Origin of the sequence: Dyadobacter subterraneus (genome assembly GCF_015221875.1) — a bacterium.
GTDB lineage: Bacteria > Bacteroidota > Bacteroidia > Cytophagales > Spirosomataceae > Dyadobacter > Dyadobacter subterraneus.
The window spans coordinates 865071-922741 of record NZ_JACYGY010000001.1 but is presented as its reverse complement, the minus strand read 5'-3'; the positions used below and the strand labels follow the sequence as shown (position 1 = coordinate 922741).

Genomic DNA, 57671 nt, shown 5'->3' with positions numbered 1-57671 from the left:
CACGATTACTTTGGTTATGTACTGGATTTTGTACGAAAAATGTACGAAACCTTATTGAACGAGAACGAACTTGAATTCCTGAATTCCTACAATGGCCTTTCGGAAGAAGCACAATGTCTTTTCATTCGTTTCAGTAACCGGAGCAAATCATTTTTCCGTGTTAATTCTCTTTCTTATTCAGAAATCACGGATATTCCGGCGGCATTGAATGAGCTTCATGATGCAAAATTTATCCAGCAGCTTTGTGAATTGCATGAGGAGCGATTTGAGGAAGTGATGCATTTGTTTACAAAACCCGAGCATCTGGAATTCACTAAAATCCTGAACCCGGATGTTATGCCTTCCAAATCGATCAAAAAACAGGATCTGATTCGCTGGCTTTTATATGAATATGACTTTAAAATAATCTGCGCGATTATTCAGGAAACGGAACCGGTCGTCAAAGTGGCTTATGAGGCAGAAGTGATGATGATGAAATTTCTGTTTTTTGGAAACCGGTATGCGGATATGACTGAGTTTGTGGTCCGGGATTTGGGCCATGTACGTTTTCAGTCTTTTGATCAGGAACATTTATCCGTTCAGTTTGAAAGCCGGAAGGATGTTGATGACACGCTGATGGTTTCGCTGATGAAGGAAAGTTTTGATATTTTGAAAAACGAATTGCCGCCGGAAGAAATCTTCGACTGGTTTATGAACTGGCAGGTTGGCGTTTCAGGAAATCTGAGTCCGAAATCTCTTCCCTCCTATCATCTTTTTGTATTACGCGTTGGCGCATGGCTTGAACGAAAAAAAATGCTTTCGCAGGCTTTAACAGCATATCAGCTTACAAATGATGCGCCTTCAAGAGAAAGACGCGTCCGGCTCTTATATAATCTGGGGGAGATTGAAGAAGCACTTGCGTTATGTGAAGAAATTGCCGAAAATCCTCAAAACGCAGATGAACGTTATTTTTCACATGATTTTCATGACAGGATTGTCAACAAAAAGAAGCGTGCTGTAAAACGGACGACGCAGGCTTTGAAGGATGCAAGCAGTATTGAAATTCCGATTTCTAACCGTTTTCGTGTTGAAAGAGGCGCGATTGAATATTATAAAGATCTTGGCGCAGAAGCAGTTTTCAGTGAAAATGAGCCGTGGCGTGCACTGTTTGGGCTTTTATTCTGGGATATTATTTATGATACCAACGTAAAAGCAATTCACAATCCTTTGCAGCGTGTCCCATCCGATTTCTTCCTGCCCGATTTCTATTACAAAAGATCTGATCAGCTTTTGGCGAGAATGAAAGAGGCGGATACATTGGAGATTATATCAGAAATTGTTGAAAAGACTTTTCATGAAAAATTCGGAACCACCAATGTACTTGTAAGCTGGTATCCGGGAATGCTGGAAATTGTTTTGAAACTGATCTCGTTACTAACACCGGAACAAATCCATGCTGTGCTTTTGGAAATATCTCAAAACATGAGAGAAAATACCAGGGGATTCCCGGATTTGCTGGTTTGGGATGAAACGGAATATTCCTTCATTGAAATAAAATCACCAACCGATCATTTGTCTTCCCGCCAATTACATTGGCTGCATTTTTTTGCCAATCACGATATTAAAAGTCGGATTGTAAGAGTGAAATGGATTAAGGACGAAATATAAAAAAACGATAAAGAACCTCTCAACTGAAAGGTTCTTTTTTCGTTAACATCCAAATCAAATTTTATTTTTTCTGATAAGCTCTTTTGAATACACCAGCTTTCCCTTTTTTTACAGGGGCCGAATAATTGATTTTATTTCTTCCCTGAGGAATGCCTGCGCAATCACCTGCAACAATGGTTTCAACAGAAGTATAAACTGTCGTCGCCCACTTCGGAATCATGATACCAGACGTTTCAGTATTCAGATCAAGTTTTGAAGCATCACAATTGTCTTTTTTAACAGTTCCCAAAAGATGATACTGGGAAATTGTTTTTGAAACCGTATCAATCGGACAAATACAGCCTACACAGGATGTCGGCGATTTTCCGTATTTAACTCTTTTAACATTAACCTTTTTGTAAGCATAAACTTCCAGAAAACATTGTCTGAAACAACGGTCAACAGAATCGATAATTCTTTCCGGTTTTTGAACAGAAAAACCTGTCGTGCTCGCTTCACTTGTACATGATGCGCAGGAAGAAATCTGCTGACTTTGCACGGTTACATAATATTGTCCTTCCACCGGACGGCCCGTTACCGGATTTAAATATCCTGCCGGCCATGCCATTTTGGTCTCTTTCTGACAAACAACCTGAGCGATAACATTATCCATTCCGCCATTCAGCTGATGAAGACGCGCTGTAAAAGTTTCGCTTTTTGTAGTATCCAAAATGCTGCGGCTTTTCCAGCTGATCTGGATACTATCTGCTTTTGTCGAATCCAGCGTGCTGAAAACAAGTCCTTTGATTGATCTTCCGCCCATCATCAATTCCAGGTCAGGCGCTTCGCATAACAAAGGCGGTGTCGGATCTTTTCTGAAAGGAATATCACGAACGAAATTCCGGCGAAAGGCTAAACCAGCAGAGAATCCGCCATGTTTTCTTTGATAACTATAAATGGTAGCGCCTGGAAAAATATAATTCACTTTGGTACGGAATCCGGTAGCTTCTACCCCCACGACCAAAGTCCTTTTTTGCTCGGAAAAAATAATCCCAGGGTTGTCAGAAGTCCAGCATGATAACGCTTATCCGTAGCGGTAACTGAATAAATATTATTGGAAGTAGCCTGGTCATAAACAAAAATAGCTGCCGGCGTTGTTCTGAAAAGTCCGCCACGAACGGAAGCTTCAATAAATGGTGATCTTGTTTTTTTGCCAAAAGCATAACTGAGTACCGGCCCGGCGACAATATAGTGATCTTCGGAAGCACCTTTTCTGATCACCGCATTACTTGATCCGGTTTCCGCGATGATCTTATCTAAAAAATCATCCAGATCATTTCTTAAAAAGAAAGTCTGTAAACCCGCAATGGCACCGACGCCAAATTTCAATTGTTTATTTTTCTTTACATTGAAAAAATAATCGGCGTTAAGATTGGCGTGATAGCCAATTCCGTTAAAAAGCGATTTGTCACGATACTTATTCGAATTAAATGTGCTTGACCATTTTCCGCAAAATGCAACAGTTGGCCCGATGAAACCACCAACTCGCCATGGGCTTACTTTATGTTCAATCCCGACGGTATCACAACCACCCGCAGGGTTCGGACAATTCGAATTTTTTGCTTCTTGTCCATACGAAACAGAAAATAAAAGTAGAGATAAAATCAGCGGAAAGAATTTGAGTAAAAAATGTTTTTTCATAAACAAATGAATAAAAGTGAGTGATAGATGTGGCGGTAAAATCTGTTTTGATACCAACTTGAAGACGGTACATTAATATTACAGACGCACAAAAATCACTTTGGTAACAGAGACTTTTATCATTATTTTAATTAAGCGAAATCCGCTTAGACTAATAAAAAATCCCGTTGCCGAAATTGATCCGGGCAACGGGATTTTATTGTAGAATACTGATTATCAGATAATAGAAAAAATTCTATTATCTTTTTGAACATTAAATCAGAAAAATATTATTTACCTAATGTCAATTCTGCAAGAACCGGCAAATGATCGGAAGCATATTTTTCATCTATTACTTTATGGCTTAGCACTTTAAAAGTACCCGATGGTTTTGACATGATATAGTCAATCGTCTTTTCCGGATTTACGACCGGAATTGTGTGCTGACAGTTTGCTGTACAAGTCCGGCTAAAATACTTATCGAAATAATTTACAACCTTACTTTCCGGTTCCGCGTTAAAATCTCCTGCCAAAATCATAGGTAATTTTTCATTACCAAAATGTTCTATAATTGTTTCGGCCTGTAAAAGTCTGTTCGGTTCATTCAAACCCAAATGTGTACTGGCAAAAATGATTTTTTGTTTTGATGGAAGCATTACTGTGATGGCTGCAATTGTTCTCATTTCTTCCACCAGATCTTTCTTAATCGGAAGTGCAAACCGGGCCGAATCTACAATAGGGAATTTGGATAAAACGGCAACGCCATAATCGCCGCCCTGATGATCAATCGCTTTCGAAAAATAGAATTTCATACCGGTTAAATCGGCAATTTGTCTGGCTTGGTTCAGTCCTTTTCCTGAACGTTCTGTATTAACATCAACTTCCTGTAAAGCTACAAGATCGGGTTTTGCATTATTAATAACTTTCGCGATGGCTTCCACATCAATCCTTCCACCCGCAGATTCCGGCGGGTTGCAATGGTGAATATTATAAGTCAGAATTCGCAAAGTTCGTTTCTGATCTTCATTATTGTTTTTCGAAACCCGGTTTTCAGTCGTGATAAATGAAGAAAAAGCAATTAAAATACAACAAAGGGATAGGATAGATTTCATGATTTGTCAGGATTTAGTAATGCGGTGCTTGCACCTTGAATTTTACAAAATTATAGATTGCAATAAATATTTCAGTGCGCCGCACCTTACGATTGTGTTAAAATTTATGTTGCTTCAAATAATATGACTATTTGAACCCAAACATCTTTTGCCATTCGTCAAAATGCTGGTTTCCGTCCCGGTTTTTTGTTTATTATTACAAAACAAAAAACTGAATCGTAACTATGAAGCTACGCAAACTATTGTTGGGAGCAGCAATAATGGCTGGAATTGGTTTTGCCAATGGCCAAAGTAAACCCGAAGATGTCAAAACTTTCACGCTGGCAAACGGCATGAAATTCCTGGTGCTCGAAGATCATTCTATCCCTAATGCCAATATGTATTTGTTCTGGAAAGTTGGTTCCAGAAACGAGGTTCATGGAATTACCGGCCTGTCGCATTTTTTTGAACATATGATGTTCAATGGCTCCAAAAATTACGGACCCAAACAATTCGATCGCACCATGGAAGCAAACGGCGGTTCCAATAATGCCTATACTTCTGAAAATGTAACTGTATACACCGACTGGTTTCAAAAAGACGCGCTGGAAACCATTTTCAAACTGGAATCCGACCGCATCGCAGATCTGACTATTGATCCCAAAATGGTCGAAAGTGAGCGCGGTGTTGTTTTATCTGAAAGAAGTACCGGTTTGGAAAACAGCAATTACCGTTTACTTAGCGAATTGGTTCAATCCGTTGCTTTCCAGGAGCATCCGTATATGTTTCCGGTGATTGGTTTTGAATCTGATATCAAGGCATGGACGCAAAGTGATCTTGAAAATTATTTCAAAACCTATTATTCGCCAAACAATGCAACGGTTGTTGTAGTCGGGGATATTACCGTCGATCAGGTTAAAAAACTGGCTGACCAATATATGGCTCCAATTCCTGCCAGAGGACTTCCTCCAAAAATCCGCACCGTTGAGCCTGAACAAAATGGCGAGCGTCGGGTTACAACTTATAAGGATATTACAACTCCAAATGTTTTACTTTCTTACCATACACCGCAAACCGGTCATGAAGATTATTATGCACTGGATTTGCTGAGCAGCTTATTAACATCAGGAAATTCTTCCAGATTGGTAAAATCGCTGGTGATGGATACCACAATCGCTTCACAGGTTTTCACTTTTATGGGCGAAGGTTTTGATCCGAATCTGTTTAACATTTATGCGGTTGCGGGAGATAGCGTTTCGGCTCCGACGCTTGAAAAATCGATTCTGACACAAATTGATCTGATCATTAAAAGCGGTGTTACGGATAGTGAATTGCAAAAAGTAAAAAACCAAAAACTGATGGAATTTTACAGAAGTATGGAAACGATCAATGGCAAAGCGAACAGTATGGGAACGTATGACGTATTTTTTGGTGATTACCGGAAAATGTTTGACGCCCCAAAACTGTATGGAAAAGTGACCGTGGATGATATCAAACGGGTAGCTGCCAAATATTTTACAGAAAGAAACAGGACCGTTGGTTATTTGTTACCTGAAAAGAAAGTCTGATAACCGACTCCTCATTTGTTTCAAATCTTTTGTAATGATCTAAAAAATTTCAAGATGAAAAATATATTCCTTGTGCTGTTAACCCTGACAACTTTGTCGGTAACTGGACAAAACAATTTTAAGGTCCCGAAGTATGAAAAGTTCAAATTAAAAAACGGACTTACAGTTTATTTGATGGAGCAGCATGAAGTGCCGCTGATCAATGTTTCCGCCGTTTTTGACGCGGGTTCTATCAATGACGGCGAACAATATGGCTTGGCAAGTCTGACGGCTGATGCTCTGGTTTTTGGTACCCAGAAATACACAAAAGCCCAAATTGAAGAAATAACGGATTATGTTGGTGCAAATTTAACTACCACCGCTGGAAAAGAAGGCGCAAGTATCCGCTCGTCGTTTGCAGTAAAAGATCAGGAAAAACTTTTTGATGTTTTGCAGCAAATCATGATTCATCCGGTTTTTGATGCTGTTGAATTCAACAAACATAAACAAAGGACACTGCTTGAACTGGCACAAATTAAAGAAAGACCACGGAATGTAATCGGGAATTATTTCAATGGTTTTGTTTTTGACAAACACCCTTATGCGACGCCAACCGGAGGTTCGAAATCTACGGTTGAAAAAATCACGAACGATGATATAAAGAAATTTTATCAAAGCAATTACACAACCGGAAAAGGTGCCATTGCCGTTGTGGGTGATTTCAAAACGGTTGATATGAAGAAAAAAATTACCTCACTTTTCGGCGACTGGAAAACGGCAGAAGCCAGAATGGTGAAACGTGTGGTACCTGAACTTGCCTTTACCAAAAGTCGTGTTTTACTTGTGAATAAAGACGATGCCCGTGAAACCACGTTTTTCATAGGCGGAAAAGGAATTCCGTACAGTTCGCCTGATTATATTCCGGTTCTTGTAGTGAATACCATTTTGGGTGGCAGATTTACTTCGTGGTTAAATGATGCGTTACGTGTTAATTCGGGTCTTACTTATGGCGCAAACAGCCGTTTCAGCAGATATAAAATGGCCGGGACTTTTTTCATCAGCACTTTTACAAAAAACTCAACAACAGTTCCTGCGGTTGATATGGCTTTGAGCGTGCTTGACAGTTTGCATAAAACCGGAATCAGTGAAAGCGTTCTGGCATCTGCAAAATCGTATGTAAAAGGAGATTTTCCACCGGATTATGAATCTGCCGGAGCATTGGCTAATTTACTTACAGATATGTTTCTCTACAATTTTGACGAAAACTTTATCAATACTTTCCAGGCAAAAGTGGATGGATTAACCACTGCTCAGGCCAAAACAATTATTGAACAATATTTCCCAAAAGATAATCTGCAATTTGTCATGATCGGAAAAGCGGCGGATATTAAAGAGCAGATCAAGAAATATGGGGAGGTAACGGAGAAGCAGATTAAAACGGACGGATATTGAGGGGGACTTCGGCTTTCGGCAGTCGGCTATCAGCTGGCTGCCGGGAATGAGTTTGGAGTAATATACTCATCGGCTTTCGGTTGTCAGTTTTAAGCTAAAATGCATCATTATCATTTTAGCCGAAAGCTGACCGCCGAAAGCCGAAGTTTTTTAATTTCTATAATCCAGTGCCGGTTTACGATTTCCTACCATGGCGTCGTATTTGAAATTAGGACCTTTTGCTTTTTCCCAATCTGCATGTGCTTTTTGGATTAAAGCAGGGTCTTTAAATAAATCGATAGCCGTTAGTGCCAGTGTTTTTGAGGCTACCATCATTCCTTTTTTACCAATTTCAGTTCCCCCTGCTGCAACAGCCTGCCAGCTGTGCGCCGGTGTTCCTGGCACCCATGTTGCGGTTGAAAGACCAACTGTTGGCACGGCCCAGCTTACGTCACCAACATCTGTGGAGCCGCCCATTCCTTCAACTTTTGTTGAAAATGCAGGTACTGTTTCAGCTTCGGTATATTTTGGTTTGGTTTCTGTTGATGCAGGTAATGTGGCGATAATCTTTTCAGAAAATGCAATTTCCTCAGGTGTATATTTAACACCACCAACGGTTTCCAAATTTTTAAACATCACACGGGAAAGTGATTCAACGGGCAGCAAATCATAAGCACCGCCAGTAATTTCCATTTCTACCTTTGTTCCGGTTCCCATTGCGGCACCTTTTGAGGCTTCAACAATTCTCGACCAAACATCCTTTACCACCTCACGGTTGTTGTGACGGGCGTAGTAATATACTTCTGCAAAGGCAGGAACCACGTTTGGCGCTTCTCCTCCGCGTGTAATTACGTAGTGAATGCGGGTTTCCTGAGGAATATGCTCACGCATCATGTTCACCATGTAATCCATTGCTTCCACACCATCTAAGGCGGAACGTCCGCGTTCGGGTGCTCCGGCAGCATGAGCAGCTACGCCATAAAAACGGAATTTTGCTGAAATATTTGCCAAAGAAGATGCCGGATTTGCTGAATTCCGATCTCCCGGATGCCAGTGTAAAACAATATCTGAATCCTTAAAAACACCTTCTCTAACCATATAAACTTTACCCGAACCACCTTCCTCAGCCGGGCAGCCCATCAATTTGATGGTGCCTGTTTTTCCATTTTGTTTAAGCCAGTCTTTCACCGCAATGGCAGCTGCCGTCGAAGCGGTTCCGAAAAGATGGTGACCACAAGCATGTCCTGCCTTTTGTCCTTCAATAACTTTTCTTTCAGGAACTGCCTGTTGAGCCATTCCCGGAAGTGCGTCGTATTCAGCCAAAATACTGATTACCGGTTTTCCCTTTCCATAAGTTGCTACAAATGCTGTTGGAATACCTGCAACTCCTTTTTCCAGCGTAAAACCTTCTTTTTCCAATTCCTCTTCAAGAATTGCCGAACTTTTGACTTCTTTATACCCAACTTCCGCCAGATCCCAGATTTGTTTCGACACATCTCCGTAGTGATCTTTTTTCTTATCCAGATTTGCAATTACTTCTTTCTGCTCTTTGGTAACAGTCGCCTGACCGTAAGTTGAAAAAGTACTCAGGCTTAATAAAGCTAGAAAACCAAGGTTGATTTTTTTCATAAGTATGGATTTTAAATCAAATAAATATCCCTGCATGTTGGCAGAAACGAAAGTGTAAGCCTTTTAAAAATAAGACAGGAAGGCAGCGAACTGCCTTCCTGTCTTATTTTTAATTTATTTAACCAACCGTTTTTTTAATTCTTCAATTAAAAATTAGGGTTAACCGTAGCAACTCCTGTTGTAGGATTCAACACAGATTCGTCTGCCGGGACATCCCAGTAATCAAGGAAGTTATAGTTGATTGTTGCTTTTGTATTTACAACACCAGCAGTTGTTACGATTGTGTTGTTGTAGCTGCCACCACCGTTTGTGATGTCATAAGTCCATCCCCATCTTCTGTTATCGTAGAATGAAAGGCCTCTGTAAATCAGAGAAACTCTTCTTTCTTTAACAAGTTGCGTAAGTGCACCTGCCAATGACAAACCAGTTCCTGCCACAGGAGCAACACCAGCACCAAAGTAAGTTCTTACAGCATCAATATAACCAAGACCTTTTTCAATATTACCTAAGCGAATGTTAGCTTCTGCAAGCATAAGCGCATTTTCCTCGTAACTTCCAGCGATAATAACTTCGTATTCACCAACTGTTTTGCTTCCATAAACATAAACGCCTGCCTGTCCTGCGCCGCCATCAATCTGGTTGTAACGGGTAGTGTACGAGAAGTTGTTTTTGTAAGTAGTAGCAGTACTGAAATTATTCGTAAGCCTCTTGTCACCAGCTGTAAAATTCTGGATAAAACGCTCCTGAACTTTGAAAGTCGAACTTGTATTTACACCTGTTGCCAATGCAGCGGCTGTACCACCAGTTGCAGTAAACATTGGGTTGCTTGCTGTGCTTCTTCCAGTAAATACGACATCACCTTTTTGAATACCAGCTGTTGCCAATGTCAATACATTTGTCCAGTCAGCGGCAGTCATTGTTGTCGTAGAAGATTTTGCAATTTTTGCGTCAGGATTTCCATTAACAAAAGGAGCAAGCTTGTTTACCAGAATGTTACGTGCCAACATCGTGTTGATGTTTCTCTTCCACTCCGCTTTGCTTGGAATTCCACCGTTTCCAACCTGAGTAAATTCAGGAATTAACTGGCCCAAAATAGCGGTGTAGTCGCTTTCGCTTGAAATACCATCAAGTGTAGTTGCAGTCAGTTTGAAGTATTCTTCAGATTTGGCAAGAATTGCATCGTGCAATACATAATTGCTGTTGGTTGTTCCTGCTTCATCAATGATCAAACCGGCATAATATTGTGAACCGATAGATGCATATGCGTATCCCTTCCACCAGTAGCACCATGCTTTTACCGTAGCAATTTTTGAAGCTGCATCACCCGAAAACGGAATTTTATCAACCAGACTTAATACGGTGTTACAAGCATTGTTAAGTGCATACATATTCAGCCACTGATAGTAGATGGCGTTGTTACCAGCACCGGTAGCCGCACGTGTATTGTATGTTCTGATAAGACTGATGTTCGGTGAACCGTTTGTTACTTTCGTACCGTCATCCAGAATGTAATAGTTAGCCACACCAATGGTTGCCACCTGGTTGTTGGATGCATCCGCAGAAACGTTATCAGCCAGAAGCTCGCTATATCCCCATGGGAGAGAAAAATAGCTATTTCCAAGCCAGTTATCTCCATTGTAGAAGCCATTAATATAAACACCTCCCTGAGCGAGAGAGATCAAACCGGTTTCAGTATTTACGTTGGCATCGATCGTTGGCGCATTAGGGTTTCCAACGTCCAGTTTGTCTTTACAGCTATAACTTCCGAAAAGTAAGGTCGCTGCAAAAATCGTTTGAACAAATTTATTTTTATTCCTGATTTTCATTTTTTTAAATTTTAAAGTTTACAAATAGTAGTGAGCAATAAGTCCGGACACTACTGAATCCTGCGTTTTAAATTTTAATCATGTTTCAGCACTTTGCTGATAACACTTCTTTCGCCACGAGCGGGTATCCGCTACTTCTTAAAACCCAATATTCAACCCAACCTGATACGATTTTGTATTAGGTAAAGTACTGTGATCTACTCCTCTGTCGAAAGATGAGTTAACAGATCCTGAACTTACCTCAGGATCATATCCTGTGTATTTTGTAAACGTTAGAAGGTTTCTTCCGGTAAACACAAGCTGGCATCTGTTCAACTTAGGAATATTGAAAAGTTTGGCAAGGTCTAGGCCAAGTGAAACGTTTCTCAATCTCATGAAAGATGCATCTTCAAGGAAGTAATCTTTTGTTGCATTGTTACCGGCACCACTTTTGCTTCCCCAAAGTGCGTAGTATGCGCTACCATAGTAAGAAGAGAATGCGCCTGTTTTTCCGTCAATAGTAACAGGTTTTTCAAAATCACCGCTGATACCGTCACGATACATCCATTCTTTTGTCTGGTTGTAAAGATGGCTTTTGTAAACCCAGTCAAACTGGAAACCAAGCGTCAGGAAGTTTTTGTAAGTAAAGGAGTTAATAAATGAAGCATTGAACTTCGGATTTGGGTTTGACAATGCATATGTTTCGTTAGTAAACTGGATTTGATAATCCGATTTTCTAACTACACGTCCGTCAACTATCTCGTAAAGATTTTCATTTCCTTCTTCAATGTATCTTGTACCGTCTTTTCTCTTGAAATCAAGGCTTGTCAAGGCTTTGTAGCCGTAAATCTGTCCGATTTGCTGACCACCCGTCAACACAAGCGAAGTACTACCTGCATTTGACGTAAGAATGATATCCGCACCGCCTGCAACTGCATCAATTTTAGAGATCTGATGTCCGAAGTTGGTTGTGAAATCCCATTTGAAAGTTTTAGAGCTGTAAACCGGCAAGTTCAAAGAGAACTGGACACCATTTGATGACATGTCGATTGCGTTAGTCAACTGACCTGTTGAACCATTTGATGGTGCTACACTAACTGTGTATATAACGTTAGCACTTTTACGTTTCCAGTAAGTAAACGAACCATTGATGTTGTTCAACCAAGGACTGCCTTCAATAGCGTTGAATGTAAAATCTGTACCGAATTCAGTTTCTTTTGAAACTTCCACCTGCAAATTAGGATTATTAGCCGTAGTTGGAATCGTGTAGATCAGCTGGCTACCAAGGTTACGTTGACTTAAAACAGGATATCTGTCAAAAGCACCTGGCTGGATACCCGCTTCACCGTATGCCGCTCTCAATTTAAAATAAGGAAGAATGTCAGTTAATCTGCTATTCTTGATGAATGAAAGAGGCAGAATGTGCCCGTCAAAGTGAGGGAAAGTAAATGGTTTTGATCCACCACCAAAAGCAGATGACCAGTCACTTCTAAAGCCCGCCGTAATTCCACCATAATCACCAAAATCAACCTTTTGATTGACTAAATAACCGTAAGTAACAAAAGGCTCTTTGTAATCTCTGTCAACAGCCTGAGATGAGGTTGCAGATATGTTAGTTGGAGGCGCAAGAGACAGACCCAATCCGTAAGTATCGTACTCTTTGTACATTTTGTTACGATAGTCAAATGACACCTGAGTACTTGTCTGAATAGGAACTTTGATATGGAAATCTTTTTCGAAATCTGTTCTGATATAAGCTGTTGCCAGGAAGTTCTGGAATGTTGAGCTATATGACCAATCATCGATTTCACCTAACAAATCCGGTGCGTAAGTACTTACATAACTATCGTAGTATTGTGCGTTCGCATTTTCAGACTGATTCTTGTATGTCCATCTTGAATTTTCAGTACGATAGTTGATACCGTATTTTGCGTCAAGTTCCAAGAATTTGTTGACATTATAGTTGGCATCAAAATTCTGAATTATATCGATTTTATGATCAATGCTGCTTGCATAAGCCTGGCGGTAAAAAGGATTACCGGCGTTGATACTTAAAAAGTCAGCTGTTTGATAATAAGGATAAGTCCCATCTGCATTTTTTCTTGTAAGATCGAAAAATGGAGAAGTATTAAGGAAAGAATAAACACCGCCATTGCTACCTAACAAATTTCCTTTACCGTAATCTTCTCCTCCGGCACCACCCAAACCAGGCACCAGGTCATTTTTGGTATATACCAATTGTGTGGTAGATCTGATCTTAAAACCTTTGAAGAGTTCTGTTCCCACGTTCACCGTAAGGTTACTTCTGTCTACAGAACCATTTTTCATTACAGGACTTACCGTGTGATTATTTGCAGCCGAAATAGCAAAGTCACTCTTATCAGATCCGCCCGAAAGACTAAGGCTGTTATTAAATGTTGTCCCTGTTTTGAATACTTGTTTGAAATGATCATAGTATTTCAAATTGGCATTGTAAGGCTTATCAGCTACGTTCAGTGGGTCCAGCAAAGCAAGTCGTGCAGCACCGCCATGTGTGTAGGAAATCCCTGTAATGGATCCAACGTCTGTGTAATCAAGAATATTTCCTTTTGCATCAACAATGTTATTGTTGGCATCAGTCAAATAAGGATGCAGCCTTGCTTTGTGCACATCACCTGTATTTAAAAAAGTGTTAGCAGAGTAGCTGGTTGAGAAATTGACAGCCAAAGCACCTTTTTTACCTTTTTTGGTAAAAATCTGGATTACCCCGTTGGCACCCTGAGCTCCATAGATAGAAGCAGAAGCCGCACCTTGAACAACCTCGATTCTTTCAACGTTACTCAAATCCAGGGAGTTAATATCCGTAGAAGCAATCTGGATACCATCAACCATGATCAAAGGTTTTGTACCACCCTGTACTGTGTTGATACCGCGAAGTACGATGTTAACCGGGTCACCAGGGTTACCTGATACAGAAGATATTTGAGCGCCAGGGATTTTACCGATCAACGCCTGGTCAATAGAAGCAGTTGGTGTCTGCGGAAGGTTTTTTGCAGAAATACTTTCTACTGCAATACCAAGTTTCGCTTTTGTTGTAGCCACCCCACTACCTGTTACAACAACTTCACTAAGCATTCGCGCATCCGAAACCAGTTTCACATCTACAATAGCGGAGTTGCTAAGAGAGATTTCCTGTGGAAGCATACCAACGAAGCTAAAAATCAGCTTTCCTTTTGCAGGAGCTGAAATTTTGTAGTTTCCGTCAGTGTCTGTGGTTGTACCCACGTTTGTACCGCCCACCAAAATGTTAACACCAGGAAGTGGCGATCCGTCGTCAGCAGATGTTACAGTACCCGTAACTTGCCTTTCTTGTGCCCATAGAAGAGATGAGCATGAGCACACCCATAGGATGCTCAATAGTAAAAATTTCTTCATTCAAATTAGTTAGTTAGGTAGAAATAATACTGCACTGAAAACCAAATTTAAATAAAGAAATAACTAATACAAACTTCTTGAAAAATGTTTTTTTCAAGAATATAATTTGCCGTAAGTCATAAAATGACAATATTTTATTTGCCAAACATTAGAATAAACATTATATCCTAATAAATATTACTTAGATACAATAAACAGTTCAGAAGGCATCCCGATGTGACATATTTTTTATTAGAAAAGGACAAATATTCCTGAAATAAAAAAATTAAAATTTCTCATCTTTTTTATCAAATAATAAAATATCCGCAGAGAATCTGTTCATTAGGTTAATAATTTTGCGAAATCTTAAAAATACGTATCAAATTGAGTCTTTATTAGGTATGTAGTGATTATTAGATTAGTAACATAAAACAAATTTTTCATCATGCTGCGAAAACTGCGGAAACTTTCGTAGAATTTCTATTGAAATCCGACAGGGCTTATACGTTTGAGAGGTTATAATCGGTTAAGTAATCATCGGATACATATTTTTCGCCTTGCCTCATCTAATAAACTTCAACAGTATTTTTATTTCGGTTGTATCTTTTGAATTAGCTTCTCAAAATATTATTAGTTTGAGAAATTCAATTGTATCATTACAAACAATAACCATTTTATAATTTCATCTATGAATAAAAAAATCATCTATACCGGACTCGCTTTTGCATCTGCATTCTTGCAGATTAATGTTATGGCGCAATCGGGCAAGCCGTTATATACAAAACCTGTGGCGGCACAGGCTTACACTTTCAGATCAAGTTTCCCGAAAGGCATAGAAGCTACGCTCGATACGATACAGTCTCTCGGAATTGTGGAATTGGAAGGCGGACCTCAAAAAGGAATGTCTACTGAGGAATTAAGAAAACAGCTGGATAAGCGAAATATAAAAATGCCGTCTATCGGTGCAGGATATGAGTCACTGGTGAATAATCCGCAGGAAACAATTAATGACGCGAAAATCCTGGGAGCAAACTTTGTCATGGTGGCGTGGATTCCTCACGAAAAAAATAACTTCAATATTGAAACAGCAAAAAAAGCCGTAGCCGACTTTAACAAGGCAGGGAAAATATTGAAGGAAAATGGCATTACGCTTTGTTACCACAATCACGGTTATGAATTTTTGCCTTATGAGAACGGGACACTTTTTGATTACATCGTAAAAAATACAAATCCAGAATATGTTTCGTTTGAAATGGATCTTATGTGGACTGCTTTTCCCGGTCAGGATCCTGTTGCATTACTGAACAAATATGGAAATCGCTGGAAACTGATGCACCTTAAAGATTTAAAGAAAGGTGTCAAAGGCGATAATACGGGAGGAACACCGGTCGAAAATGATGTGGCGCTGGGAACCGGCCAGCTAAATATTCCTGCTGTCTTAAAGGCCGCCAAAAAAGCGGGTATCAAACATTATTTTATTGAAGACGAAAGTCCTTCATTCATGAAACAAGTCCCTCAAACGATCGCTTATATTAAAGGGTTGAAGGAATAAGCTTTGTATGGTTCGCAATCATCGATGCGCTAATTTTTCTTATATAATAGAATAAAAAAACGAATGCCGTATCAAGGTGAGACTTTGATACGGCATTCGTTTTGTAATAATATCGTTTATCAGACTATTTTAATTGACTTTGATAAAACGCAATGGCGTGTTTTGATCGCCATGTAAAACCTTCACAAAGTAATAACCCTGACCAAGCTTGCCCACATTCATTTTGTAGGAATTCTGACCTGGTGTTACATTGATTGTTGACGTGGATAATTTAATTCCGGCCATGTTATACAATTCAATTCCGCTATTTCCGGAAGTTTTAGAAGTGAATTGAACATTTACAAAATCAACAGCCGGATTTGGAGAAATAAATGCCTCAGATAACAGATCGAATTTTGCCGAAATAATTCTGCTCTTTTCAAACGTTCCGTCAAAGTCAATTTGCTTCAACTGATAGTAATTAATTCCTGGCTCAGGATTTTCATCCAGGAAGCTGTAATCACCGATTTTTTGTTCTGTCAATGCTACTTTCCCGATTGTTTGCGATGCATTTAATTTACTATCATTAAAACGAATGATCTCAAATCCTTCACCATTTTTCTCGCTCAAAACTTTCCAGGAAAGATCAATACCTTTTGAAACGGGCGTTGCTGTAAAGTTCGAAACCTCGATAGGAAGCGGCACACCCAATGCGAAAGCTTTTGAACTAACCGCAGAATTACATGAGCCACCTTGAATCTGAAGTGTATAGTTACCGTTGGCAAGATTAGTATAATTAATTGTAGGACGTGCGTTTTGAGGACTAACACTGCTTTCAGTAACCAAGTCATTACCCTGCATAATCCTCCAGTTAATAACGTATACGCCATCTCCATCAAACTGGAAACTCAGGCTCGTATTGGTAACATTAGCCACCTCAGAAACTACCGGGCCCCGGTTACAATTTATATTAATATTGAAGTTCTGAGCACTTACCGTTGAAACACAATCTCCGCCCTGTATTTGAAGTGTATAAGTACCATTTACAATATTTCCGAAAGCCAGTGTTGCACTGTTGGAAGTCAATGTCCCCGTTTTTCCACTAGCCAGTGATACACCGGTGTTATTTCTGATAGTCCAGTTCAGCGAAGTAATATTAGTTCCGGCGAAATTAACCGTAAGGCCTGTTGCTCCTATATTTGTAACAGAGGAAATCGTTGGCCCCCCTGTACAAGCAGGCGCAGTTACAGTGAAAGGCTGGGTGCTCACACTTGAAGTACAATCTCCACCTTCAATTTCGAGTGTATAACTGCCCATGTCCAGTGAAGCAAAGGTAAGATCGGCTATTGTCGCGCCCGACAATGCACCGGTTGTTCCATTTCTCACTACAGTGCCGCCTGACTTAATTCTCCAGGTAACATTTGGGATATTAGTTCCGGAAAAAGAAAAGCGAAGGGATGTTTTTGTAATATTTGAAATGCCTTGCAAAATTGGGCCGGATGTACAGGCCGGCGTTGCTGTAATGAGCGTGGCAGGCAACGGCTCGTTTTTCCAGAAACAGCTGTTTATTTCCTCATGATTTAATGTAAAACCCATGTTAGGGTTCAAATAACTTCCATTTTCACCATCAATAGTCTGGTGAATCAATGCCATACTCAACCCATCAAAATTGACAGCATTTCCTTCACGTTGCAAATTAACTCTCAGGCGGCCATTAATGATTCTTGCATACTGCCTAGATATTACACGATCTCCACCGATGTAGTCACCCAGGAAAAGTTTGTCTGTTATAGGCTTATTATTACAGCGAATTACATTTCCTACCTGGGGCTGAAGATAGCCATTTGATATGGTGCTCGGATCTTCTTCATTAACACAGCTATTAACTAGATTAGTAGCCTGGTCTGGTGGAAAAACACGGATGCCATCTTTATAGACATTATATAGAACCTGATTATTATTGTGAACCTTGGCAGGATTATTCTCCTTCCTGATGTAAACCCGATTTTCAAAAATAACAGTCCAGACTTTTTCATGATTATCCTCCCCCAGCAATTCTCCATCAGTCCAAATTCTCCCACCGCAGCTTACTTGCACTGCGGCTACCCGGTTTGATTGCAGGCTGTCATAAGGTGTTGCCGCTACTAACGCAAAAAATGCACATACATAAAATAATTTTTGTAAAAGTTTCATAGTCAAATTAATGGGAGTTGAGAAGTTAAAAACAATAAAGTTTAATCAGATTACTCTGACGTATATAAGTGAAAATAAAAATTCTGGAAATACGGAATTGAGTAGCATTTGGTTAAAAATGTCAGTGTCAATTCAATTCATTGAACAGGCCAAGCTGCCTTTCGGAGGGATTTATAAAGGCAAATATAAAACTATATGTTAAAATACAATAGAAGGTATTCTACAATATATTAGTATATTTTCTACTGACTTAATTATGGAGTATAAATTAAGTCTATAAGAAAGAGAAAAACACTGGCTATTAAACCATTAAGAAAGATTTTGAATCTTATTCAAACGTGGAGATAATATTTATAATTTAATCTAATTCGCGTATTCTTCACTCCACTGCTTAACTAGTTCATTGGTTTTTTGCAGCCAGTAACGCTTACCGGCTACGTTCCAGTGGCCATCACTTTTATGAAACCATTCTGGATGTTTCCTGATCGTTGACTGAACAGAAATCATGGGAGTTTTCAACAGCGGATTATTTTCGATAAGGGAAATCTGATGGTTATATTCAAATCTGGCATTTTCACAAACCGTGACCTTGTTCGGTATCAGGCAAAAATAAACCTCGTCAAAACCACGACCTTTGTAATAAGTCCTGATTGTATTAATGTGTGTTACCACCGAATCGACAGAAGCTGGTGTGATTTCGTGAAAGGGAGAAAGTTCGCTTTTCTTATCGGCCTCAACACTGTAAAAAAGATATTCATGATTTCTGGAAATGATCGCACCGGTGTGCGTACGGTCAAACCAGCTTAGCATCATACCTGATTTCAATTCTTTTAATTTCAAAAATGGGTTAAAATTGAATAAAAGAAATTCTATCCGCTGATTAATCTGATCCCCAAACTTATCCCACCAGAAAGAACTCCCGCGATCTGAATTGGCAATTTCCTTTTTATAAGTATCACATTTGATCTGGAATCCTCTTTTGATATAAAGTCCCTCATAATCTTTTAATAAACGTTCCTGTATAGTGCGTTCAATTATTTCTACAACCAGAATGGATTTTTTCGCGGTATCAAGTTTTATAGTATCAACATTCATCCCCATCCAGATATGGAAATTTTTATCACCCGCGTAATAGCTGGTGTCCATAGGTGTGAAACTGTCGCCAATTGTATATAGATCGACATTTTTGTACTTTTCCTTAGGCTTGTCTGTTTCTGTTAACGAAGTATTTTTAGCAAAATCAACTTCTTTAAATTTCAACAGGTTGGAAGTGTTGTAAAGATCTCCAAACCGGTATTGATCCGGAATCAGGCCTTTTGCTGCAATTTTTCGCTGTAAAACCGGCGACAAACTAACGATGAATATTATTCCGGAAACGAATAATAAAGAATATCGGATCAACTTATTGATATATCCCATGGCTTAAAATTGGAAATAGATAAATTGATTGCTGGTAAAAACGCCAAACAAATAGCAGCAAAAACAAACAAGCGGAAATAACATCCAGAAGAGTCTGGTATCGGGAATATATCTGGCGAAATATTTATCCTTAATTACCAGTAGCAGCAACAACCCAAGAGAAAAAATAAATTCTCCTGTGTTCATTGCAATGTTGGGAATGCGGTAATCAGAGAAATTAAAGATCTTATGGATGATTTCAAAAGCTTCGGAAACGCTGTTTGCCCTGAAAAATATCCATGCAAACGCAACAAGTAAAAATGTCCATAAAATATGGAAAAGCCTTACCGGTAACGGTCCGCCTTTACCAACATGCGCACGTCTGAAAATCGTATGTGTATTGAAAATTTGTGCTAGAATAAGATAAATACCATGAACACATCCCCAGATAATAAATTTCCAGTCGGCTCCGTGCCATAATCCGCTCAACAAAAATACCACCATGGTGTTGAAATAAACACGGCTTTTTGCTCTTCTATTTCCTCCTAGTGGAATGTAAACATAATCCCGAAACCAGGTTGAAAGGGATATGTGCCAGCGCTTCCAGAATTCGGAAATTGACTCTGCAAAATAAGGTGCGTTAAAATTGGTCATTAATTTAAAACCCATAACCCGGGCAGTACCGATGGCAATATCGGAATAGCCGGAAAAGTCGCAGTAAATCTGAAAGCAATAGAAAAAAGTGGCTATCAATAATGCAGAAGCACTTTGATTAGGGACATCGGAATAAGCAGCGTCCGTGACAAGGGCAAATCTATCAGCGATAACCACCTTTTTAAACATTCCCCAGGCGATCAGCGTCAGTCCGGTTCTTATATTTTCCCAATCGTAATCAAATCTTTCCCGAAACTGCCAAAGCACATTTTGGGGCCTTTCAATTGGGCCCGCAACGAGCTGCGGATAAAAAAGTACATATAAGGAATAAATCCCGAAATTATATTCAGCTTTCTGATTGCCCCGATACACTTCAATCGTATAACTCATCGATTGAAATGTGTGAAACGATAACCCAATCGGAAGAATTAATGACGGAAATATTTCACGAAGCGGAGGCATTTCATTTTTCTGACCGATCAGCTTAAAAACGTGTGTTATATTATTATTAAGAAAATCGAAATATTTAAAAAATGCCAGAAACCCAACGTTGGCGACCAGACTCAAAATCAGAAGCAGTAACCTTTTATGTCCATTTGAATTTTCAATCCAGATGCCTGCAAAATAGTCTATGACGATAACGACGCCAAGAATTATTAAATAAACCGGAATAAAAGAAGCATAAAAGTAAGCACTCGCTGCAAGCAAAAGTAACCATCTAAGTTTCCAGGGGATGGTGTATAACAGTGTGGTAACAAAAATGAAGAATAGTAAAAAGTGTAAAGAATTAAAGAGCATTTGCTTTCTTGTAAATGTTAATATCTAATCCAAATCAAGACAAAATTGCACCAAATTCGGGTTTTACCTGGAGGCAAATATAGAGCTATCTCTTTAAAAATAGTATTTTTTCAAATTCTGATCGTACTTTTTCTATTAAAAGGTTGCTTAAACAATCATGACCTTAAATACTGATTAATAATAAGTTGATTCATATTCTTGCCGAAAAACAGGCAAATTAAGAAATAACAAACTAACTGTTATCTGCGTATGATAGGATTGAATGTTCACGATAAATTGTTGCATGAACAACAGATTGTTTTATACTTTGCATAAAAAAGCATTATGGAACCTGCATTATTAAACGAAGTACCATCACTGGACCTGGCAGACTACACCTCGGGAGATACGTCGAAAAAAGCAAAATTTGTAGCAGACCTTGGTTCTGCCTTTACCAATATAGGATTTGTTGCTATTAAGAATCATGGCCTTAGCGATGATTTGCGAATAAAACTCTATGACGCAGTTCAGCGTTTCTTCTTCTTAACAGAAACTGAAAAGAAAAAATACGAGCATCCTGAATTATTTGGCCAGCGTGGATATATAGGAAAAGGAAAAGAAACTGCAAAAGGTTTTAAAGTTGCAGACCTTAAAGAATTTTATCACATCGGGCAGCCGGAACCTTTGGGTGACATGGCCCATAACGTTTTTCCTGACGAATTTCCCGAATTTGAAGAATACACTACCGAAGTATATAGGACTTTCGAAAATGCTGGTAAAACTTTGCTGAAAGCGATTGCCATTTACCTTGGCCTGGAAGAAGATTTCTTTGAAGATAAAGTCAAAAACGGCGACAGCATACTTCGGGCTCTTCACTATTTCCCGATTGAAAATCCTGACCTTGTCCCTGACGGAGCTGTACGCGCTGCTGCGCATGGAGATATTAACCTCATTACGTTATTAATGGGTGCAAGTGCAGAAGGACTTGAAGTTTTGCGTCGCGATGGAAAATGGATTGCCATTACAGCTTTGCCGGACCAAATTGTTGTGAATGTAGGTGATATGCTTGACCGTCTGACCAACCACAAATTAAAATCAACGATCCACCGTGTTGTAAATCCGCCGCGAGAAAAAATGGGAACTTCTCGTTTTTCAATTCCTTTCTTCATGCATCCGAGAGCTGATATGAATCTGACTTGTCTGGAAAGCTGCGTGAGTGCTGAATTTCCAAAATTATATGTAAATATGACGGCTGGTGAATTTCTGGATGAACGTCTGCGTGAATTAGGATTAAAAAAATAATCCGGTTTAAAACCCGCATTTGAATATGGAAAATGGTAGATCACAAAATTTACCTTTCTAAACCCTTTATCATAAAATCTGTTGAGTAACCCCATCCGCCGGTTTCGTTATATCATTTATCTTCTGGACATTCTTTTGCTGTCATTTACGGCATTTGGAGGTCCGCAGGTACATCTTATGATGATGATCGAAAGGCTGGTCAAGAAACGAAGATATATTACCGAGGAAGAACTACTTGAATTACAGGCACTCTGCCAGATTCTTCCCGGTCCGAGTTCTACACAAACGGTTACTGCAATTGGTTTAAAAATCGGCGGACAACCTTTGGCTTATCTTAGTTTGCTGGTCTGGTCATTACCAGCCATGCTGCTGATGACGCTCGCAGCAATTGGTGTTCATCTTTTGGAACAAAAGAAAATCTCACTTTCCTTCACGCGTTTTGTGGGCCCGATGGCCGTTGCATTTTTGATGCACGGAGCTTACGCCATTGCCCGGAAGGTAATTCATAATTTTCAGGGGTGGAGTTTTTTGATCATTTCCACAATTCTGGCGTATCTTTTTCCCTCGCCTTATATGACGCCGCTTCTGATCGTTTCAGGCGGGGTCGCGGCTTCCTTAAATTTCCGTCAACACGAAAAAATGGAACGCGGGCCGATCAAAATTACCTGGCGGCCGCTTATTTTCTGGATATCGGTATTGCTGGTAGCAGCCGGAATTGGTACGGTTACGAAATCTTTACCCGTTCGTCTTTTTGAAAACTTTTACCGTAACGGAAGTATGGTTTTTGGCGGCGGACAAGTTTTGATTCCTATTCTTTATAACGAGTTTGTAGAATTTAAGCATTACCTGACCGATCAGGAATTTCTTTCCGGAATGGCTTTAACGCAGATAGTTCCCGGACCGGTTTTTTCGGTCGCAACTTATGTGGGAAGTTTATCAATGCAGTCGTATGGCATAACCGGACAAATCATCGGTGGTTTTGTTTCAACGGCTGGTATCTTTTTGCCAGGGACATTTTTTATCTTTTTCGCCTACCCTATCTGGGGACAATTGAAAAAATATCGTGGAATCCGTGCGTCACTGGACGGGCTTCATGCCACAAGCTGCGGACTTACGATCGCCGCCGCCATTTCACTTTTTGAACCGATGGCTGTTGACTGGCAGTCGGTTCTTACCGTTTTAATTACCTTATTGATCCTGTTTTTTACCAAAATCCCTTCTTACCTGCTCATCATCCTTGGGCTTCTTTTAGGATTATTAATTGTATAATTGCTTTCCTCCGATCGGCTTTTCAATACCTAATCTATTAAAGCATTAGCTTTGTTTTAATCCATTTGTTTTCCAAACTTTGGACACTTGATCCTATTCTTTTCCATTTCATGAAAAAAGCTATAATTTTCTTCGTTTTTCACCTTTTGTTATTTGCTTTCAGCAATTCCAAAGCGCAAACTACGACACCGCCACAATTTTTAAACAAAAACCGTCAGTGGGTAGATTCTGTTTTTGCAACTTTAACGCCGGACGAACGAATTTCACAATTAATCATGGTTGCCGCAGTTTCTGATGTGAAACGCGCTGTGATTGACCCCAAAACCAGTAATCCGGCATTTATTGAAAAGCTGATCAAAGAAAATAAAATCGGGGGAATTGTATTTTTTCAGGGCGGCCCGGTTCCACAAGCCAGACTGACCAATTACTACCAATCCATTTCAAAAGTTCCTCTTTTAGTAGCCATGGACGCTGAATTTGGTTTGGCGATGCGGATCGACAGTACCGTTCGCTATCCATATCAAATGACGCTCGGAGCAATTCAAGGAAATGATGATCTGATTTATTTAATGGGAAAACAGGTTGCCCAGCAGGCAAAACGGCTGGGAATGCATATCAATTTTGCACCGGTTGCAGATATAAATAACAACCCCAATAATCCCGTTATCAGCTTCCGCTCTTTTGGAGAGAACAAATATAAAGTGGCCGAAAAAGCACTTGCTTACATGAAAGGTATGCAGGATAACGGCTTATTAACCAGCGCAAAACATTTCCCAGGTCACGGTGATACAGGAACCGATTCCCATTTTGATCTTCCGGTAATTCCACATAATCTGACACGACTTGATACGCTTGAACTTTATCCTTTCAAGGTTTTGATGAACAATGGTTTGAGCGGAATGATGATCGCGCACCTTAGTATTCCGGCTTTGGATAATACGCCCAATTTGCCGTCAACTTTATCAAAACCGATTGTTACAGATTTGCTTCGCACCAAACTTGGATTTCAGGGTTTGATATTTTCTGATGCCATGAACATGAAAGGCGTTACCAAATATTTCGCCGATGGAAAAGCGGATGCAATGGGCATGGAAGCGGGAATGGATGTTCTGGAATTTACAGAAGATGTTTCCAAAGCAGTTGCGGAAATCAAAAAAAGTATTGCAGATGGAAAAATTACGCAGGCAGAAATTGATTTTCGCTGTAAAAAAGTTTTGGAAGCAAAAGCATGGGTTGGTTTGAATCATTACAAACCGGTTGATCTTACCAATCTATATGAAGATCTAAATCCCAAATCGGCTGAACTTACCAATCGTTTACTGACCGAAAAGGCATTGACAATTTTAAAAAATGACGGAAATATTCTTCCGCTTCGTGAAATTGACACGCTAAAAATCGCCTCCATTTCTCTTGGTGCCGACACCACTACCACTTTTCAAAAAACGCTTGATCTGTATACAAAAGTGGATCATTATTATATTCCTTCAAAAGCGACGCCGGCACAGATAGAAATGGTGCGGGCTAAATTGAAAGACTATAATGTGCTTCTGGTTGGCGTACATTTGGGCAGTATTTCGCCAAAAGTAAACTATGGACTTACAGATCAAATGAGTTCTATGCTGCAGGAATTGATTGCTACAAAAAAAGCAGTTATTTCCATTTTTGGGAATCCTTATGTTTTGAACAAAATCCCAAACTCCGAAAATGCCAAAGCGCTGGTAATGGCTTATCAGCTTACGCCATATACGCAGGATTTGTCTGCTCAACTTATTTTCGGCGCAATTCCTGCCAAAGGGAAATTGCCGGTGACCGTAAATACGCAATTCCCTTATCTGGCCGGCATTGAAACGCAAGCTTTGGGACGACTAAAATATACCATTCCTGAAGAACTTGGTCTGGATTCCAAACTGATCACTTTCAAAATCGACTCGATTGCAAACCTGGCTATTAATGAAAAAGCAACACCGGGTTGCGTTGTTCAGCTTGCGAAAGACGGAAAAGTTTTTTTCCGCAAAGCTTATGGAAAACATACTTATGAAGGAACTGCGAATGTGAAACTGACGGATTTATATGATCTGGCTTCGGTAACAAAAATCACAGCATCCACTCTTGCGCTGATGAGTTTGTACGACCAGAAAAAATTCTATCTGGATGCGACGATGAAAGATTACATTCCTGAATTTAAAAAATCAAACAAAGCAGATCTGACCTGGCGTCGGGTTTTGACGCATAGTGCGCGTTTGAAATCTTATATCATGTTCTGGAAGGAAGCGAAAAATCCGGACGGGACTTTAAAAAAAGAAGTTTTCAGCACTACACAGTCAAAAAAATATCCTACTTCGGTTGTTGGAGACAGTCTTTTTATTCGTAAAAATTACGTTAAAACGCTTTACAAAGGCATCAAGGATTCTCCTCTGAATAAAGATGAGGGATATGTGTACAGCGATTTATCTTTCCTTCTTTATCCAAAAATCGTAAAGAGTTTGACAGGTGTTGAGTTTGAAGACTATTTGAAAAATAATTTTTACAGCAAACTGGGTGCAACCACTTTAACTTTCAATCCAAAACGTTTTTACAAACTGGAAGATATTGTTCCGTCAGAAAGAGATACATTTTTCCGTCAGACTTTAATTCACGGACAGGTGCATGACGAAGCGGCCGCAATGATGGGCGGTTTGAGCGGTCACGCGGGACTTTTTGGTGATGCGAATGATGTAATGAAAGTTTGGCAGATGTATTTGCAAAACGGTTATTACGGCGGTCAGCAGTTGATTAGCAAAGATGCTTTATTTGAATTTACGCGTTACCAATATCCCGAAATGGGAAGTCGCCGTGGATTAGGATTTGATAAACCAACCTTTAAATATTCCGGAAATGCGCCTAAATATGCCCATCCGATGAGTTTTGGACATACCGGATTTACCGGAATTATGGTTTGGGCTGATCCGTCTAACAATCTGAATTATGTATTTCTGTCAAACCGGGTTTATCCGACAAGAGAAAATCCAAAAATCTCACAGCTCAACATCAGAACGGCGATCATGGACGTTGTTTACGAGGCTTTGAGGAAAAAATAAAAGCACTTTTTTCAAATATTTTTGGAGGAGGTCTTATGGCCTCCTCTTCTGCTTTTAAATAATAAACATTATATTTGAATAGAAAAATTAATGATTTTGTTATGAAACTTTATTCGTAATGTTAAATATTGTTGAGAGTTACATAGAGCTTAAAAAAAATATGGCCATACTTATTAACAAGTCTGGTTATAAAAATGCTTACCTGGCAGAACAAATTGGGATTCCGGCACCAACATTCAGCATAAAAAAGCAAAGAGGGAACTGGACCGAAACAGAAATTCAAAAAATACTTGCCATTATTGAGAATGAAAGGCTGGAAGATTTTTTCATGCTTGAACTTATGCGCAGCGAAAAAGATGAACCACGTTATCCGATTTCAGACTTGAAAAAGAATCTGGGATGGTAGTTGAGTTTGTCAAAAGATTTGAAAAGGAATTAAAAAACGCTCCCAGAGATATTCAAAAACGAATAATCTTAATCGTTGAAAAACTCCAGTCTGCAAGTTCCCTTGAAACGGCCGAAGTTGATTATAAAAAAATGGAAGGTCAAAAGCCCTGGGAAAATTATTACAGAATAAGAGTTGGAGACTGGAGCATCGGCGTCGAATATATCAATCCCGATATTACATTATTAAGATTACTGTGCCGCGGTACTATTTACAAGAACTTTCCACCAAAATAAATCACATCATTTCTTGTTCCATTTAAGAAGATTATCAAATCTGGTAACTTTCAATTCTATTTTTTGCCCAATGAAATATTTCCTTACACTTCTGCTTACATCATTTATTACAAATTCATTTGCCCAAACCATTTCTCCATCTCCTGAAAACATTTCAAAACATGTTTACGCATTAGCCTCCGACAAAATGAAAGGGCGTGGTACCGGAAGTAAAGAAAACTCCAAAGCTGCGGAATATGTCATCAAACAGTTTAAAAAGTACGGCCTCAAACCACTCGGAACGGATGGATTTAAACAACCATTTATCGCCAAAGTAAAACGTGTTGTTGTTCCGGACAGTTTGAGAAAAACGGAGAACATTATTGGTTTTCTTGATAATGGAGCTGAATACACGATTGTAATCGGTGCACATTTTGATCATCTTGGGATGGGAAATCAGGGAAGTTCAAAAGAGGAACATCCCGAAGGAAAAATTCACAACGGAGCAGATGATAATGCATCCGGCGTAGCGGGACTGATTGAACTGGCACGTTATTTTTCAGAAAACAATATTAAGGAAGCCTATAATTTTCTTTTCATCGCCTTCGGTGCTGAGGAACTGGGACTTCTGGGATCAAAACATTTTGTAAATAATCCGACGCTGCCTTTAAGCAAGATCAATTTGATGTGCAACATGGACATGATCGGGCGTTATAACCCAGATCGGGGCGTGGGAATTGGTGGCGTTGGTACCAGTCCGCAATGGGCCGGAATTTTCGAGAATGTCAAAGGAAGTGTCAGGTTTTTTACGGACGCAGCAGGTAGCGGAGGGTCAGATCACGGATCATTTTACGCAAAAAAAATACCGGTTCTGTTTTTTCATACCGGCGGCCATGATGACTATCATAAGCCTTCCGACGACCCGGAAAAGGTGGATGTAAAATCAGAAGCCGGCATTCTCAACATTGAAATAAAACTCATTGAAAATGCCATGAAGTTGCCAAAACTGGATTTTACTGAGGTAAAATAATTTGTTTTGATCGAATGATATTAATACCATAAATAAACTGTGAACCTTTAATTTTTCAGGATTTGTTCGGATTTATTGCGCCCTCAGTTACGTTTGGTCAATCGCTGACATCTCCGGAAGAGTTGTTTGGCTCCTTATTTAATGATATTCAAAACAGTCATATATTCAGTGATTCCAAAACCTTTGCAGATTGTATTCCTACGGAAGATCCGGTATTGATTATTGAAAGATATTATCAGCAAAAAAGTGATCCGGATTTCAATCTGGTAGAATTTGTACACCAGCATTTTCGAATTCCAAGAGAAATAAAAGTTGATTTCAAGCCGGATCCTGATCTTACAACCGAAGAACACATCCGTAAATTGTGGCCATATCTTACCCGTCAGCCGGAAGATCAGGAACGCGGCGGCTCACTGATTCCACTTCCAAATCCTTACGTAGTACCTGGTGGCAGATTTCGGGAAATTTATTATTGGGATAGTTATTTTACAATGCTCGGGTTGAAAGAATGTGGAAGAGTTGATCTGATCAAAAATATGATCGACAATTTCGCTTATCTGATTAATACTTTCGGGCACGTTCCTACGGGAAACAGGACATATTATCTAAGCCGGTCGCAACCTCCGTTTTTTTCATTAATGGTCAGGTTGTATAGTGAAATGGAAGGCAAAAAGATCCTGAAAAAATATTTGCCTCAGATGAAAAAAGAGTACGATTACTGGATGGATGAAGGTAATTGTGAAAGTGGCGATTTTAACTGCAACCGTCGTGTAGTCCGCTTTGAAAATGGAGTTTTATTGAATAGGTATTGGGACGACAAAGCCACACCCAGACCGGAAGCTTTCCGGGAAGATGTGGAATTGGCAGAGGAAGCTTATGAAAAACATAATGTCTCCAGAGAATCAATTTATCGTCACTTACGCGCCGCTGCGGAATCCGGGTGGGATTTCAGTACCAGATGGTTTGGTGATGAAAATGATTTTTCAACGATTCAAACCACAGATATACTTCCGGTGGACTTGAACTGTCTGATGTACCATTTGGAAAAAACATTGGCCGAGGCATATCTGCTGAATGAAGAATTTGAATGTTACCAGGATTTTGAATTAAGAGCAAAAAAACGCTGCGAGGCTATTGATACCTATTTTTGGGACAGCACCCGGAATTATTATATGGATTATAATTTCACAAAAAAAGAGCAATCAAAAGCAGTAACATTAGCGGGGGCATTTCCTTTGTTTTTTAAATTGGCCGGAAAACAGCAATCGCATTACGTCAGGGCTTATATCCGTCTCAATTTTATGCGTTCTGGCGGTTTATTAACTACAAAATTAAAAAGTGGACAACAATGGGATGCACCAAATGGCTGGGCACCGCTGCAATGGATTACTTACAAAGGTTTGCGTAATTATAATTTTCACAAAACAGCAAATGAACTGAGTGCGGAGTGGCTTTCCTTGAATGAAAAGGAATTTAAGCGTACCGGCAAAATGATGGAAAAGTACAACGTTTCCGATACTAATCTGGAAGCTGGAGGGGGCGAGTATGATGTACAGGAAGGTTTTGGTTGGACAAACGGCGTGTATTTACGAATGAAAAACAGGAAAAAATAAAAATGTCCGTCATCTTTGAATCAAAAATTCATCATTTGGAACACCTGGTCGGGACGCGCTATTTACTTGTTCCAAATGAGATTATTGAAAAACTTGGAGGATCATTTTCTGTTCGTCTCTGGTGCACGGTTAACGAAAAACTGAAATGGCAGTGTGGACTGGTTGCTTTGGGAAATGGAGATGCTTACATCAGTATTAATGCACAGCGAATCAAACAATTAAAAGCAAAGGAAGGTGAAACATTCACCGTGGATCTGGAAATTGACGACAGTGAATATGGCCTGGAAGTGCCGGAAGAATTGAAAGAATTGCTGGATCAGGATGAAGAAGGAAACAGACGTTTTAATTTGTTGGTTGCCGGAAAGCGGCGTTTTATTATCCGGCATATTACCGCTGTCAAAAGCAGCCAGCTGCGAATTGATCGTGCTGTGACATTAATTGAAAATCTTAAAAGATTGGGAATAGGAAAAGAAGGTTTTAAAGAGATTCTTGGCAAATAAGCCTGAGACAATAACAAGGCGTTATTAATCTGATTTTAATATTTATCTTGAAAAATTCCATACCCGACTACGTTTAATCGAAAAAAAAATTAATACCTTGGAATAAATTAACACCTCGAGCCTAATTACATGAAACTTAATATATACCAAATAGACGCATTTACGGATCAACTTTTCTCTGGAAACCCGGCGGCGGTAGTACCGTTGGAAAGCTGGCTTCCGGATGAAACACTTCAAAGTATTGCAGCTGAAAATAATCTGGCTGAAACCGCTTTTTACGTACCGACCGAAAATGGTTTTCATATCCGCTGGTTTACACCGATGCTGGAAGTTGAACTTTGCGGCCATGCTACATTGGCAGCCGGATATGTGATCTTCAACATACAGGGATATGAAGGTGACCTTATCAAATTTGAATCGCTGAGCGGAGAATTGACAGTTCATTGTAAAGACAACTGGCTGACGCTGAATTTCCCCGTAGATCCATATCACATTGCCGTACCACCTCCTGCTCTGATGGAAGGATTAAGTGATGCAACAATTTTGGAAGTTTACAAAGGAAAAACGGATTACATGGTCGTGCTTGATACCGAGGCGGAAGTACGCGATCTTGATTTTGATATCATTGTACTTTCCACCATTCCGGCTCGTGGTATTATTGTTACGGCACCAGGTGATGATGTTGACTTTGTATCACGCTTTTTCGCTCCGCAATCCGGTGTTGATGAAGATCCTGTAACTGGTTCTGCACATACAACGCTGATACCTTACTGGGCGGAAAAACTTTCAAAAACTGATCTGACTGCGAAACAGCTTTCGAAACGCGGTGGATATCTGAAATGTGATCTTGATGGAGACCGCGTTAATATTGGCGGACAAGCCCGTCTTTATCTAAAAGGTGAAATTGAAACTGAATAATCAGATTTTATAAAATATCCGGAATAGTCATTTGTGGTTTGTCATATCCATAAATGACTATTTTTTTATACTCTGCAATTTGGATTTTTGTCCGGCATATAATCCTGCGATAACGAGTACGGTTCCTATAATGGTATAAACTGTAACCGGCTCATCCATTAACCACCAGGCAAAGAAAAAACCAAAAAGCGGACATAAAAAAAGCCATAATGACGCCCGGACTGTATCAATCCGAAGCAGATAAAACCAGCAGATTAGCCCGACTACGGATACTGCAAGACTTAACCATAAAACGGAACCCCAAAATGTTAAATCCCAATGCGTGGCGTTAAAATCACTAAAAACAGCGGTGAATGGCAATAAAAATATGCCTCCCAGCATTACCTGCCAGCCATTGATCAGCAAATTTGGCAACTCCCATTTCACACTGGCGTAGTAAACACTGGCAGCTGAAACGGTAAGCATACTGATTAATAGTAAGGAAATCCCTGTCAATGTTGTAAAACTATTTTTCAATAAGGGATAGGTCGCAACGGCCACGCCAGCCATTCCGAGTACAATTCCCAACCATTCCGCTTTTGCAGGTTTTCTATGAAGCCACCATGCGGATAACAAAACAATGATCAGCGGATTTGTTGAAACAGCCAGACTTCCGATGCCGGCTGCTGTATATTTCATCGCACACACGTACAAGCCGAGGTACAGCGTTGTATTCATAAACCCGAACAAAGCGAGCTGCTTAAATTCGTTTCGATTTGGAAGACGGAATGCGGAATCTTTTTTAAATCCGTAAGAAAAACCGAGCAGCAATATACCTGCAATAAAAAAACGAACGTTTGCTAATATCAAAGGAGAAGCAGACTGAACACCAAACTTGGTTGCGACCGAAGCAGAGGCCCACAGAATGGAAAAGACAAGACCGATTAGAATATTTTTCACTTTAAACCATAATTATGTTTCAAAAATACAAGAAGCATTTCGGCTTCGATCTCTCTTTTTTATATTTTTGAAGATGATTAACAAAAAAAATGCGAAATGGCTTTTTGCAATTCTCCTTCTTAGCCAAAGTTTCGATCCTGCTTTTGCACAAACCCAGTGGACTTATGATTTCAATAATGGCTTGTCGCCTATGGAAAAAGGTGGCCCGGCTCTGCATAAATTAGGACAATCAGGGCAATTTATTAAGGAAAAAGTGCCTGGAAGTGGTGAGAAAGGTGTTCCGGAAATTATAAGAACTGTATATCAGTTTGAAAAAAATACGGGTTTACAATTCGATAATAAAGAGGCGAACGGTTTTCTGAACAAATCATTTACGATCGAGATTTATTTCAAGCTGAATGAGCTGGATAGCTGGAAACGCGTTCTGGATTTCAAAAACCGGAAAAGTGATTACGGAAGTTATATCTACGACGGGAAACTGAATTTTTACGATTTTGCCATTGGCGAAAAAGCGCCCGTAAAAGCCAATCAATATATCCATTATGTATATTCCCGCGACTTTGATACCAAAGCCATTAAAATGTATGTAAACGGTATTTCGAAAGTCGAATTCAAAGATCCTGGTACCGAAGGCGTTTTGGATAATGAACAGGTTCTGAATTTCTTTCAGGACGATCTTGTAGCCAATCATGAAGCAAGTGCAGGTTCTGTGGCTTTAATCCGGGTCTATGACCGCGTAATGACACCGGTTTTTATCCGAAGAAGCTATCAGACAATCAGCCGCGCACCGAAAGAAGTGACCGCTGAAATTGAAGCTGTTAAGGAAGAAAGTAAGCCTGTTGAAAAAGAAACGCCCATTATCAATACCAATCTGGTACAGGTTACAGGAAAAGTTTTCGAAGGAAAAAATCTTAACGCTGTGGAAAATGCGGATGTTTCTGTAAGGAAAACTAATAATGACTCGCTGGTGGCTCAAAGTAAGGTACACAATGGTTCTTATGCTTTCCAATTGAAACCGCATGAATCATACAAAATTTCTGTACAGGCAGCAGGATATCAAACCAAGAGTATTCCCGTAAGAACTACCAGTCGCGCGACAGAAGTGAAATCGCTGATCAGCCTGAGTCCGGAAACATTTGACACTCCGCTGGCCACATTATTATTTACCCAAAGTACGGAAACACTCGAAAACCCTGCCAAAACACAGCTTGATTCGCTGGTTTCCTATTTTCAAAAAAGAAACGACCTGAAAATTATGCTGAAAGGGCACACAGATAATATCGGGGATTTTGACAAAAATATTTTATTGTCAAATCAGCGTGTGCAGGTTGTAAAAAATTATTTATTGGAAAAAGGAATTTCAGGTGACAGAATCCAGGGCGTGGGTTACGGTTCTACAAGACCTAATCAGAAAAATCTTTCAGAAGAACTAAGAAAGCTAAACCGGCGGGTAGAAGTTTGGGCTGAGCCTATAAAAAGATAAAGCCATCTCATAAAGACGGCTTTATACTGACTATTCCTAAACCCTTAACCTTTTCTTATCTTTATATTTACCTGAATTAGAAAGTATTAAACAAACTACTACTCAGGTTAAATCATTTTTTCTATTTCAAATAACAAAGCTGTTTTTCAAACTCAACATTCCCTTCACAACCTGCTTTGTTAACTTTTTTCAAACTGATCCTTAAAAACAACTACCTCAGTTTAAAAAATTCTTTTCTTTGACGTCACTTTATTATACAAAGTCACATTCGTCTCAATAATACTCCAATTTTTTTTCTTATCAAAATCAGACGTTAACTGATTCAATATACGAAGCAAATTCAATTTCAGTTCCCCGTTAAATAATTATGCCTCAATTTTTTATCAAGACACTTTAAAATCTGGTAAACTGACAATTTTTATCTTTATCCGAAGTGCAAATATACCTAAATCAAGGTACAACTTCATGGATTTATTCAATTCCTGCCCCAACGAATTGATATACAAATATCACAATAAATTTTGATATTACAAATTCTAATAAATTATCTAAACAAAATATTGTTTGGAATATACTATTAAAAAAATATTCATCTTCATCATTTTTAGTACTTTATAAATCAATAAATAGAATATTATTTCACTTAGAATTAAAAAACCAAATAAACACCTATCTTAAAATATTTATATATCTTTAAAAAGTACAATCATTGATTATAATTATTCATCGCATATTGTATCCCCAAAGTACAAAACGATACTACCATCTCACCTGCGGTATCCAGGAATATAGGTAATTCATCCATTTCTTCCTTGGAAAATGCTTTTAATACATATTCTACTTGCCTTCCGCGAGGAAAATTATTTCCGATACCAAATCTTAGTCTCGGATATTCTGAACTGCCCAAAATTTCCTCAATATTCCGTAAACCGTTATGTCCGCCATGGCTTCCTTTTGGTTTGATACGTAAAGTTCCAAAAGGCAATTGAAGCTCGTCAACTATCACTAACAGGTTTTCTTTCGGAATTTTATACTGATCCATATAATAGCGGATCGCTTTACCACTCAGATTCATAAAAGTGGTAGGCTTTATAAAATAAAACTGCCGGCCTTTGTGTTTCCATTCTGCTACAAACGCCAGTTTTTCAAAAGAGAATTTAAAATCATTTTGAGCCGCCAGCCTGTCCAGCACCATGAATCCGATGTTGTGACGTGTAAAAGCATATTCAGGACCAATATTGCCTAGTCCTGCTATCAGGTATTTCATTTATTCTTTATTAAATTATTATGATCCGCTGTTTCACTTAATTGTCACTCACGTATCGTTATTTTTACAGCTTAATTACCGGAACAAAATTAAATGAATAAGCAACAGTAAAGAAAATAACTTCTCAACCGGCTTCATTTAATTCCAGAAACGAAAGAATCTTTTAGGAGTATATTACACATATTGCCTTGAAAAGTTTTACATTTCATAATTGTGAGCTTAATTTAGGCTTTAATTCAGTAAAATTACAAGATGTCCATCAAACGACTTATTTTAAGCAGCCCTCTGTTAGAGATCATGACCAGCCGGTTATGCCAGGAACTTATTGAAAATCATCAGAATTTTGATAACTCTGTCATCATGGGCCTTCAGCCAAGAGGAATTTTCTTTGCAGAACGCGTTGTTGCTGAATTAAGGGAAAGAACCGGAAAAAATATTCCGTTAGGACATTTGGACGCTACTTTTTACAGAGACGATTTTCGCCGTCGCGATTCCCCGCTCCTACCCAATAAAACCAATGTTCCTTTTCTGATCGAAGGAAAACGCGTTATATTAATTGACGACGTTCTGGCGAGCGGAAGAATGGTACGCGCAGCCTTGGACGCAATGACGGCATTTGGACGCCCGAAAATGGTTGAACTAATGGTTTTGATCGACCGCCGCTACAACCGTGAATTACCAATTGAACCGGATTATGTCGGCATGAAAGTAAGCACACTTGAAAGTCAGCGTGTTCAGGTTGAGTGGAAAGAACAAGGTTTTGAGGCTGACCATATCTGGATGGTGGACTAATAATTATTAATGGTTAAGGATTAATTGTTAATGATTGGCTTGTACCTACATTCTAGGAATGGCATCGAGATTATTATTAAAACCTTAATTCGAAAATTCTAATTCTTTACAACAGAATATTATTTTTAATATCGTCGACGCCTGCGCAAGCCAATTAACCCTTAACAATTAACCATTATTCTCTCGGTACATTGTTGCTTTCGCGGTTTTCGGCTTTTTCAATTCCTTCTGTTTTGTACGTCAATTTGTTGATGTAAAAAACTTCACGTCCTAACCCCACGGTTGATGGACCGACACGCTGCAAGCCATAGGCCAGAAAATACTGACCATACCAGGGAGCCAAATATGCATTTTCGTTTGTCAATACTTTATCCGATTGTGATTTTGTTGCCAGCTCAAATTTTTCGTTTTCTACAACAACTTTGCTTCTGTTGATTACTTCTGTGTGAATATTTCCGTCTTGTGGATAAGCCAGAATAAAATAGTCATTAACAGGCGTCAGCTGCACCATTTCCTGTAATTCAAAACTGTTTAAGTCTTTAATCGGAATGCAGTTATCCCATTTGAATTTTCCGTTTCTGTCAAACCCACACACAATGGCATGCGTGTAACGATAACCTTCAATGCTGCGTCCGGAATATGGCCGATTTACACCATTGGTAATAATTGGCGATCCGGCGCGCTGATTGGGATAATAAACCTCAGCAACTAAAACAATCTCATCTTCGGTCTGAATCAATTCGTGCACAAGAAGCCGATAGCGAAATCTGTTTTCTTTTCCCAAACTTTTACGTTTTCCAATACGTTCCTTCACACGCTCGCGGCGCTTTGGCTTCATGAAATTAAAAAAGTTTTGGAGCTCCGAAAACTCGATAAATTCAGGCGTTTCAGGCTCGTTATCCGTAATATGTGTAATGTATAAACCCTGGGAATAAGGTGTACAACCCACAGAATAATTTCCGATCAGATAAGAATCATCCTGATTTAAAGGAACAATCTGGCCGGAAATCAAACTATTTTTTGGATCGCTTAATGATGTTTTCTTAATTAAACGCCCTTCGTACGAATAAGTTTTTATCTCAAAAACACAGTTTTTTTTACGGTAAGCATAAGTAATGACATTAATTATTCCATCCTGTTCATTGATATCAACATTGTTAAGCTCTGTATTTTTTTCATACAATCCAGGTAAAACCTTGGACGTGTGATCAAAGAAAGAATGTACTACAACAACGGGACGGGAACGATGATAACCTGCGATAATCGCCTTACTGCCAATCACTTTAAACTGATGCACATCAATCCCCGAAAGGAGGTCTCCCTTGAAAGTTTCAATCGTTCCATCTTCAAAATTCATTTGAATAAACAGGAAATGATCGGTATCAGGTTGTGCGAAAAGCCAGTACCCGTGATCTCGGCCCTGGTGAGCCATAACCGGAGTGTAGCGGTTATCCAGCTTGTATTTGACCCGCCAGATAGGATTTAGCGATATATCATATTTAGTGAATTCCCAGGTTTCATTGCGGTTTCCAATAAAATCATCACCGCGGACAAGGGCAATTAATCCCCCGTTTCCCAAAGTAAAAACCTCAAATACCTCAGAACGGGAAGAACTGGCTGCGATTTCAAGGCGATCAGATTGTTCTAATTGTGCCCAAACCCTGGAAGGTATGGCCAGCCAAAATTGTATGATCAGACAACTTTGAATCACAAATAGTAAACGGTTCTTCATAAGTTCTTGCTTCGGGGTGTAAGTCTGTTCAATATTTACCCTAATTTTGCATCAAAAAGAATAACATAATCATTAATATATAAATATTTTTATTCAAATAAAAACTTAGATGATTGTCAGGTCAATTTTGATTAACAATCTGAAATACTATAAAAACAATATTCATGACGATTGAAGCCATACTGAAAGCGGACATTCAAAAAGCGATCCAGAAAAATTTCGATATCCTTGTCGAGGATATTCTTTTGCAGCCTACAAAAAAGGAATTTGATGGATTTTATACCTTCGTAACATTTGCTTTAACAAAAGCTACACGCCGTGCTCCCGCAGAAATCGGACAGATTATTGCTGCCGATCTTGAAGCAAATTCTTCGATTGTTGATAGCTGCAATGTCGTTCAGGGATTTTTGAACATCAGCCTTAATGATGAGACCTGGTTGAAATTATTCGGAGATATTATTTCTGACCTCACTTATGGAGATTCTCCGGCAAATGGTAAGTCTGTGATGATCGAGTTCTCATCTCCTAACACAAATAAACCTTTACATTTAGGTCACTTACGGAATGATTTCCTGGGTGATTCACTTTCCAGAATTTTGAAAGCTTGTGGATATGATGTTGTAAAAACCTGTCTGGTCAACGACCGTGGAATTCACATCTGTAAATCCATGCTTGCTTATCGCGAACTGGCAAACGGAGAAACGCCCGAATCATCCGGTTTGAAAGGTGATCATTTGGCTGGAAAATATTATGTTCTTTTTGATAAGGAATATAAAAAACAAATTGGTGAGCTTGTAGAAAATGGCATGACTGCCGAAGAAGCCGCGAAAAAAGCACCCTGGATTCTGGAAGCACAAAAATTACTTTTGTTATGGGAGCAAGGTGACGAAGAAACGGTTGCGCTTTGGAAAAAAATGAACAATTGGGTTTATGATGGTTTTAATCAGACTTACAATCAGATTGGTGTAAGTTTTGACAAAACCTACTATGAATCAAATACTTATGTTTTAGGAAAAGATATTATTGAAGAAGGTTTACAAAAAGGCGTTTTCTTCAAAAAACCTGATAATTCAGTTTGGATAGATCTTACAGCAGAAGGACTTGATGAAAAACTGGTACTTCGGGGCGACGGAACTTCGGTTTATATCACGCAGGATATAGGCACAACGGAATTGAAATTCGCTGATTTCCATAATGACCGTTATTTATGGGTTGTAGGAAATGAGCAGGATTATCATTTCAATGTGCTGTTTGCCATTTTGAAAAGACTGGGACGCCCGTATGCAGATGGTTGCTATCATATCAGTTATGGTATGGTGGATTTGCCATCCGGAAAAATGAAATCGCGTGAAGGAACGGTTGTAGATGCTGATGATCTTGTAAATCAAATGATCGAAACCGCTGCAAGCCGTACACAGGAATTAGGAAAAATTGATGATTTTGAAAGCGAAGAAGCCACTGCTTTGTACCACACATTGGCACTTGGCGCGTTGAAATATTATCTTTTGAAAGTGGACCCTAAGAAAAGGATGCTCTTCAATCCGGAAGAATCTATTGATTTCCAGGGACATACCGGACCATTTATTCAATATACTTACACCCGGATGCGCTCTATCATGAGAAAAGCGGAACAATCCGGAATCGAAATTCAGCTTCCTCCGGCGAACTATGAACTACATCAGGTTGAACGTGAACTGATTTATACTTTATCGCAATTTCCTTTGCGCGTTCAGGCTGCGGGAAATGAATTTGCGCCGTCAGTTGTATCTTTTTATATGTATGAACTGGCCAAAGTTTATAACCAGTTTTATGCCGAAGTTTCCATTTTTGCCGATAGTGATCCGGTGGCCGTGAAATTCCGTGTCGCTTTATCGAAAGTGGTTTCAGAAACAATTCATAAAGGTTTGGGGTTGTTAGGAATAAATGTACCTGAAAGAATGTAAAAGCGTTTTTTTACGTTAATTTTATAGGGAAAATCACAACTAACAAAACAGCATTTTTTCTAAAATTTTTAATTCCAACTTAACCAAATTGATTTGTTATGGCCTTATTAAAATCAGTACTTATCATGATTACAACACTGTTTACCGGCATTTTTGCTGACAAAAGTGAAACAGCTGTAAAACCAGCGGAAACTATGACTGCAAAACAAACTTTGTACGACTTTAAAGTTAAATCTCTTGTTGGTGATAAAACTGTTGATTTGAGCAAATACAAGGGTAAAAAAGTAGTGATCCTGAATGTTGCGTCAAAATGCGGATACACAAAACAGTATGCTGACTGGGAAAAATTCAACAAAGAGCATGGTGACAAAGTTGTTGTATTGGGCTTCCCTGCCAATAATTTCGGCGGACAGGAACCAGGTACAAGCGAAGAAATCGCTACTTTCTGTTCAAAAACTTACGGCGTTTCTTTCCCGATGTTTGAAAAAGTTTCAGTACTTGGTCCGGATCAGGCTCCAATTTACAAATGGTTGAGCACAAAAGAATTGAATGGCTGGAATGACAAAGTTCCTACCTGGAATTTCTGTAAATATGTGATTAACGAAAAAGGAGAATTGACTAACTTTTTCGCATCAAAAATATTACCAACTGACGCAGAGTTTTTGACTGCCGTTGGTATCTGATTTCCATTTTTAACACACACTAAATTAACATGAAAGAAATACTTGAAGCCAAAAGGCACATCGAAAATGCAAAAGATATTCTGAGTGAAAAAGCCCGGAAAGAAAACGGGTATTATCAGGATCGCAAATATGTAAAGATGGCTGGTCACACCGCTTATTCCGGAGTACTTGTGGCATTGGATGCTATTTTTGGTGATAAAAAGAAAGGTCGGAAAAGTGTAGCGTGGTATAAAGAAGAACTGGCAAGAATGGATAAAAAGATAGTTTCTTCATTTCTTGCCGCTTATGATACTTTACATTTGGCAATGAGTTATGACGGAAATTTAAGTTCCAAAGTAGCAAGTGCAGGCCTTGAAGACGCAGAAAAAATAATTGCCTGGGCTGAACAAAAAGCCACGGCCTGATATTAAGATTATAGTAAAATGAAATTTTGGATAGAAGCAGCCCGGCCTCGTACATTGCCTTTGGCGCTCTCATGTATATTAATGGGCTGTTTTTTAGCAGCATCAACGGGTCAGTTTAGCTGGCCCGTTGCTTTGTTAAGTGTGCTTACAACCACACTTTTACAAATACTTTCCAACTTTGCCAATGATTATGGCGATGCAGTTAACGGAAAAGATACCGAGCTACGTGAAGGACCGATAAGAGCTGTTCATTCCGGCAGTATTCCGGCGTCTGCAATGTTGAAAGCCATTATTATTTTTTCCGGTCTTGCACTGGTTTCAGGTGTTACGCTATTATTTATTGCGTTAAAGGATGCTCCTGCAAATACTTTCTGGGTATTTTTGGGAATTGGAATTGCGTGTATCATCGCTGCCATTACGTATACAGCAGGCAAACGGCCTTATGGATATGTTGGTCTCGGGGATTTATCCGTTTTGATATTTTTCGGTTGGGTTGGTGTTCTGGGAAGCAGTTATCTGCACACACACGTTTGGAACTGGGATTTACTTTTACCTGCAACAAGCTGCGGACTTTTTGCTGTTGGTGTTTTAAATATCAACAACATCAGAGATATCGAATCCGACAGAGCTACCGGTAAAAATTCAATTCCTGTGCGCCTGGGACGTGAAAAAGCTATTATTTACCATTGGGCGATTTTAACCATCGGAATGCTTTGCGTATTGATTTATACCGTTCAGCATTTTTCAAGTTACACCAGCCTTATTTTCCTCCTCAGCTTTCCTCTTTTTATTAAAAATGGCCTCGCTATTTCCAGATTAAAAAAGGCGAGTGAATTGGATCCTTATCTAAAACAAATGGCACTTTCGACGTTGCTTTTTGTGATTCTATTTGGAATAGGCGTTATCATTTAGGTAGTTTATGAATCATTTTATAATAAATGGTTCATAAGCTTTTCCCAAAATCGAATACCCTTTTGCGTTCGGATGCAGTCCGTCCGAGAAAAGTGACTCGTCAATTTTCCCATCCTTACCAGCCAATACCAAACCCGGATCCAAGTAATTCACGTTTGCTGATTTGGTCAATTCTTTCAATTTCGCATTCAGCCTGGCAACGCGCTCTTCCTGTTGTCTTCTTGGATAAATTCCCACCATAGAAATATTTGCCTTGGGCTGATGATATTTCATAGCCTCAATCAACATTTGCCAGCCAGCCAGTATTTCCTCATCCGAGTTCATTTGAAGATTATTTGTGCCGATGTTCACGAAAATCTGTTGGGCAGTAAATCCATCCAGTTCACCGTGATAAACGCGCCACAGAACATTTTCTATCCTGTCCCAGCCATATCCCATATTCCTGGAATTCACTCCGAAAGTTTTATCCCAGGAATCTCCGCCTGTTGCGCGCGGACCTTTTGGAAGTCCGCCCCAGAAATGCGTTATTGAATTTCCAATCACCACAACTTTTGGCTGGTCAGATTTGTTTGCTTTCAGTATTTCCGAATGTCTTTTTTCCCAATCATAATTCGCCAGCTCGCGCATTTGCGTACAAGGAATTGTTGTTGAAACGGTTCCCTTCGGCTCGTGCAAAACTTCCCTGATCTGCTTTTCATAAGCCTCTGCATAACGCATCATGCCCAGATCCGTTGGGTGCGTGCCATCCACCATCGTTTCAATATCCTGATGGAAGTCTTCTTTTGGTATAAGATAAATTCCGGTTACGCCTTCCGATTTCAACTGTACAAATGCTTCTTTTAAAATCACATTGACATCCTGATAACTTTTCCGGTTTACAGGATTAATCGCCTCGTCCGTGTAACCATCGTGTTCGGCCAAAACAATTGGCGTTTCAGGGTGCCTGGTTCTCAATGTATGCACACCATCAATAAGTCTTTTCTTAATCTCATCCGCAGGAATATTGACGCTTGCAACCAGGTTAGGGAGACAATCAAGAACATAAATTTTCGCATCAATTTCAGACACAAGATCAATCAGTTCTTTTTCCATCCGTCCGTTTCCTGAAAAACCAAGGTTGATGAGCGGATCATCAAGTTTTCGTCCAAGAATCGCAGTCCATGCCATTCCAGGGCGTGAGGCGCAGGCGCCTTGTGCAATGGACGTTCCATAAACTACAACAGGTTTGTCAGGTCGAACGGGTAACGGTTCAAAACGGGTTCCTTCCGGCACGCCAATTTCCAGCCATTTTACATTGTTATAGAGTGGTAAAAAAAGACGGTATTCTCTTCCTAATTTGTGAGTGGCATCAACCGGTTCTATATTTTTAAAATTGAAAGTTATTGTATCGCCAAAAGCATATTTAGCAGAACACCAGCGCCAATTGCCATCATTTGAAATGGCATACAAATCAACTCCACTTACTCCTGTGGCTGGCATATGCGGCAATGCCTGTTTTCCTCCAACTGTATATCTGACTCTGATTTCTCCGGAATTGGCACGAAAACGAACCATTAAACCCGCAGCTTGGGTAGACAAATTCCAAACCGCTTCACGGACATTTTTTTCCGCACGGGCGGGCAGACGGTCATATTTATTTTTAAGTTCATTAGGCCAGGCTTGACCTTCCAAAACAGGAAAAGAACTATTCGCAGGATTCCACCAGGTAAACGCCGTGGTTTGTGCAGAAACAAAATGACTAGTAAAAGCGAGGAAAAAGGAAAAGAAGAATCTTGATTTCATAGAAAGAATGGACGCTGTTTGGATGATTACCAAAGTGTTTATTCCCACGTTTCTTACTATAACTCTTGTAAAATTTATTTTCCTTAGTCTAAGGAAGCAATGGCTAAAGCCCAGGGAGTTTCGGGCAGTTCTAGCACCCAAGGTTAAAACCTTGGGTTAGTTTTTGTGGCTAGTTAAGAAAACATCACCTCAGACTAATATAGAAGAATTCAAAAAGCTAAAAAACTGAAAAACTAACCCAAGGCTTAGACTTGGGCAAGTCACTACAATATATCCGACTTTGGTCATCGCCACTTTTCCTATATTCAACAAATTCTTAATCTCAAGACGAACCTCAGGTTAGTATGTAATAATTCAGAAAATCCCAAAGGCCAAAAAAAATTAACCCAAGGCTTTAGCCTTGGGCAAGTCACTACAATGTATCCGACTTTAGTCATTGCCACTTTTCCCGTATACAACAAATTTCCAATCTCAACACACATCTCAGGTTGATATGGTATAATTCAGAAAAGCCTAAGGTCTAAAAAAAATTAACCCAGGGCTTTGGCCTTGGGCAAGTCGCAATAAGGTATCTGACTTTAGTCATTGCCACTTTTCCCGTATACAACAAATTTTTCCAATCTCAACACACACCTCAGGTTGGTATATAATAATTGAGAAAAGCCTTAGGTCTAAAAAAATTAACCCAAGGCTTTGGCCTTGGGCAAGTCGCAATAAGGTATCTGACTTTAGTCATTGCCACTTTTCCCGTATACAACAAATTTTTCCAATTTCAACACACACCTCAGGTTGTTATGTAATAATTGAGAAAAGCCTTAGGTCTAAAAAAATTAACCCAAGGCTTTACCCTTGGGCAAGTCACTACAATATATCCGACTTTAGTCACAGCCATCCTTTTTGTATTCGAAAAATTCTGGTCAGCAGGAATTTACTTCACCAAAACCCCATCCGCAATAAATGTCAGCTCCTTTTTCGGTTCTGTTATTTTAGCAATCTCCTCATTACTTTTTCCTGCATCTTTGGCATAATGCTGCAAGTGTTCAACAGGAACTGTTTTCATTTGTGCTTCTCCTTCAAAAACCACTGTTTTTCCTGCAATATCTTTTGGCACAAAAAATGAGTAATCTTTAAACATGACACGCATCGTTTCGCCATTATCCATCTTCACTTTCATCCAGCAGCCTTTTACCTGACAAACCGATTCGACAGTACCTGTTACCTTCGTGGCCATTTCCTCCTGATTTCCCATTTTAGCTGGTAAAGCACTGGCCTGAATCGCTTTTTTGTCATTAATTTCTTTACCAAAATGAGCAGTTGTTTGCGCTTTGGCAATGGAAAAACCTGTTAGTACCAATAAAAATATAAATAACTTTTTCATCTTATCAGTTGATTATAAATCCCTTAATTAATTATTAAAGCTAATAATTTTTGTCCGTAAATCAGCAAGTTGTCTATTCCAAAACTTCCAGCCAGCCTTTGCAATGATTTCCTCCTGGTGTATCGACAACATAAAAATAGGTTCCGTTTGTTATTCCCTTTCCCCAATCATTTTTATACACGCCGGATTTGTAAATACTTTTTCCCCAGCGGTTATAAATTTCAAGTGCTGAACCCGTTACCGGCACATAAAAAATATCATTTTTTCCATCACCGTTTGGTGTTATAACATTGGGTAAAATAAGCGGCTCCTCAGCACTTATTTCTTTCGAAGTTGAAAGCGAGCAGCCGGTAGAATTGTAGGAGGTAAGCGTCACAGTATATTTTCCCGGCGTTTCATAACTATAATCTTCCACGTTTGCGGTGCTGAAATTGCTTGTGCCAAGATTCCATTCAAACCGCTGCGCATTCGGTGTTTTGTTCATCATCGAATATTTTACCGGCTTATTACATTCTCCACCGGATCTTACAATTTCAAAAACAGGCACATAAGAACGATCGACATTAACTGTAATTAGTCTTTTCGGACGACAGCCATTCGCATAAATTCCCTGAACAGTGTAAGTTGTCGTTTGAACCGGACTTACCGAAACTGATTTTCCCGTTGTTTCACTCAAAGTCGAATCTCCCGACCATTGATATTCCGGAGCCTCCCCGGAAATTGTTAAAGTAACAGCGGTTCCTGCGCAGGTAGTAACATCTGGTGTCACAGTAAAATCCTTACTTTCTTCCACAGACACAGTTACCTTTTTTGTGACAGAACAGCCGCTTTCAGTGCTGATTTTTACTGAATAAGTCGTTGTTTTATCGATGGTAACTTTTGGTGTTGCGCTAAGCCGATTATCCAATCCTGTTGCCGGCGACCATTCATATTTTGTACCTCCGCTCGCAAATAATGTGGTCGTTTTATTTTCGCAAGTAAGTGTATCACCTGTTATTTTGGCATTTACACTTTCAACTGTAATAATTTTCTGCGCCACATCCATCCGTTTGCAGCTTAGTTTGTTGTAAACAGTCAGTGTGACTTTATATTGACCGGCTTCTGTAAAAGTGTAAGAACCTCCATCCTCTTCCCTGGAAATCCCGTTTCCATTGACATCCCAAAAATATTCGACACCTCCCTCACTCGTATTGATAAGATCCAGTTTCAACGGCGCGCAACCTTTTAAAACATTTTTTGTCTGTCCCTGATAAACATCAAAATCTGCTTTCAACAAATCAATATCAATTTTAAAGGCTGCATTATTACAATTCGGACTTTTATTAGTTCTCGACCAGGCTTGTGGTGTTGTAGGGAAAAAGCTCCCCCCACAGGCGCAGGTAGCGTGATAGATCATTCCATTTTTATCAAACCTGCTTGTCCCGCCATCTACATGATCGCCATGCGCAACTCCCGTTCTGTCCTGGCTTCCGAAAAATGTTCCGTACAAAAGTGATTTTGCGTTTTCTTCCAGAATAGCGATATAAAAATTACTTCCGCTTGTAGTTGTCTGGATAGCATTTTCGGTCACCGGTAAACCTGAGGTACTACTTTCAAAATTATATCTCGTAGCTCTATTGACATCTCCACCCCACCCTGCTAGATAAATATTGCCGCACTCACTGACCAAAAAAGCTGTTGGAGAAATATCCGGAACACCTCGACCAGAGCCGATGACAGTAGAAAAAATTGATTTTGATAAGGTATAATCCAGCGCGTGAACAAATTGTCCACTTCCCGCATTACTATAAATCCCATTACTTACAGGATATTTTCCAAATGTCAAACCATAAACGTAAACATTTTCATTGGGGGCAAAGTCCAGTAGATACCCTCCATCTTCCACCACAGTTCCCAGGTAAGTCATTCCTTTTAAACGGCCATCACTGTAAGTTGCAATAAACGCATCCTCAGTTCCGCTTAATTTTGGCTGATAAGAAGTTGACTGGGTTTTAAGATCTGCACTTTGGGTTATTCCTGTGACAAATACATCACCATTTTTAGCAGGTTTGGCAGAAAACGCAGCATCAAATCCACTTCCGCCAATATATGTGCTCCAAATCAAATTACTCAAATTGGCAGAAATCTTGAATAGAATACCATCCTGGTTACCTGATAGTTTCGTTTGATCGGCATTTACAACCGGAAAATTGTCTGAATTTGTTGAAGAAACAATGATTATATTATCCTCTCCGTCCAGTTCAATTTCTCCGCGAAAGCTGTCTCCATAATTTTTCACTTTGACATTATCCGTCGCACTGATTCCATCATTGTTTTTTCCTCCGATAAAAGTTGAAGCTTCAAGTCGCGAGCCGTCCGCAGATAATCCGGAAATAAAAATATCGCTGCCATTTAAAAACGCAAGTCCACCAACAGGTTCTGTAAACGTTCCACCACCAAAAACCTTTTGATAGGCAGCAGTACTTACCGGAAAATTTGTAGACGCTGTTGTCCCAAAAATAAATAATTGATTTTTACTATTAACAATCAGGCTGTTAGGAACTTCTGTATCATTCCCACCCAGGTAAGTTGCATACAGCAACTGACTTCCGTCAGGCGTGTATTTCAATATACCAACATCTACTATTGCAGCAAATTTGACCTGAAAAGCGCCAACTGTCGCAGGAAAAGAGGCACCAAATACTGTACCGCCGGAATACAAATTTCCCTGTGCATCATAGGTTGCCGTGTGTCCCCAGTTATCCGCTATGGATCCTGAAAAAGTTGAAAAAATCAGTTCCGGATCGATTGTTAAAATAGCCGAATGATTGTAATCTTTTGGAAGAGAAAACTGAACGCGATTTCCTTCCGATAAAACAATTTTGGAAGCCACATCCTGGGTTTTATTATTGATTGTTTGAAAAGAATAAGGCTGCGCCTCTTTGAACTCTCCAACAGAAGTTTTTACAATCGTCTGCCCGGATGCATTGACCAAAATATCCGTTGCTCCTTCATATTTCAACTTAATCTGTGAAGCATCAGCCTGTGGGTGAACGATAAACTCATATTTCAGTTTGGCATCATAAATGTAAAAACGAAGGTCAATTCCTTTGTAAATATTTTCATAAATCAATTCTTCAAAAGCTCCTGCATTACCAACCCATTTGGATTTGTCGTTCCCAAGAAAATAATTGAAAGTAGTTTTGACAGGATTTTTAGTGCTGAATTTAATATCAGAACCGGCATTTTCAAACTTCACTTCAACACCATGGGCATTGATTACCGGAATGGTTGGCGGTAAAAATTTTGCGTTAGGAGATGATGGGTGGGAAGTTGCTTTTCCGTGCATGTCTGACACCTTGGAAGCATCATAAAGCACATATACAATTGATTTGTTTTTCAAAAAAAGAAAACCGCCCGGAATCTCGGTTCTAAACAAAATATCTGAATCCCACTGTCCTTTGTTTTGAACAAAATACATGCCGCCACAGAACGATTTGCTTATCGTTCCCAGGAAAACCAGAACCAAAATCAGAAGAAATTGTATAGTTTTCGTCATAGCCGGCACTTCTTTTATTATTTGAACGCCGAAACGTTTATGATATTTTCACAAAACTCATATTCCTGTTTCACATTCGAACCTAGCAAAACCAATTGTTTTTCAGTTGATTTCGTAACATTATCAAGATACCAGTTTATTCCGTGCACATCGAGATTTGTCGTAGGTTCATCCAAAAAAATAACGGACACATCCGACATAAATGCCAATCCAAGTTTCACCCGCTGTTTCATCCCAGAAGAAAAATGCCTGATCACTTTTCCGCTTGCATGGGATAATTGTATAAAATCCTCAAAATCAGCCGACGAAATATTATTTTTAAAAGGCTTGAATTTTTTATGAAATTCCAGGTGTTCACGCAAAGTAAATTCTTCAATCAATTCAAGATATGGTGCTGCTATAACCAAATGTTTATACCAGCTATCTACCTCAATTTCTTTTCCATCATCAAAATAACCGATCCTTCCTTCACTTGCCGGCGTCATACCTGTAAGTAACTGTAAAAGCGTTGATTTACCGCTTCCATTCGGCCCAACAAAGGTATACATCTGCCCCTGTTCCAACACAAAACTTGCCCTGCGGATAATCCATTCCTTAATGAATTTCTTACCTATATTTTCTACTTTGATCTGCACAATTTAATGATAGAGTGATTGAATGAGTGAATGACAGAATGGTCAGACACTTACTTTTTAGCAAGGAAATAATCGTAGGCTTTTTTGGAAATTTGAGCTATTACCGCATCTCTGCTTTTTTCATCCAGCTTTGTGTGTGCTACAAAAATAACAACAGCAACATGTTCACCATTTGGCAAAGTAATAATACCAACATCATTGGAAGCAGCCGTGATTCCATCCTCGTTCGTTCCTGACAAACCAGTTTTATGGGCTACTTTTGTATTTTTTGGCAATAAACCTTTGATCTTGTTAGGGCCAGTTGTGGTTTCAGTCATGGTTTTCATGAGAAAATTCGTGCTGGTTTTTGACAGATTTTTCCCTTTGTAAAAAAGATCCAGTAACCGGAGCATGGCACGTGGCTTACACCAGTTTGTAAACTGTACATTCCAGGCTTTCGACATTTCTTCTTCCGTAGCTGCAATGGCTATACTTTTTATTCCCAGACTATGAATATAATGATCGACTTTTTTAGGACCGCCAACCAGACGGAACAAAATATCGCAGGCATTATTATCACTGTTTGAAACTGCATATCCGATCAAGTCAGAGATTTTCACATCAACTTCTCCATTCGGATATTTTTCTCTCAGCGGGCTCCATGTGTTTGGAAGTAGATCTTTTTTCGTAACATGAATTTTCTGGCTTAGAGACAATTTGCCTTTATCAATCTGATCCAGAACGGCCATTGCAAGCGGGAATTTGTAAACACTTTGCATTGGATATTTATGTCCTTCATTGAACAGAAACGTCTCCTTATCTTCCAACCCCATAATAGCGACACCAACATCACTTTTAGACGCGGAAATAATTTTATCAACTTCCTGACGAAATATTTCATGCTTTTTCTGTGCAGAAGCATCCAGATTCCAGACAAGAAATAGCGCAATCAGGAAAAACGTTGAGGATTTGAAGTTTTTGTTGATGGTCATTGGAATAAAGTTGATCAATTGCTATGGCTTAATTTCGTTAGTTTCAATATCTTTTTGACTGTATCCGGTTCTGTGTCTGGCCAACTTTACCAGTTCAATTCTGGTATCCTGCATGGATATGATCTGGAAAGAATATGGCGGCATGTCAATCTCATCATTCACTTCCGGCAAGTCGCCATGAACCTGGATCAGCATTCCGGCTAATGTATCATAATCGCCCTCCGGCAAATCCCAGCCATATTTTTCATTCAGATAATCTACTTCGTGGCGCGCACTTAAAATGTATGTATGATCATCAATTTTCCTTTCCGTCCAGTCTTCCGTAGAATCATATTCATCTTGTATTTCACCAAAAATCTGCTCTACCACATCTTCCACACTCACCAAACCTGACGTCCCACCAAATTCATCTACAACCAAAGCAAGACTTCTTCTTTCTTCTAAAAACCGCAACATCAGATCACTTGCCGGCATCGCTTCCGGAACAATCAAAATCGGCGTAACAATACTGCTGATTTCTTTTGGTTTTCTAAAAAGAGACAAAGCATGGCAATAGCCCAAAACATCATCAACAGATTCCCGGTATACAATTATTTTCGAATGTCCGCTTGCCAGAAACGTCCTTTTCAGATCTTCAATTGTATCGTTGACATTAACAGCCGAAATTTCGGTACGCGGAATCATACAATCACGAATCCGTAAATCCTTAAAGTCCAGCGCATTGATAAACATTCTTTCATCAATACTGTGGTCTTCAAAATCCGGATCGTCGGCAGAAGCAGCTTCGTCGCGTAAATGATGCGTCAGCGCATGTTCATTAACAAATGGCTCAACCAGCCAATATAATGGTGTAATTACCCACTCAGCAAAACGAACGGGAAAGGCTTTTAAATCTAAAATTTTTGGAAAAATATACCCAATTCTTACCCAAACAGTGTAACACAGAACCCATAAAATAGCAAGTCCCACAAAAAGGATAAAAATCGTAAGTTCTTCGGCAACGCCAAGCGAATCTTTAAGGATTGGAAATACAAAAGCCACCGCATAAAAACAGCCCAAAGATACCACTGCGAGGCGGATCATTCTTAAAAGCCGGCGCCAGTAAAGCGTCTGAAATATCACATTGGCATTTTCGTGTCGGAGGGTATATCTGTCAATGGAAATATCCATCAGCACCGCACGTACCGCGCCATAATATCCCGCCAAAACAAAAAACAAAACCGCCAGACCTACCAGAAGAATGTTCATCTTTTTTTATTTTTAGTAGCGGTCACTTTTTTTAAACTTTCCTCTTCAAGTCTTTTCTTTTCGGTTAAAGAAGATTTCAATCGGTTGAATTGAAAAAAAAGCAAAAAAGTAATACTTATCAGCAAAAGCCAGTAACTTTCAAACAAGGTAGTACGCCGAAATTCAAGCACCCACACAATTAAAAAACCGATACAGCCGGCGATCAAAAGGGTTCGGGTTAATTTTGGAGACATGAAATAATCTTTAAATCTATTCTTTTTCAAATATACACAGAATGGATTAAAATGGATAAATCATCTTGGCCTGTGATAATATCACTTACTTATTTCTCCCGTTTTCTTTAAAATAGTTAACTTGCGCCAATTCCTGTACAATTGGGCCGCAATCCCCTAATTGTAAAATTTTTTCTTGATAAAATATCTTACTTTACTATGAGCGAAACTACACAACGCTTTCCTGCCGGTGTTATTACCGGTGACGGAGTTAGCGAAATCTTCCGTCATGCCAACGAAAATAACTACGCCCTTCCAGCTGTTAACGTGGTTGGTACTAACTCAGTAAACGCAGTTATCGAAACTGCGAAGGCCGTAAACAGTCCTGTTATTGTTCAGTTCTCAAATGGTGGCGGTATCTTTTTTGCAGGAAAGTCTCTTTCAAATACTGATCAGAAAGCTGCTATTGCAGGAAGTATCTCAGGCGCTCAACACGTTCATTTGATGGCAGAAGCGTATGGTGTTCCTGTAATTTTACATACAGACCATTGTGCTAAAAAACTTCTTCCATGGATCGACGGTCTTTTGGAAGCTGGCGAACGTCATTTTGACAAATTCGGCAAACCATTGTACAGCTCTCACATGCTGGATTTGTCCGAAGAGCCTTTGGAAGAAAACATCGAAATTTGCAGCAAATACTTCGAGCGTATGGCTAAAATCGGCATGACGCTTGAAATTGAATTGGGTGTAACGGGTGGAGAAGAAGATGGTGTTGATAACAGTGATGTTGACAGCTCTAAACTTTATACTCAGCCGGAAGAGGTTGCTTATGCATACGAAGAGCTTCGCAAAATCTCTCCAAACTTCACAATTGCTGCTGCTTTCGGAAACGTTCACGGTGTTTACAAACCAGGTAACGTGAAATTGGAGCCGAAAATCCTTAACAATTCTCAGAAATACATTCAGGAGAAATTCGGAACAGGTGAACTTCCTGTAAACTTCGTATTCCACGGCGGATCAGGTTCTTCCCGTGAAGAAATCCGTGAAGCAATTGAATACGGTGCGATCAAAATGAACATCGATACTGACGTTCAGTGGTCAACCTGGGAAGGAATTCTTAAATATTACAAAGAAAAAGAAGGATATCTTCAGTCTCAATTAGGTAACCCTGAAGGCGCTGATTCTCCAAACAAAAAATATTACGATCCACGCGTTTGGTTGCGTAAAGGTGAAGAATCTATGATCGCTCGTTTGAAAGTAGCTTTCGAAGATTTGAACTGCATCAACCGTTTAGCTTAACCAAATTAAAAGCGGTCCGCCGCGTGATGAAGAGTTGAAAGTTGAGCGTGTTATACTCTTGCTTTCAACTCTTTTGCATTTTATAACCTTAACGCAGCAGGTAATAATTTTTCAACTTTCAACCAGAACCGCCTTCCCCATTACCTGATTTCTGTGCTTTATTCCCCAAACTCTTAGCACATCGATTAATTCTCTTAAAGATTTCCCATGTTCGGTCAGCGTGTATTCCACTACAACCGGAATTGAATCATAAACTGTGCGTTTTACCAGTTCATGCGCTTCCAGGTCTCTTAATTCCTTTGACAACATCTTATCCGTAATATTCGGAATTTCTTTGGCGATTTGTGTGAAACGCTTGTTCCCAAACATCAGTGAAATAATGATTTGAAGCTTCCACTTCCCGTTCAATGCATCCAGTGCGTCGCGAACGGGCAGCAAACTTTTTGAACAATCACTGTGTGATAATCTCTCTTGAAATAATTCCTCTTTTGCTTCCATGTCTTTTGAATATTGCACTATCCTATTGTATAGTACTTACAAATGTATAGCTTATTTATTTAAGTTTGCACATCTAAATTATAAATTGAAACAAGAATGAGTAACCTGATAGAAACACTGAACTGGCGATATGCTACTAAAAGAATGACTGGTGAGAAAGTTCCGGCTGCAAAACTGGATATAATCTTAGAGGCTATTAAACTTTCGCCATCGTCAGCGGGCTTACAGCCATATACCGTGTTCATAATCGAAGACCAGGAAATTAAAGAGAAAATTCAGAAAATAGCATTTATGCAGCCTCAGATCGCAGAAGCTTCTCATTTGATTGTATTTGCATCCTGGACAAAAATTACGGCTGAGCATATTGACGAATACATGAATCTGATCTCCGAAACACGCGGCGTTTCTTCGGAGTCTTTGGACGGATTTAGAACTTCTATCACGAACGGCATTTTACGTCGTCCCGAAGAAATTAACGCACAATGGGCAGCGCGACAAGCATATATTGCTCTGGGACATGCACTTGTGGCCGCAGCTTCCGAACAAATTGATGCGACGCCGATGGAAGGTTTTGATGCGAACGGCCTGGATGAAATTTTAGGGTTAAACGAAAAAGGTTTGCATAGTGTTGTGATCATGACGCTGGGCTATCGTGACGCCGAAAAAGACGTTTTGGCAAGCGCCAAAAAAGTAAGAAGGTCTCATGAAGAGCTTTTCGTTACGATCTAATAATTTATAAACATTGCTCAAATTAAACAGAAGCAATCATGAAAGTTGAAATATGGAGTGACGTCATGTGTCCATGGTGTTATATAGGAAAACGCAAATTCGAAAAAGCGTTAGAGCAATTTCCTCAAAAAGACAGAATTGAGGTTGAATGGAAAAGTTTTCAGTTGAATCCCGATATGAAAACAGATCCAAGCCGAACCATTGTTGAATATCTTGCCGACGTAAAAGGTTTCACAGTTGACCACGCTACACAAATGCTGGATAATGTGACAAATATTGCAGCAGAAGTTGGTTTGGAATACAATATGGAGAAAACAGTTCTGGCCAATTCATTTGACAGCCACCGTTTTATCCAGTTTGCCAAGAAAAATAAACTGGGAGATGCAGCCGAAGAACAATTGTTCCACGCTTACTTTACTGAAGGAAAAAATACAGCCGACCACGATACGCTGATTGATCTTGGAACAAAAATCGGACTTGATGCGGAAGAATTGAAAAGTGTTCTTGACAGCAACCAATATGCTGATGCCGTTCGTAAAGATGTTTACGAAGCACAGCAAGTCGGCGTTCGTGGAGTTCCGTTTTTTGTTTTGGACAGGAAATATGCCGTTTCAGGCGCACAGCAGCCAGAAACATTTTTGGGAGCACTTCAACAGTCTTTTCAGGAATGGGAAAAAGAAAATCCAGCGCCGCTTGTAAGCCTTGCAGATGGTGATAGTTGTGACATTGACGGAAACTGTTAATCACAATACTTTCTGATTTAAACTTTAAAGCCCGGTTATCGCGTTTTGCGCAATAACCGGGCTTTTTCTTACATTGCCAGCCAACAATACCAAAGTCGGCCATGGCAATAAATCGTAATTCTTTACGCGGAAAACTTTTCATTATCATTTTTGGGGCAAATACAAAAAGAGGACGTTTGTTCGACGTCTTTCTTTTATGGTTTATCCTGATCAGTATTCTCGTCGTTTGCCTTGAAAGCGTTCCAAAAATTCGCGATCAGTACGAATCTGTATTTTTCTATCTTGAAACTTTCTTCACGATTATTTTCACGGTAGAATATTTTCTAAGAATATACAGTCACCCGAAGCCGCTCAAATATTTATTGAGTTTTTACGGAATCATTGATCTTTTATCCATCATCCCCTACTACCTCACTTACTTTTCACCGGCAAGCCATTACCTCATCACGATCAGAATTTTACGACTTCTACGCGTATTCAGGATTTTGAAATTGAGCAGCTTTGTACATCATGCTCAGGTACTTAAATCCGCACTCGCTTCAAGTTTGCAAAAAATAACCGTCTTCATGCTCTTCATTGTTGCCCTGGTTTTAATCATAGGCACGATTATGTATGTAGTTGAAGGAGAGGAAAACGGCTTTACCAGTATTCCTCAAAGTATATATTGGGCCATTGTTACAATTACGACGGTCGGATATGGAGATCTTACCCCACAAACTTCATTAGGACAAGTAATTTCATCGATTGTGATGATCATGGGTTACGCCATTATAGCCGTACCAACTGGAATCGTTACGGTTGAAATGTCAAGATCTCAGCCGCCGGTTGCCAGTAAGGTTGATCAAGCCGAATGTTTGTCCTGCGGTAAATCAATGCCGGTAAATGCTAATTTTTGCAGTAATTGCGGACATCCGCTTAAAGAATAGAAAACAAGATTTAAAATTATAGCCGACATTCACCTTTATGCGTTTTATCCTTTATTCCCTGCTTTTATGTTTTACAATTACTCTTTCCCAGGCCGGAGGAATAAAAGGACGCATATCAAATAAAAATGGAGACGCACTTCCTTACGCAGGTATTGTGGTGCACGGAACGGGCGACGGAACCATTGCCAACGATGAAGGTTTATACGAATTCAGTCTCCCACCCGGAACATATCAGCTTGTTTTCCAATATCTGGGTTTCAAAACATTAACTCAAACTGTTGTTGTAGGAAATGATTTTAAAGAATTAAATATTACCCTGGAAGAGCAGGCGCTCAGCCTTGGCGAATTTACGGTTGGAAATAAAAGAGAAGATCCGGCCTACACAATAATGCGCAAATCGATTGCAAAAGCACGTTTCCATCAATTACAAATTCGATCATATCAGGCAAAAGTATATTCCCGCAGTACGGCTTTACCAACAAAAATTCCTTATCTGATTGAAAAACGTTTCAAAAAAGAAGGGATTCAGGAAGGAAAAGCGATTATCAATGAAAGCGTCGCCGAAATTCAATATCGCCGTCCAAACAGTTTTAAGCAACATATTATTTCAACCAGAAATAGTTTGGACAATAGTATTCCTTCGCCCAATGAATATATTCTGGCGAGCTTGTATAGTCCGGAAATTGCCGGAACGATTTCTCCTCTTTCTCCAAAAGCGTTTGCTTATTACAAATTTGAATACGAAGGTTATTTTGAAGACCGGGGCCAGATTATCAACAAAATCAAAGTAATTCCGAAAGCTTATGGAGAAGGTGTTTTCCGTGGCAGTTTATACATTATTGACGACCGCTGGGCAATTCATAGTTACGATCTGGAAACGACGAATAGCGGACTGGATATTTTTGCAAAACAGATTTTCAATCCGGTTCAAAATATTTGGTTACCTGTCAATCAGCAATTTAGGATTAAGGGAAGTTATCTTGGCTTTGCAGGAGAATTTAAATATCTGGTTTCGCTGACGTATCAAAAACTGGATATTGATCCGGGTTTGAAAGAAGAAATTGTGGTAAATGATCCAAAGGTTGATCCGGAAACGGCTGAGAAAGTAAAAAAGAAAAACCTGGAAAAAATGATTCAGGAACAGAAGGCCTTTTCAACCAAAAACCTGAGAAAATATACCAGGGAATACGATAAAGAATTAAAGAAAGAGAGAAAAAAGAATGGGGAAGATCAACGTGTTGTACGTGAGGATTCGATTATTGTAGATTCTTCGGCGAACAAAAGAGATACAACTTATTGGGAAAATCTCCGTCCCGTTCCATTGACTAATACCGAAGTTCAGAGTTACGCATTGCAGGATAGCATCAAAATTGCCAGGGATGAAAGAAAGGCAAATGATCACCCGGATTCTACGAATTTCAAGCCTCATCACATTCTGCTTGGCAATACGTACAAATTAAGCAACAAAAATTCAGTTCATATTGAAAGTCCGTTTCTGGGTTTTTATTACAATACCGTTGAAGGCTATGCGCTTAACCTGGCCGCGGAATATCAGAAGAAATGGGGAAAATCGAGCTATTTTTCTGTCCGCCCGTATGCGCGATACACTTTTGGAAGAGACCGGTTTAATGGAAATCTCCAAATGAATGTTGGTAATGCAAATTCAAATCTGATGGTAACTGCCGGTGAAATGGTTAATCAAATTAACCGGGATAATCCGATCACACCTTTTGGAAACACGGTTTCAACATTGATTTTTGAAAGAAACAGGGCGAAACTTTACCAGTCAAAATTTGCCAAAGCCCAATATGATATCAGGAATATTTTTGATATCGTCAACATTAGTACGAGTCTGGAATATGAACAGCGCAAGGAATTATTCAATATGGAAAATATTAATTCCTACATTGACTGGCCAAAACGTGTATTTACGCCAAACCGTCCAATAAATGACGAAGAAAATAATACCGGATTCCCCGATCACGATGCGATGATTTTCCAGATCAGCGCTGATATTCGTCCCTGGCGGCGATATGTTGTAAGAAACGGAGAAAAGCGTTATTTGAGAACCAGAAAACCTGCTTTTAGTATTTTGTATAAAAGTGGATTGCCCTTTGCAGGAGACGTAGACTATAAATTTTTACAGGGAGGAATTCGTCAATCTATTGAATTGGGACCTAGAAACACAGTGAGTTATTCAGTAAAAGGAGGTGGATTTTTAAGTAAAAAGGAAATGTATTTCCCGGATTTCAGACATTTCCTGGGTAATGAATCGTTTTTCAGAATGGGTGATCCGCTGACACAATTCCGAAGTTTGCCTTATTACGAACATAGTACAAGACAATGGTTTATCGAAGGCCACGCACTCTGGTCGATGCAGCGGTTTTTAGTAACCCAGGTTCCTGCTTTAAGATTGACAGGTATTAAAGAAAC

The 57671-nt window shown here is 39.4% G+C and carries 43 protein-coding genes (2 of these 43 cut by a window edge); 24 read left to right on the top strand and 19 right to left on the bottom strand.

The genetic code is table 11. The annotated features are described in order from the left end of the window. Nucleotides 1–1647: the 3' portion of a VRR-NUC domain-containing protein gene (locus IEE83_RS33395; RefSeq protein ID WP_310588468.1), read on the top strand. 45 nt of this gene lie to the left of the window's left edge; 1647 of the gene's 1692 nt are visible here — the last part of the coding sequence; its start codon lies beyond the left edge, outside the window; the stop codon is at nucleotides 1645–1647. Nucleotides 1648–1708: 61 nt separating this feature from the next. Here the strand turns inward: IEE83_RS33395 and IEE83_RS03905 are convergent, their stop codons facing one another. The 3 genes from IEE83_RS03905 to IEE83_RS03895 form a co-directional block, all read right to left on the bottom strand. Then, complete coding sequence (locus IEE83_RS03905) at nucleotides 1709–2644, bottom strand: hypothetical protein (protein ID WP_194119323.1); 936 nt, start codon at nucleotides 2642–2644, stop codon at nucleotides 1709–1711. Continuing rightward, on the bottom strand, nucleotides 2635–3327 hold the full coding sequence (locus tag IEE83_RS03900) for a hypothetical protein (protein ID WP_194119322.1): 693 nt from the start codon (nucleotides 3325–3327) through the stop codon (nucleotides 2635–2637). Before IEE83_RS03900 ends, IEE83_RS03905 begins: the two co-directional genes overlap by 10 nt. A gap of 269 nt (nucleotides 3328–3596) precedes the next feature. After that, the gene (locus IEE83_RS03895) at nucleotides 3597–4418 is read right to left on the bottom strand and encodes an endonuclease/exonuclease/phosphatase family protein (RefSeq protein WP_194119321.1); all 822 of its coding nucleotides are present in this window, start codon (nucleotides 4416–4418) and stop codon (nucleotides 3597–3599) included. 224 nt (nucleotides 4419–4642) lie between these two features. Here IEE83_RS03895 and IEE83_RS03890 point away from each other — a divergent pair, with 224 nt between their 5' ends. Next, nucleotides 4643–5965, top strand: a complete 1323-nt coding sequence (locus IEE83_RS03890) for a M16 family metallopeptidase (protein ID WP_194119320.1) — start codon at nucleotides 4643–4645, stop codon at nucleotides 5963–5965. 54 nt (nucleotides 5966–6019) lie between these two features. Beyond that, on the top strand, nucleotides 6020–7396 hold the full coding sequence (locus tag IEE83_RS03885; protein ID WP_194119319.1) for a M16 family metallopeptidase: 1377 nt from the start codon (nucleotides 6020–6022) through the stop codon (nucleotides 7394–7396). 150 nt (nucleotides 7397–7546) lie between these two features. On the opposite strand, the gene IEE83_RS03880 is transcribed toward IEE83_RS03885, so the two are convergent. The 3 genes from IEE83_RS03880 to IEE83_RS03870 all read right to left on the bottom strand — a co-directional run bounded on the left by IEE83_RS03880 (nucleotide 7547) and on the right by IEE83_RS03870 (nucleotide 14223). Continuing rightward, a complete protein-coding gene (locus tag IEE83_RS03880) occupies nucleotides 7547–9004 on the bottom strand; it encodes a M20 family metallopeptidase (protein ID WP_194119318.1) in 1458 nt (485 codons plus the stop codon). Between the two features lie 146 nt (nucleotides 9005–9150). Then, on the bottom strand, nucleotides 9151–10830 hold the full coding sequence (locus tag IEE83_RS03875) for a RagB/SusD family nutrient uptake outer membrane protein (RefSeq protein WP_194119317.1): 1680 nt from the start codon (nucleotides 10828–10830) through the stop codon (nucleotides 9151–9153). A 138-nt stretch (nucleotides 10831–10968) separates the two neighbouring features. Next, nucleotides 10969–14223 carry a SusC/RagA family TonB-linked outer membrane protein gene (locus IEE83_RS03870; RefSeq protein WP_194119316.1) on the bottom strand — a complete coding sequence of 1085 codons (3255 nt, stop codon included), beginning with the start codon at nucleotides 14221–14223 and terminating at the stop codon, nucleotides 10969–10971. A 667-nt stretch (nucleotides 14224–14890) separates the two neighbouring features. Between IEE83_RS03870 and IEE83_RS03865 the strand changes: the two genes are divergently transcribed. Next, nucleotides 14891–15754, top strand: a complete 864-nt coding sequence (locus IEE83_RS03865) for a sugar phosphate isomerase/epimerase family protein (protein ID WP_194119315.1) — start codon at nucleotides 14891–14893, stop codon at nucleotides 15752–15754. Between the two features lie 129 nt (nucleotides 15755–15883). On the opposite strand, the gene IEE83_RS03860 is transcribed toward IEE83_RS03865, so the two are convergent. The 3 genes from IEE83_RS03860 to IEE83_RS03850 all read right to left on the bottom strand — a co-directional run bounded on the left by IEE83_RS03860 (nucleotide 15884) and on the right by IEE83_RS03850 (nucleotide 20776). Beyond that, nucleotides 15884–17926, bottom strand: coding sequence for a T9SS type A sorting domain-containing protein (locus IEE83_RS03860; protein ID WP_194119314.1), 2043 nt, complete (start codon nucleotides 17924–17926; stop codon nucleotides 15884–15886). Between the two features lie 363 nt (nucleotides 17927–18289). Beyond that, nucleotides 18290–19345, bottom strand: a complete 1056-nt coding sequence (locus tag IEE83_RS03855; RefSeq protein WP_194119313.1) for a hypothetical protein — start codon at nucleotides 19343–19345, stop codon at nucleotides 18290–18292. A gap of 3 nt (nucleotides 19346–19348) precedes the next feature. Further along, a complete protein-coding gene (locus IEE83_RS03850; protein ID WP_194119311.1) occupies nucleotides 19349–20776 on the bottom strand; it encodes an MBOAT family O-acyltransferase in 1428 nt (475 codons plus the stop codon). A gap of 324 nt (nucleotides 20777–21100) precedes the next feature. Between IEE83_RS03850 and IEE83_RS03845 the strand changes: the two genes are divergently transcribed. The 9 genes from IEE83_RS03845 to IEE83_RS03805 all read left to right on the top strand — a co-directional run bounded on the left by IEE83_RS03845 (nucleotide 21101) and on the right by IEE83_RS03805 (nucleotide 31124). After that, complete coding sequence (locus IEE83_RS03845) at nucleotides 21101–22057, top strand: isopenicillin N synthase family dioxygenase (RefSeq protein ID WP_194119310.1); 957 nt, start codon at nucleotides 21101–21103, stop codon at nucleotides 22055–22057. An 81-nt stretch (nucleotides 22058–22138) separates the two neighbouring features. Then, on the top strand, nucleotides 22139–23326 hold the full coding sequence (gene chrA / locus IEE83_RS03840) for a chromate efflux transporter (protein WP_379992813.1): 1188 nt from the start codon (nucleotides 22139–22141) through the stop codon (nucleotides 23324–23326). Nucleotides 23327–23436: 110 nt separating this feature from the next. Then, nucleotides 23437–26403 carry a serine hydrolase domain-containing protein gene (locus IEE83_RS03835; protein ID WP_194119309.1) on the top strand — a complete coding sequence of 989 codons (2967 nt, stop codon included), beginning with the start codon at nucleotides 23437–23439 and terminating at the stop codon, nucleotides 26401–26403. A gap of 160 nt (nucleotides 26404–26563) precedes the next feature. Beyond that, nucleotides 26564–26809, top strand: coding sequence for a hypothetical protein (locus IEE83_RS03830; protein ID WP_194119307.1), 246 nt, complete (start codon nucleotides 26564–26566; stop codon nucleotides 26807–26809). After that, entirely contained in the window at nucleotides 26803–27084 is a 282-nt protein-coding gene (locus tag IEE83_RS03825) for a type II toxin-antitoxin system RelE family toxin (protein WP_194119306.1), read from the top strand. The genes IEE83_RS03830 and IEE83_RS03825 overlap by 7 nt, the downstream gene beginning before the upstream one ends. A 70-nt stretch (nucleotides 27085–27154) precedes the next feature. Further along, entirely contained in the window at nucleotides 27155–28093 is a 939-nt protein-coding gene (locus IEE83_RS03820) for a M20/M25/M40 family metallo-hydrolase (protein WP_194119304.1), read from the top strand. A gap of 62 nt (nucleotides 28094–28155) precedes the next feature. Then, a complete protein-coding gene (gene treA / locus IEE83_RS03815; protein WP_194119303.1) occupies nucleotides 28156–29706 on the top strand; it encodes an alpha,alpha-trehalase TreA in 1551 nt (516 codons plus the stop codon). A gap of 2 nt (nucleotides 29707–29708) precedes the next feature. After that, complete coding sequence (locus IEE83_RS03810) at nucleotides 29709–30206, top strand: YdeI/OmpD-associated family protein (RefSeq protein ID WP_194119301.1); 498 nt, start codon at nucleotides 29709–29711, stop codon at nucleotides 30204–30206. 129 nt (nucleotides 30207–30335) lie between these two features. Beyond that, nucleotides 30336–31124, top strand: coding sequence for a PhzF family phenazine biosynthesis protein (locus IEE83_RS03805; RefSeq protein ID WP_194119300.1), 789 nt, complete (start codon nucleotides 30336–30338; stop codon nucleotides 31122–31124). Between the two features lie 57 nt (nucleotides 31125–31181). On the opposite strand, the gene IEE83_RS03800 is transcribed toward IEE83_RS03805, so the two are convergent. After that, complete coding sequence (locus IEE83_RS03800) at nucleotides 31182–32063, bottom strand: DMT family transporter (protein ID WP_194119299.1); 882 nt, start codon at nucleotides 32061–32063, stop codon at nucleotides 31182–31184. A 73-nt stretch (nucleotides 32064–32136) separates the two neighbouring features. On the opposite strand from IEE83_RS03800, the gene IEE83_RS03795 reads away from it, so the two are divergent. Continuing rightward, nucleotides 32137–33546, top strand: coding sequence for an OmpA family protein (locus IEE83_RS03795; RefSeq protein WP_194119298.1), 1410 nt, complete (start codon nucleotides 32137–32139; stop codon nucleotides 33544–33546). Nucleotides 33547–34252: 706 nt separating this feature from the next. Here the strand turns inward: IEE83_RS03795 and pth are convergent. Continuing rightward, nucleotides 34253–34813 (bottom strand): aminoacyl-tRNA hydrolase, encoded by a 561-nt coding sequence (pth, locus tag IEE83_RS03790; protein ID WP_194119296.1) that lies wholly within the window; start codon nucleotides 34811–34813, stop codon nucleotides 34253–34255. A gap of 252 nt (nucleotides 34814–35065) precedes the next feature. Between pth and pyrR the strand changes: the two genes are divergently transcribed. Beyond that, nucleotides 35066–35605, top strand: a complete 540-nt coding sequence (pyrR, locus tag IEE83_RS03785; protein WP_194119294.1) for a bifunctional pyr operon transcriptional regulator/uracil phosphoribosyltransferase PyrR — start codon at nucleotides 35066–35068, stop codon at nucleotides 35603–35605. A gap of 175 nt (nucleotides 35606–35780) precedes the next feature. Here pyrR and IEE83_RS03780 read toward each other — a convergent pair whose 3' ends face one another. Beyond that, nucleotides 35781–37337 carry a hypothetical protein gene (locus IEE83_RS03780; RefSeq protein WP_228101666.1) on the bottom strand — a complete coding sequence of 519 codons (1557 nt, stop codon included), beginning with the start codon at nucleotides 37335–37337 and terminating at the stop codon, nucleotides 35781–35783. 164 nt (nucleotides 37338–37501) lie between these two features. Between IEE83_RS03780 and argS the strand changes: the two genes are divergently transcribed. From argS to IEE83_RS03760, 4 genes are all read left to right on the top strand, one after another. After that, nucleotides 37502–39280, top strand: a complete 1779-nt coding sequence (gene argS / locus IEE83_RS03775) for an arginine--tRNA ligase (protein ID WP_194119293.1) — start codon at nucleotides 37502–37504, stop codon at nucleotides 39278–39280. Between the two features lie 125 nt (nucleotides 39281–39405). Continuing rightward, complete coding sequence (locus IEE83_RS03770; protein WP_379992819.1) at nucleotides 39406–39963, top strand: glutathione peroxidase; 558 nt, start codon at nucleotides 39406–39408, stop codon at nucleotides 39961–39963. A gap of 29 nt (nucleotides 39964–39992) precedes the next feature. Further along, nucleotides 39993–40367, top strand: coding sequence for a DUF5618 family protein (locus IEE83_RS03765; protein ID WP_194119289.1), 375 nt, complete (start codon nucleotides 39993–39995; stop codon nucleotides 40365–40367). A gap of 18 nt (nucleotides 40368–40385) precedes the next feature. Continuing rightward, the gene (locus IEE83_RS03760) at nucleotides 40386–41279 is read left to right on the top strand and encodes a 1,4-dihydroxy-2-naphthoate polyprenyltransferase (protein WP_194119287.1); all 894 of its coding nucleotides are present in this window, start codon (nucleotides 40386–40388) and stop codon (nucleotides 41277–41279) included. Between the two features lie 12 nt (nucleotides 41280–41291). Here IEE83_RS03760 and IEE83_RS03755 read toward each other — a convergent pair whose 3' ends face one another. The 6 genes from IEE83_RS03755 to IEE83_RS03730 form a co-directional block, all read right to left on the bottom strand. Continuing rightward, nucleotides 41292–43061: an SGNH/GDSL hydrolase family protein gene (locus IEE83_RS03755; protein WP_194119286.1), complete on the bottom strand. Its 1770-nt coding sequence runs from the start codon at nucleotides 43059–43061 to the stop codon at nucleotides 41292–41294. 928 nt (nucleotides 43062–43989) lie between these two features. Continuing rightward, nucleotides 43990–44439, bottom strand: coding sequence for a DUF4920 domain-containing protein (locus IEE83_RS03750; RefSeq protein WP_194119284.1), 450 nt, complete (start codon nucleotides 44437–44439; stop codon nucleotides 43990–43992). A gap of 73 nt (nucleotides 44440–44512) precedes the next feature. Continuing rightward, complete coding sequence (locus IEE83_RS03745; protein ID WP_194119283.1) at nucleotides 44513–47977, bottom strand: DUF7948 domain-containing protein; 3465 nt, start codon at nucleotides 47975–47977, stop codon at nucleotides 44513–44515. A gap of 17 nt (nucleotides 47978–47994) precedes the next feature. Next, the gene (locus IEE83_RS03740; RefSeq protein ID WP_194119281.1) at nucleotides 47995–48612 is read right to left on the bottom strand and encodes an ABC transporter ATP-binding protein; all 618 of its coding nucleotides are present in this window, start codon (nucleotides 48610–48612) and stop codon (nucleotides 47995–47997) included. Between the two features lie 50 nt (nucleotides 48613–48662). Further along, nucleotides 48663–49583, bottom strand: a complete 921-nt coding sequence (bla, locus tag IEE83_RS03735; RefSeq protein WP_194119280.1) for a class A beta-lactamase, subclass A2 — start codon at nucleotides 49581–49583, stop codon at nucleotides 48663–48665. A 21-nt stretch (nucleotides 49584–49604) separates the two neighbouring features. Beyond that, entirely contained in the window at nucleotides 49605–50831 is a 1227-nt protein-coding gene (locus IEE83_RS03730) for a hemolysin family protein (RefSeq protein WP_194119278.1), read from the bottom strand. Nucleotides 50832–51262: 431 nt separating this feature from the next. Between IEE83_RS03730 and fbaA the strand changes: the two genes are divergently transcribed. Beyond that, nucleotides 51263–52342, top strand: a complete 1080-nt coding sequence (gene fbaA / locus IEE83_RS03725) for a class II fructose-bisphosphate aldolase (RefSeq protein WP_194119277.1) — start codon at nucleotides 51263–51265, stop codon at nucleotides 52340–52342. A gap of 111 nt (nucleotides 52343–52453) precedes the next feature. Here fbaA and IEE83_RS03720 read toward each other — a convergent pair whose 3' ends face one another. Continuing rightward, on the bottom strand, nucleotides 52454–52840 hold the full coding sequence (locus IEE83_RS03720) for a winged helix-turn-helix transcriptional regulator (protein WP_194119276.1): 387 nt from the start codon (nucleotides 52838–52840) through the stop codon (nucleotides 52454–52456). Between the two features lie 96 nt (nucleotides 52841–52936). Here IEE83_RS03720 and IEE83_RS03715 point away from each other — a divergent pair, with 96 nt between their 5' ends. From IEE83_RS03715 to IEE83_RS03700, 4 genes are all read left to right on the top strand, one after another. Continuing rightward, nucleotides 52937–53569 carry an NAD(P)H-dependent oxidoreductase gene (locus IEE83_RS03715; RefSeq protein WP_194119275.1) on the top strand — a complete coding sequence of 211 codons (633 nt, stop codon included), beginning with the start codon at nucleotides 52937–52939 and terminating at the stop codon, nucleotides 53567–53569. Nucleotides 53570–53607: 38 nt separating this feature from the next. Then, nucleotides 53608–54312, top strand: a complete 705-nt coding sequence (locus IEE83_RS03710; protein WP_194119274.1) for a DsbA family oxidoreductase — start codon at nucleotides 53608–53610, stop codon at nucleotides 54310–54312. A gap of 101 nt (nucleotides 54313–54413) precedes the next feature. After that, nucleotides 54414–55238, top strand: coding sequence for an ion transporter (locus IEE83_RS03705; RefSeq protein ID WP_194119273.1), 825 nt, complete (start codon nucleotides 54414–54416; stop codon nucleotides 55236–55238). Between the two features lie 37 nt (nucleotides 55239–55275). Continuing rightward, on the top strand, nucleotides 55276–57671 hold the 5' portion of the coding sequence (locus tag IEE83_RS03700) for a DUF5686 and carboxypeptidase regulatory-like domain-containing protein (RefSeq protein ID WP_194119272.1). Its footprint extends 178 nt past the window's final position; 2396 of the gene's 2574 nt are visible here — the first part of the coding sequence; the start codon lies at nucleotides 55276–55278; its stop codon lies off the right edge, out of view.

Coding starts and splice junctions, on each gene's coding strand:
- IEE83_RS03880 (WP_194119318.1), bottom strand. CDS start 9,004: ATGAAAAAAATCAACCTTGGTTTTCTAGCTTTATTAAGCCTGAGTACT.
- IEE83_RS03710 (WP_194119274.1), top strand. CDS start 53,608: ATGAAAGTTGAAATATGGAGTGACGTCATGTGTCCATGGTGTTATATA.
- IEE83_RS03875 (WP_194119317.1), bottom strand. CDS start 10,830: ATGAAAATCAGGAATAAAAATAAATTTGTTCAAACGATTTTTGCAGCG.
- IEE83_RS03830 (WP_194119307.1), top strand. CDS start 26,564: ATGGCCATACTTATTAACAAGTCTGGTTATAAAAATGCTTACCTGGCA.
- IEE83_RS03895 (WP_194119321.1), bottom strand. CDS start 4,418: ATGAAATCTATCCTATCCCTTTGTTGTATTTTAATTGCTTTTTCTTCA.
- IEE83_RS03890 (WP_194119320.1), top strand. CDS start 4,643: ATGAAGCTACGCAAACTATTGTTGGGAGCAGCAATAATGGCTGGAATT.
- pyrR (WP_194119294.1), top strand. CDS start 35,066: ATGTCCATCAAACGACTTATTTTAAGCAGCCCTCTGTTAGAGATCATG.
- IEE83_RS03755 (WP_194119286.1), bottom strand. CDS start 43,061: ATGAAATCAAGATTCTTCTTTTCCTTTTTCCTCGCTTTTACTAGTCAT.
- IEE83_RS03865 (WP_194119315.1), top strand. CDS start 14,891: ATGAATAAAAAAATCATCTATACCGGACTCGCTTTTGCATCTGCATTC.
- IEE83_RS03860 (WP_194119314.1), bottom strand. CDS start 17,926: ATGAAACTTTTACAAAAATTATTTTATGTATGTGCATTTTTTGCGTTA.
- IEE83_RS03765 (WP_194119289.1), top strand. CDS start 39,993: ATGAAAGAAATACTTGAAGCCAAAAGGCACATCGAAAATGCAAAAGAT.
- IEE83_RS03825 (WP_194119306.1), top strand. CDS start 26,803: ATGGTAGTTGAGTTTGTCAAAAGATTTGAAAAGGAATTAAAAAACGCT.
- IEE83_RS03795 (WP_194119298.1), top strand. CDS start 32,137: ATGATTAACAAAAAAAATGCGAAATGGCTTTTTGCAATTCTCCTTCTT.
- IEE83_RS03705 (WP_194119273.1), top strand. CDS start 54,414: ATGGCAATAAATCGTAATTCTTTACGCGGAAAACTTTTCATTATCATT.
- IEE83_RS03900 (WP_194119322.1), bottom strand. CDS start 3,327: ATGAAAAAACATTTTTTACTCAAATTCTTTCCGCTGATTTTATCTCTA.
- bla (WP_194119280.1), bottom strand. CDS start 49,583: ATGACCATCAACAAAAACTTCAAATCCTCAACGTTTTTCCTGATTGCG.
- IEE83_RS03855 (WP_194119313.1), bottom strand. CDS start 19,345: ATGGGATATATCAATAAGTTGATCCGATATTCTTTATTATTCGTTTCC.
- IEE83_RS03870 (WP_194119316.1), bottom strand. CDS start 14,223: ATGAAGAAATTTTTACTATTGAGCATCCTATGGGTGTGCTCATGCTCA.
- IEE83_RS03715 (WP_194119275.1), top strand. CDS start 52,937: ATGAGTAACCTGATAGAAACACTGAACTGGCGATATGCTACTAAAAGA.
- IEE83_RS03760 (WP_194119287.1), top strand. CDS start 40,386: ATGAAATTTTGGATAGAAGCAGCCCGGCCTCGTACATTGCCTTTGGCG.
- fbaA (WP_194119277.1), top strand. CDS start 51,263: ATGAGCGAAACTACACAACGCTTTCCTGCCGGTGTTATTACCGGTGAC.
- IEE83_RS03720 (WP_194119276.1), bottom strand. CDS start 52,840: ATGGAAGCAAAAGAGGAATTATTTCAAGAGAGATTATCACACAGTGAT.
- IEE83_RS03730 (WP_194119278.1), bottom strand. CDS start 50,831: ATGAACATTCTTCTGGTAGGTCTGGCGGTTTTGTTTTTTGTTTTGGCG.
- IEE83_RS03845 (WP_194119310.1), top strand. CDS start 21,101: ATGGAACCTGCATTATTAAACGAAGTACCATCACTGGACCTGGCAGAC.
- IEE83_RS03745 (WP_194119283.1), bottom strand. CDS start 47,977: ATGACGAAAACTATACAATTTCTTCTGATTTTGGTTCTGGTTTTCCTG.
- argS (WP_194119293.1), top strand. CDS start 37,502: ATGACGATTGAAGCCATACTGAAAGCGGACATTCAAAAAGCGATCCAG.
- IEE83_RS03780 (WP_228101666.1), bottom strand. CDS start 37,337: ATGAAGAACCGTTTACTATTTGTGATTCAAAGTTGTCTGATCATACAA.
- IEE83_RS03750 (WP_194119284.1), bottom strand. CDS start 44,439: ATGAAAAAGTTATTTATATTTTTATTGGTACTAACAGGTTTTTCCATT.
- IEE83_RS03885 (WP_194119319.1), top strand. CDS start 6,020: ATGAAAAATATATTCCTTGTGCTGTTAACCCTGACAACTTTGTCGGTA.
- pth (WP_194119296.1), bottom strand. CDS start 34,813: ATGAAATACCTGATAGCAGGACTAGGCAATATTGGTCCTGAATATGCT.
- IEE83_RS03770 (WP_379992819.1), top strand. CDS start 39,406: ATGATTACAACACTGTTTACCGGCATTTTTGCTGACAAAAGTGAAACA.
- IEE83_RS03835 (WP_194119309.1), top strand. CDS start 23,437: ATGAAAAAAGCTATAATTTTCTTCGTTTTTCACCTTTTGTTATTTGCT.
- IEE83_RS03850 (WP_194119311.1), bottom strand. CDS start 20,776: ATGCTCTTTAATTCTTTACACTTTTTACTATTCTTCATTTTTGTTACC.
- IEE83_RS03820 (WP_194119304.1), top strand. CDS start 27,155: ATGAAATATTTCCTTACACTTCTGCTTACATCATTTATTACAAATTCA.
- IEE83_RS03805 (WP_194119300.1), top strand. CDS start 30,336: ATGAAACTTAATATATACCAAATAGACGCATTTACGGATCAACTTTTC.
- IEE83_RS03810 (WP_194119301.1), top strand. CDS start 29,709: ATGTCCGTCATCTTTGAATCAAAAATTCATCATTTGGAACACCTGGTC.